At 37.3% G+C, this 57,671-nt stretch carries 34 protein-coding genes and 2 riboswitches (2 of these 36 only partly in view); of the genes, 12 read left to right on the forward strand and 22 right to left on the reverse strand.

Translation table 11 applies throughout. The features are described 5' to 3' along the window. The 12 genes from BUC12_RS06325 to BUC12_RS06380 form a co-directional block, all read right to left on the reverse strand. Positions 1-233, reverse strand: partial view of a hypothetical protein gene (locus BUC12_RS06325; RefSeq protein ID WP_139262013.1) — the 5' end (the start) only. 394 nt of this gene lie to the left of the window's left edge; only the first 233 of its 627 coding nucleotides appear in the window; its start codon is at positions 231-233; its stop codon lies off the left edge, out of view. Positions 234-266: 33 nt separating this feature from the next. After that, entirely contained in the window at positions 267-947 is a 681-nt protein-coding gene (locus tag BUC12_RS06330) for a hypothetical protein (RefSeq protein WP_062177451.1), read from the reverse strand. 108 nt (positions 948-1,055) lie between these two features. Further along, entirely contained in the window at positions 1,056-1,721 is a 666-nt protein-coding gene (locus tag BUC12_RS06335) for a hypothetical protein (protein ID WP_062177454.1), read from the reverse strand. Position 1,722: 1 nt separating this feature from the next. Beyond that, positions 1,723-7,947 (reverse strand): FG-GAP-like repeat-containing protein, encoded by a 6,225-nt coding sequence (locus BUC12_RS06340; protein ID WP_082141882.1) that lies wholly within the window; start codon positions 7,945-7,947, stop codon positions 1,723-1,725. Positions 7,948-7,960: 13 nt separating this feature from the next. Then, on the reverse strand, positions 7,961-8,383 hold the full coding sequence (locus BUC12_RS20440) for a T9SS type A sorting domain-containing protein (protein ID WP_062177460.1): 423 nt from the start codon (positions 8,381-8,383) through the stop codon (positions 7,961-7,963). A 241-nt stretch (positions 8,384-8,624) separates the two neighbouring features. After that, entirely contained in the window at positions 8,625-9,551 is a 927-nt protein-coding gene (locus tag BUC12_RS06350; RefSeq protein WP_082141883.1) for a glycoside hydrolase family 16 protein, read from the reverse strand. A 63-nt stretch (positions 9,552-9,614) separates the two neighbouring features. Next, complete coding sequence (locus BUC12_RS06355; RefSeq protein ID WP_062177466.1) at positions 9,615-11,033, reverse strand: BACON domain-containing protein; 1,419 nt, start codon at positions 11,031-11,033, stop codon at positions 9,615-9,617. Positions 11,034-11,055: 22 nt separating this feature from the next. Beyond that, a complete protein-coding gene (locus tag BUC12_RS06360) occupies positions 11,056-12,963 on the reverse strand; it encodes a RagB/SusD family nutrient uptake outer membrane protein (protein WP_062177469.1) in 1,908 nt (635 codons plus the stop codon). 233 nt (positions 12,964-13,196) lie between these two features. After that, positions 13,197-16,598 (reverse strand): SusC/RagA family TonB-linked outer membrane protein, encoded by a 3,402-nt coding sequence (locus BUC12_RS06365; RefSeq protein WP_062177472.1) that lies wholly within the window; start codon positions 16,596-16,598, stop codon positions 13,197-13,199. A 31-nt stretch (positions 16,599-16,629) separates the two neighbouring features. Continuing rightward, entirely contained in the window at positions 16,630-20,040 is a 3,411-nt protein-coding gene (locus BUC12_RS06370; protein ID WP_062177474.1) for a glycoside hydrolase family 2 TIM barrel-domain containing protein, read from the reverse strand. A 28-nt stretch (positions 20,041-20,068) separates the two neighbouring features. Then, positions 20,069-21,298, reverse strand: coding sequence for a glycoside hydrolase family protein (locus tag BUC12_RS06375; protein WP_236689369.1), 1,230 nt, complete (start codon positions 21,296-21,298; stop codon positions 20,069-20,071). Between the two features lie 233 nt (positions 21,299-21,531). Next, positions 21,532-23,595 (reverse strand): polysaccharide lyase 8 family protein, encoded by a 2,064-nt coding sequence (locus BUC12_RS06380; protein WP_175552613.1) that lies wholly within the window; start codon positions 23,593-23,595, stop codon positions 21,532-21,534. 439 nt (positions 23,596-24,034) lie between these two features. Here BUC12_RS06380 and BUC12_RS06385 point away from each other — a divergent pair, with 439 nt between their 5' ends. Further along, positions 24,035-28,096 carry a hybrid sensor histidine kinase/response regulator transcription factor gene (locus tag BUC12_RS06385; protein WP_062177481.1) on the forward strand — a complete coding sequence of 1,354 codons (4,062 nt, stop codon included), beginning with the start codon at positions 24,035-24,037 and terminating at the stop codon, positions 28,094-28,096. A 22-nt stretch (positions 28,097-28,118) separates the two neighbouring features. On the opposite strand, the gene BUC12_RS06390 is transcribed toward BUC12_RS06385, so the two are convergent. Next, positions 28,119-29,000 (reverse strand): Ppx/GppA phosphatase family protein, encoded by an 882-nt coding sequence (locus tag BUC12_RS06390; RefSeq protein WP_062177484.1) that lies wholly within the window; start codon positions 28,998-29,000, stop codon positions 28,119-28,121. A gap of 342 nt (positions 29,001-29,342) precedes the next feature. Here BUC12_RS06390 and BUC12_RS06395 point away from each other — a divergent pair, with 342 nt between their 5' ends. Further along, positions 29,343-30,155 carry a tyrosine-protein phosphatase gene (locus BUC12_RS06395; protein ID WP_062177489.1) on the forward strand — a complete coding sequence of 271 codons (813 nt, stop codon included), beginning with the start codon at positions 29,343-29,345 and terminating at the stop codon, positions 30,153-30,155. Between the two features lie 167 nt (positions 30,156-30,322). Here the strand turns inward: BUC12_RS06395 and BUC12_RS06400 are convergent, their stop codons facing one another. Both BUC12_RS06400 and BUC12_RS06405 read right to left on the reverse strand, forming a co-directional pair. Next, the gene (locus tag BUC12_RS06400; protein WP_062177492.1) at positions 30,323-31,936 is read right to left on the reverse strand and encodes a glycoside hydrolase family 13 protein; all 1,614 of its coding nucleotides are present in this window, start codon (positions 31,934-31,936) and stop codon (positions 30,323-30,325) included. Next, positions 31,929-34,556: a glycosyltransferase gene (locus tag BUC12_RS06405; protein ID WP_062177495.1), complete on the reverse strand. Its 2,628-nt coding sequence runs from the start codon at positions 34,554-34,556 to the stop codon at positions 31,929-31,931. Before BUC12_RS06405 ends, BUC12_RS06400 begins: the two co-directional genes overlap by 8 nt. Before the next feature lie 528 nt (positions 34,557-35,084). Then, a riboswitch (cobalamin riboswitch) is annotated at positions 35,085-35,285 on the forward strand. A 49-nt stretch (positions 35,286-35,334) separates the two neighbouring features. On the opposite strand from BUC12_RS06405, the gene BUC12_RS06410 reads away from it, so the two are divergent. The 6 genes from BUC12_RS06410 to cobM are packed head-to-tail and all read left to right on the forward strand — an operon-like array spanning position 35,335 to position 44,065. Beyond that, complete coding sequence (locus tag BUC12_RS06410; protein ID WP_070808561.1) at positions 35,335-37,530, forward strand: TonB-dependent receptor; 2,196 nt, start codon at positions 35,335-35,337, stop codon at positions 37,528-37,530. 6 nt (positions 37,531-37,536) lie between these two features. Beyond that, positions 37,537-38,658 carry an ABC transporter substrate-binding protein gene (locus BUC12_RS06415; RefSeq protein ID WP_062177500.1) on the forward strand — a complete coding sequence of 374 codons (1,122 nt, stop codon included), beginning with the start codon at positions 37,537-37,539 and terminating at the stop codon, positions 38,656-38,658. Between the two features lie 17 nt (positions 38,659-38,675). Continuing rightward, positions 38,676-39,617 (forward strand): sirohydrochlorin cobaltochelatase, encoded by a 942-nt coding sequence (locus tag BUC12_RS06420; protein ID WP_062177503.1) that lies wholly within the window; start codon positions 38,676-38,678, stop codon positions 39,615-39,617. Positions 39,618-39,639: 22 nt separating this feature from the next. Beyond that, on the forward strand, positions 39,640-41,049 hold the full coding sequence (cobJ, locus tag BUC12_RS06425) for a precorrin-3B C(17)-methyltransferase (RefSeq protein ID WP_062177506.1): 1,410 nt from the start codon (positions 39,640-39,642) through the stop codon (positions 41,047-41,049). A gap of 3 nt (positions 41,050-41,052) precedes the next feature. Continuing rightward, on the forward strand, positions 41,053-42,252 hold the full coding sequence (gene cbiE, locus BUC12_RS06430) for a precorrin-6y C5,15-methyltransferase (decarboxylating) subunit CbiE (RefSeq protein WP_175552614.1): 1,200 nt from the start codon (positions 41,053-41,055) through the stop codon (positions 42,250-42,252). Next, complete coding sequence (gene cobM / locus BUC12_RS06435; RefSeq protein ID WP_062177507.1) at positions 42,245-44,065, forward strand: precorrin-4 C(11)-methyltransferase; 1,821 nt, start codon at positions 42,245-42,247, stop codon at positions 44,063-44,065. Before cbiE ends, cobM begins: the two co-directional genes overlap by 8 nt. Positions 44,066-44,068: 3 nt before the next feature. On the opposite strand, the gene cbiD is transcribed toward cobM, so the two are convergent. From cbiD to BUC12_RS06470, 7 genes are all read right to left on the reverse strand, one after another. After that, positions 44,069-45,892 (reverse strand): cobalt-precorrin-5B (C(1))-methyltransferase CbiD, encoded by a 1,824-nt coding sequence (cbiD, locus tag BUC12_RS06440; RefSeq protein WP_062177510.1) that lies wholly within the window; start codon positions 45,890-45,892, stop codon positions 44,069-44,071. Further along, positions 45,889-46,908, reverse strand: a complete 1,020-nt coding sequence (locus tag BUC12_RS06445; RefSeq protein WP_236689370.1) for an ABC transporter ATP-binding protein — start codon at positions 46,906-46,908, stop codon at positions 45,889-45,891. Before BUC12_RS06445 ends, cbiD begins: the two co-directional genes overlap by 4 nt. Continuing rightward, complete coding sequence (locus BUC12_RS06450) at positions 46,895-47,926, reverse strand: iron ABC transporter permease (protein ID WP_062177513.1); 1,032 nt, start codon at positions 47,924-47,926, stop codon at positions 46,895-46,897. Before BUC12_RS06450 ends, BUC12_RS06445 begins: the two co-directional genes overlap by 14 nt. Next, positions 47,927-49,063 (reverse strand): ABC transporter substrate-binding protein, encoded by a 1,137-nt coding sequence (locus BUC12_RS06455; RefSeq protein ID WP_062177516.1) that lies wholly within the window; start codon positions 49,061-49,063, stop codon positions 47,927-47,929. An 8-nt stretch (positions 49,064-49,071) separates the two neighbouring features. Next, positions 49,072-49,776, reverse strand: coding sequence for a precorrin-2 C(20)-methyltransferase (locus BUC12_RS06460; protein WP_062177521.1), 705 nt, complete (start codon positions 49,774-49,776; stop codon positions 49,072-49,074). Positions 49,777-49,869: 93 nt separating this feature from the next. Next, complete coding sequence (locus tag BUC12_RS06465) at positions 49,870-50,955, reverse strand: sirohydrochlorin cobaltochelatase (RefSeq protein ID WP_062177524.1); 1,086 nt, start codon at positions 50,953-50,955, stop codon at positions 49,870-49,872. A 27-nt stretch (positions 50,956-50,982) separates the two neighbouring features. Beyond that, the gene (locus BUC12_RS06470) at positions 50,983-53,025 is read right to left on the reverse strand and encodes a TonB-dependent receptor plug domain-containing protein (protein ID WP_062177526.1); all 2,043 of its coding nucleotides are present in this window, start codon (positions 53,023-53,025) and stop codon (positions 50,983-50,985) included. A 118-nt stretch (positions 53,026-53,143) separates the two neighbouring features. Continuing rightward, positions 53,144-53,343: riboswitch (cobalamin riboswitch) on the reverse strand. Positions 53,344-54,014: 671 nt separating this feature from the next. Between BUC12_RS06470 and BUC12_RS06480 the strand changes: the two genes are divergently transcribed. From BUC12_RS06480 to BUC12_RS06495, 4 genes are all read left to right on the forward strand, one after another. Beyond that, positions 54,015-54,494, forward strand: a complete 480-nt coding sequence (locus tag BUC12_RS06480; protein WP_062177532.1) for a DUF1905 domain-containing protein — start codon at positions 54,015-54,017, stop codon at positions 54,492-54,494. A gap of 124 nt (positions 54,495-54,618) precedes the next feature. Next, positions 54,619-55,005 carry a hypothetical protein gene (locus BUC12_RS06485; protein ID WP_062177535.1) on the forward strand — a complete coding sequence of 129 codons (387 nt, stop codon included), beginning with the start codon at positions 54,619-54,621 and terminating at the stop codon, positions 55,003-55,005. Positions 55,006-55,077: 72 nt separating this feature from the next. After that, positions 55,078-56,733, forward strand: coding sequence for a hypothetical protein (locus tag BUC12_RS06490; RefSeq protein WP_062177540.1), 1,656 nt, complete (start codon positions 55,078-55,080; stop codon positions 56,731-56,733). Positions 56,734-56,915: 182 nt separating this feature from the next. Beyond that, a protein-coding gene (locus BUC12_RS06495; RefSeq protein ID WP_062177542.1) for an outer membrane beta-barrel protein crosses the window boundary here: on the forward strand, positions 56,916-57,671 show its beginning. The gene runs 1,578 nt beyond the window's last position; only the first 756 of its 2,334 coding nucleotides appear in the window; the start codon lies at positions 56,916-56,918; its stop codon lies off the right edge, out of view.

The raw sequence follows: 57,671 nt of genomic DNA on the forward strand, positions 1-57,671 counted from the left end.
AGAAAGTCTTTCTTTTTCAGAGAATCGTTATAATCATATTTAAAAATGTAAACGATACTCATGTTATCTGCTGAAGATTTGCACGACGACTGATTAAGTAAGTTTACGGCTTTCTGGCTTAGGCTTCCGACTTGTTCATTCGTATAGAAATTCATGATATCTTTCTTCGTATTCATTTCCTTTGAGTTAGCATATTGGCAGATAATCAATAATATTACAATTGTTATTTTCATTTTCATTGTTTACTTTTTAGATTTGAAATAATTTCATTTGAATATTTCAGGGTGTCCTTCTACAAATTTCTCAAGGGTATCGAATTTCTCCATTTTTCTATCATACACATATATCCTATTGTCAAATGTTTTTCCAAAAATGGGAATGTTGGGAATATCAATAATAATAAAGAGATCAGTAATTTTTAATCGCTTTATATCATCGGCAAAAGTTTGATCAGACTTAAATGCTTGGCTATTTTCATAATGTTTCAAAATATAAAATTCTGAAGGACCACCATATCCTATTACTTTATTCTGTTTATCAAAAAAATAAAAAGTAAAATCAAATCTTATTTTATTTTTTTTGTTAGAGGAGTATGTGGGGTTTATTCGCCGTAAATTAGAATAAAAAAGATAATTAATAAAGTCTTTTTTAGGTAAAGGAATACTATTTAAATTATTGCTTTCCATATACTCCAATTGTTGCAAATCATTTAATCTTGTTAATTCACAATCATAGCGATATTTATATATCGGTATTACCTTATCTATTAATATAGTATCTTCTGTAGATTTTCTATGATTATAGTTAGATAAGGTTTCTTTATATGATTCTTGTATTTCATCAGAATCATATAAATGAGCAATATCTACCTCAATATTATCAGCGAAATTCTGAGAATATAAAATAGTAGGGATCAAGAATATTATAATAATCAACTTCTTTTTCATATTATCAGTTTATAAAATAGATAGCAAGTATTGTTTAGGTATTATTTGTTATAAATTATATAGCTGATTATAGGCAAGAATAGTAATAGTATAACAACCTGTCCTTTTTTATTTGAAATAATTTGAATTGGTTTTGATGTATTCTTCGATAGAAAACAGTTGTCCTGCATCCATACCTTGTGATTCCCAAACATAAACATGACCATCTTTAGTCTTACATATTACGGGCATATTGTATAAATCCGTAATTATAAACATATCAGTAATGTTCAATTCATTAATAATATCGACAAATGTGCGTCCTGAGTACTGTTTATTAAAGAAATAAAAGGATTCTGCATTTCCATAACCTATGGGGTTATTGGTATTATCGATCAGATAAAAATCAATCCATAAAAAAATATTGTTTTTCTTCTTGATATATCTGGGTTCTTGCAAAAGATTCTTATAAAAACTAGAGTCTAAAAAATCTTTTCTAGGAAGAGGTATAAAAGATAAATTATTATTTTCCAGGTATATCCATTGCTCGTCTAAACTCATATTCGAAAGTATAGATTTGTAACAATATCTATATACTGGTATAATCATGGATAGCTTATTAAGCTCATAATCTTTTCTTTTTTGTTTTAATATTCTAACGGTCTCGTCGAATGCTTTTTGTATGTCTTCCTTCAAATATAAATGAGCAATATCTGCCCTAATACTATCAGTATAATTCTGAGAATATAAAATAGTAGGGATCAAGAATATTATAAAAATTAGCTTCTTTTTCATATTACCGGCTTATAATTCCAAATGTAACAATAGGTTGAACCGTGCTATTGGTAGTTATTGTTTCACTCTTATATTGGGCATCTGCTGGATCAATCATAAAATAATTATTAACCATCTGCCCTTGTGAAGTATGCGTTGTAGCGCTTTGCAGTAGTCTGGCATGATTAGCGTATCCAATAACAACCATAGCTCCATTATCCAATGCATCAAGTACTCTCTTTATATTAAGCGTTATTTCAACTTTATAGCCATCTGCTTTGTCAAATAGTTTATTAAGTTTAATTATTGGTACATTATCAATATCAGGGTCATTGGCTCCCATATCCGAATCACCATTTAGTAATGCTCTATAATCAAGCTGATTCCTATTTCCTCCAAATGCCTGATCTATCATTTGAGAAACAGCTAGTAGACAGTTTTGCTTGTGAGTTTGCATTATTGGCAGAGCTATTTTTTTTGAATATGCTGAGCGGGATTTAACCTGATGCGCTAATTGATTAAACAACATCACATAAGCCCCTGTTATAGCACCATTGGCAAACTTACCTCCTCCGAGTTCGGATGCTGTTCCTCCAATAATAGCATTGGCAGATACTAATGCAAAAGTATTCAAATTACCTGCTTTTGACAAACCATATGACCCTCCGGCTGAGACTAATCCGGATATAAATCCATGTTTAAAGTTTCCCCCCTTTGCCCCTTCGAGCAGACCCTGAGTCAAAGAGTGAGCAAAAAGCTTTTTCATCAAATTTCCTCCAGCAAAATCTCCTGCAGCAAACGAGTAAGATGCACTTAATCCACCCCAAAGACCTCCTGTTACAGCGGATCGGGCCATTTGCCCAATATTAGCGCCATTCAGTAAAGCTCCTGCCAATCCGGACGCCATGCCTCCAAGGGCTCCTTTCATTATTACGGCTCCAATAGCTTGACCTCCCGGAACCAAGGCTGCAACGGTAATGCCAACGACTGATGCTACTAAAGACTTCCAATTTTTGCTAAACCAGCTATACCCAGAAGGGTCAATGAGTGATAACGGGTTATTCAGGCAATAAATATAGCGATTTAATCCTTGAGTAAAGTCAGGAGCCTGCACAAAAGGATCGGGACTCAAGAAGCGTCCTAGCATCGGGTCGTACATCCTTCCGTTCATATTTATCATTTCGAACATATCCAAATGTTCATGCCCTGTAAATCCTCTGTCGTGCAGAGCTTCCGCGTCCGGAATATTCAGGTAATATTTCCAGTCGTCCGCACTTCTTCTACGCCCCCATGCATCGTAGCTCAATTCCTGTACAAGCTTTCCGTTCTTATCACTATATGCCTGCACCGAACCTAAGTGGTCTTTATGCAAATAAAGTAGTGTTTCACCTTTAAGAGATGACTGCTCAAATATCGCAATGGCTCCTCCATTGGCAAATATGTGATGAGTTTTTTTAACTTCACCTGTCGATAAAATATTCTCTTCATATAAAGCCCCTGCATAATATCGGGTATCAGTCTTTCCATTTTTTGTATAAATGGCTTTTTTTCGCTGTTTGTCTGCCCCATACATTAGTATAAGGCTATTATCTCCTTGTACAACTTGGGATATTTTGTTGAATGATGTATAAGTTATTGCCCAATCAGGGGGAGTATAAGATCCTCCCGATACCGATTTTAATTTATTTGTGTTGTCAAAGTATTCAAATTTTGTTCCAACTCCAGTTTTGGATGTAATATTACCTGCAGCATCATATAATACTTTTTCTTTCAGTACATTATTATGATATGTTTCCGCCAATCTATTCAGATCATCATATTGGAAGCTTTCTGTAAGATTGCGCCTGTTATCTTTTCTCTGTGTAAGATTTCCTTCGGCATTAAACTCGTACGCCCAATCTTGGATCCCCGGAGTTTTTATTGAGGTTATATAACCTTTTTGAGGGTTATAGGTTATTGTCGTTGTCAGGTTATTACCCAATTTAAATTGTTGGATTTGCCCACGCGTATTTATCGTTTGAGCTGTCCAGTACACTTGCCCACTTTTACTATTTTTGACCTCTGATAAATATCCGGTGGTCATATAATTATGTTTTATAGAAAAACCTGACGGGTATATGATTTCATCAACCCTATTGAACTTATCATAAGAGGTTTGCGTGGTATAAGTCTTCTTATCAATAACTTCTGTGATATTTATTATACGTCCATAATCATCGTATTTATAACTTTGCGAATAATTAGGAGAGGTGACAGAGGTTAATAACCCTTTTTTGAGAGTATCATATTTATATTCAGTTACACCTTCGGTTTCTGTAATCTTTATGATCCGTCCTCCGGTATCATATTCGACAGTCTTGATATGCCCTTCCGAGTTTTTTTGCCAGATCAGTTCTCCGTAAGCATTGTATTTATATTCAATTGTACCTAGATCAGGGTCTATGAGTTTAGTGCGGTTTCCTATGACATCAAACATTGCTTTTATGGTCGTGCGAGGTCCTGCAACAGTCTCGCAATTTCCTGCAGCATCATATGTGTAGCTTATTTTATTCGATAAATTATCTATGCTCTCGACTATACGGCCTTGTTGATCTAAAATGGTAGTGTTTTCAATACCGGTAGGACTCATCGTTGTTGTTTTCAACCCATCATAAAAATATGCATGACCGGTTTTGTCCGGATAAGATTGATATTTTAACCGCCCCACAACATCATATTCCGGTATATTCCAGTATATCGTACTGCCTGGAAAATAAGGTTCAGAGGTCTTTCCTACTTGCCCTTTTTCATTGTATATAATATCTGTGTAAACTATTTCACCTAGATCTGTTCCAAATACTTTTTTACGAAGAGAACGCCCCAATCCATCAAAAAATTCTAAGACAGGAGGAGCACCGGAGATTTCCGTGTATGTGAAATATATAGAATTAGCGGGAGCATCGCTATGACCTTGGCTCCATAGAACTAATGTTTGAGTATTACCTAAAGGTGTCTTCGTAAATTGTAATTGCCCAAAACTATCATAAGAGTATTCGGTTTTTAATCCATTTGGGTCAATTTCATAATTGACAACTCCTAAGTCATAATTCACATCACGCTTAGTTGTAAATCCTAGAGCATTTATTGATTCTATCTCAAATCTTCCTTGCGAATCATATTTGGATTTTTTGGTTCTGGCTTTTACCTCCGTATTTTTAGGAGTGATGGTGCTTTCTTCTATATTTCCGAATTTGTCATGTTTATAAGTTTTAGTATATCCTAATTCAATGTTGTCAGGTTCTACATCTTCTTTGTTTAATAGTCCACTTTCCTGATCATAATCAAATTTGGAGAGGCGCTTAACCGTCCCTTTAGAGCTAACTCTGGTTACCGATGATTCGGATAAGCGCCCTAAATACCATTTAGTTATATTGTCTTTTTCATATTTATTGATATTTATGACAGAATCAGTACTATTGTATTTTATAACAGAGCGGGTAACGTTACCATAGTTGTCATAAACGGTATGTGTATTAATAGAAGAATATTCTTTACCTGTATTTACTTCATACTGTTTTTCTGTAGTTGCAACCGTATTATATGTAAATACTTTGTCTTGATAAGATCTTAGTTTATTAGTATATGTGCTTTTATTAATAAGCTTTCCATTAGCTCGTATCTCGGTAGATTTTAAGGCTGTGATAAATTCAGTAGGCTCAACTTCGAACTGAGACGTTGTTTCGGTATTATTTGTAATATCTTTTTCTATGAAATATTCAAAACCTAGTATGCCTCTACCTCGCTTATGCAATAGTAGATTCTTGTATTTATATTCTTTTTCAAATTTTCCTCCAATTCCATTATTCTGAGAAATTTTATCTACTACGTACCAACTTGTTGTTATAGATGATAAGGGGTATGTATTGGTTGAACCTTTCTCATAAACACTATTATCGGTTAAGGGTTTATATGATATTTCCGTTTTATTACCTAGTCCATCTGTTATACTGGATAAAAGGTTGTTTGAGCCTGTTGGAATAAGGTTTGCATTATAACCTTTATTTTGTGTTCTTGAACAATGGGTTAGCATATCGGCTTTTCCATCCCCATTGATATCCATGATATATATATCTTTTTTATCAACTGCTCCTTCATAATGACCTTCATATTCTTTGAAAGAATATCCATTTTTTTCATTTATATAATATTTTAATGGAATATCATTTGTTTGAGAGATTTTAGGTATGGCAAAAAAGTCATCAGTACCATCTCCATTAATGTCTCCTACATATATAACCTTATCTTTTGAATTAAATTTTTTATAAAAGGACCAAATATCAAAACTCATACCTGTCGAATAATAAATTTTCCAATTATCCCATCCTTCATTTGGATCTTTATTCCATCCTGTTATAAGTATGTCAGTTTTTCCGTCTCCATTAAAATCTCCAAAATAAGTATGATGATCTATCGAAGGAATAGAACCCTGTTTGCTTAAAGCTAGTTGGTTTCCATTGCTTTGTAGTAAATCATATCCAGATTCGTGAAAAATAAAAACATCAGATAAACCATCTCCATTAAAGTCTATTATTTCAGATCGGCGAAATTTGTGAGAATTTTGTGCCCATGCATTTTTGGATGTACTTAATGGATTTATTTTATCAAGCAGGTTTTGGCTTGTTATAATTAAATAATTGTAAGAATCCTGATCTTTTAAATGACAAAAAATATCAGCTGCCCCGTCTCCATTAAAATCACCAACTTTAATTTGATAATCCCCGAATGTAGGGCCAATTACTGTTTTTTCAAGATTAAAGGATACATCACCTGATGTAGAAATTTTAGATGTATATAAATCATAGTAGTATATCGGATCTGCACCATATTCTCTTTTATGTACTATGATGTCCGATATTCCATCTCCATTAAAATCGCCAACAGTTAAGTGAAAAATGTTCTCAGAAATTAAATCAAAATAAGTCTTAATGTATTTAAATGAAGATCCATTAGAAAGATATAGCCGAATTCCCTTTTTATCTTTAGGAACAAGCATAAAGTCCATTTTTCCATCCCCGTTAAAGTCACCTGGAAAGATTGTCGAATCTTCAAATTCTGAACCATAAGCCCAGCTTTGTCTTGATGCTTTGAAGTCTTTTTCTATATTCCAATCAAACTTAGTCGGGTTTAGCTTTTTTCCATCAGCAGCTATCTCCGTTATACTAGTGAGTAGGTTTGTGTTTAAATTGATTTGATAAGTAAAATCATATGATTTTACTCTATTTTCAATATGGTATATGTCTATTTTGTCTATTATCTTACTTTTCTGAACTTTATAACCATATATATATGATTGTAAGGGTGGTGTACTCTTATAACTAAATCTGACAGAGGCATAAGGCATTAATTGAGGAGTAACTTTATCGTTTCCTGTATAATCAATTCTCTCTGGGTAATATTCTCCATTATAATCGTCTTTGTAATAAGATACTTTATAATAATTATTTTTAGTATCTGTTACTCTTACCAAAAGCCAAAATAAGTTCGATTTAATGTCAGTACTGCTACTTCTTAACGTTGAATTATTGGAGCCATATGTATAGACTAAACCAGACTTTGTATATACCGTAAATTCATCAGGATTAGCTATGCTTCCGTTAGCTATAATTTTAGAGAAAATATTATTCTCTGTCCGATATTCGATATCTACAGTTTGGGCAATCGGGCTTATTCTTATTAAGCGATTACCATCCAGCATAAATCTGTCGTCTTGAGAAAAATTTACAGATGTGATTTTTCCATCTGTTTGTAGATTTTGCGGAGCTCGGTTTATTACTGATAATCCAGCCAGATCGAATCCAAAACCTAACCAACCATCTTTTGATGCACTATTGTATACGATGGATAGTTGCGGGGCCATTCCCCCTGTACCTGAAGGAATAGTAATGGGTATCTCATAAGACGCTTGTCCTGATGGACCAACTGTAATTTCATCTTTTATTTTACCAACAATACTATTTTCACTTCCTCCATTAATATTATTGGGATAGGGATTTGGCTGAAGATTTAAAGGGTCTATCCAAGCTTTTAAATAATTGTTTCCTGTAGCCTTAAAACTGAATCCGGGTGTGAATCTAATCGTTTGGATTGCTTGGTAATTATATGTCTGAGGTGCGAGTTGAGTCTTTAATTCTAAGTTAACAGGCATACTTTCCTGTGCAAAAAGAAAAATGTTGTATAGTATAAATAAAATGCAAGTATATTTTCTCATAATTCAGATTGCGTTAATTCGTTTTCAATATTTTCCACTCAGATATCTGTTCTTCTTTTTTTAGAACTAATATGTAAATGCCATTAGAGTATGATCTTAAGTCTAGATCGATTGTGGAGCTGGATATTTTGTCTTTAATTAAAAGTGTTCCCTTTAAATCATAGATAGCTATGTCAATACTACTTGTAAAGTTGTAATCTTCAATACCTATTTTTAAAAGACCTTTTGTTGGATTAGGATATATCTTGATATTAGAAAAGATATCATCCGTGAAAATTTCTACAATTTTATCGGATCCAGGTTTGATGGAACTCCGTAAACTTATAGTTTTACGTCCGTTACAATTCCCCGATTTGTCATAAGAGTAGCTTGTCTGAGATTGAATATGAGTATAAGCGGATATTAATAAACATAGAATAAAGATATGTAACTTCATAGTCTGGTTTGGTTAATGATGTGTTATTTTCTGTAAATATATATTATTTTTTCTATATTGGAAACAACTTTGATAAGTTAGAGCATCCATATCTCCAATCTAATAGGTATTGATTATAGCTGAAAAATGATTATAAATCAGAAATATATTAAGGTTTGTCTCATTTTAGTTGACATAATTATAAAAGAAGAGGGGTATTAAAAAATACCCCTCTAACATAGAACATTTAACTATATTGAGATTATTCAGCAGAGGTCTGATATATTCTGACATACTCAACTAAGAACTGTACCGGTAGATTTGCTTCATCGAACTTGCCACCCAAGCTGTTATCAGAAGGAGTTCCCAATGCTAAATTTAATAAGATTGAGAAAGGTTGATGGAACGGATTTGGTGAGATATCGGCCATCTCTACCACATGTGTAACCTTATTGTCAATCGCAAATGTAATTTGAGTAGGGCTCCAATTGAGAGAATATATATGGAAATCGTCTGAGTATTTTGTATCCGAAGGTACTTTTCTTGTACTGCTTTTTGATGCAGAAGACGACTCTCCCCATATTACATTATTGATCATCTCATATGGGCTTTTTACGGCATATTCCATAATATCGATCTCTCCACAGCTAGGCCATGATGCTCCTGAATTCTGACTATCGCCTTTAGCCCAGAATGCCGGCCATATACCGGTTGTTCCACCCGGCACTTTAGCCCGTATTTCGAAACGTCCATATTTCCACGATTTTTTCGTGTTAGTAATAATGCTAGCCGAAGTGTATAGGTCATTATGAGTTCCATCCTGATCTTCAAACGATCCCTCTTCTTTTTGTCCGGTGATCACAAGCATACCACCTTCCAGCTTACAATTCTCTTTTCTGCCGACGGTATAATACTGAACTTCGCTGTTTCTCACATAGCCTCTCTCATACGTCCAGAAATCGAGATTCAGTTCATCAGCGTCAAACTCATCAGCCCAAATGAGCTGGATATCATTGTTTTCGAGCTGCTGACCAATTGTATATGTCTTATCGATTCCGGATTTATCTTCCTCCTCTTGCTCGTTAGGATCTTTAGGCCATGGCGTTGGTAGTGTACTGTCATGTTCGTCGCTACTGCAAGAGCACATTAGGAGTAAAATTGCCGGTAAAATATATATTTTCTTTTTCATATGTTCTATCCTATAGTTGAATAAATAGGAAAGGAGGGGAGATACCTCCCCTTTATCCCATGATTAATTATTTTTCTTTTTCAATAAACGAACTACATTACCATAGTTTCGTGGCGATTCGGCTGTGGCACAATCTGAAGTTCCGTTGTTGACTCTCCACACAAGGATCGTATTGTTATCTGCGCTTGCAGGAGCACCTATGTCTCTTACTTTTTGTGTAATAGTCCAGTAAGAACCATAACTGTTTACTCCCCAGTTGGCAGCAGCACCTTGACCGTAGTTCATATTACCACCCAAGACTGCTTCCCAATCGTTCTTAAAGCCATCGAATCCTATTTTTGCGTATAGAACTTCAAACTGTCCGATCGATGGTACTTGCCATCCATCAGGAGCAATACCCTGATATTCGGGTTCAAGAACCAGATTGGTTGACCAGCCTCCGGCATTACGGGCATATGCCGATTGTATAACAGTTTGCCATCCGTAGAAATAGCCTCTTTCTGCCGGTATATAACTATACAGTCTCATATTAGTAGCATCACCATAGTAATTAGGGAAATAGTTACCTAAATCGGCATGGCCATTACCATCGAATCCGTCAATAGCGACCAGTTTCTGGCTGTCTTTTTGAGCACCAGCGTCACCTGAGAATTTAAGGTCATCTATCATCCAGATATTACCGTCGGCCATCAAACGAACTCTATAGGTTTGGTTGTCACGAGGATCTGTCAATGTCCAAGTAGATCCTGCTGCAGCATCATCGCAAGGGAAGAACTCGTTGAAATAAAGTGTTGTGGTATTGTTCGGTGCATCACACGACGCATTTCCTGTTTGGTCTATTGCTATTTCCTTTGTTTCATCAGCGACACTAACACTCACAAGTGCTTTCAGATTATCAATTGCAACGTTAACATTCTTGCTGATTGTTATCACTATTTTACCGTCACCAAACCCTGTCATCGGTGTTACTGTGATCCAATCGGTAGTTGGCTCTACCAGTTTATTCAGAGTTACAGTCCATGTAGCATTACTTGTGATGTCTACCTCGTAAACACCTCCGTATCCGGTTGAATTTATGCTTGTTGCAGATACAGTTACATGAGACGGAAGCCCTTTTTGAGTCACTACTATTGTTTTCTCACCACCTTTAGTCCCCGATTTCAGGGTCAGATTAGCAACCCGTGTATCTGTAGTCGTATTTTCCGAAATATTTACTTTAATATTGGTATTTCCATATAATGTATCAGCGGTAACGGTTGCCCAGTTACTGTTCGATTGTACTGTCCACCATACGGTATTGGTTGTTACACTAATTTCGGTTGTTTTGGCATTCAGATCCAAGTCTATTTTATCCTCCGATACTTCAAATACAGGATTTCCAATAAACTCATTCTGATCTAATTCCGGATCGTCGTAGCTATTGCAACTAAATAGCGATCCCAGAATTAATATTAAAATGATTGAATATTTACTTGTTTTCATAATTAAAATATTAGAGTGTTAGTTAATAAGTCCAACCCGGTGTTCTTTTCAGGTTTGAGTTCTTTTCAGCTTCTTCTTTTGGTACCGGCCATGTGTACCACGAATCTCTCCAAACATAAGTCGGACCTACTGCACTGGCTCCTGTAACTTGCAAAGCAGTTCTGGATGCATACTCAAACTTAGTTTCTTTTATGGTTTTCCAGCGCATCTCATCAAAGAAGTTAACCCCTTCTCCAACAAATTCGCGTCTTCTTTCGTCTCTTACATAATTGCGGGCATCAGACTGGCTTGCAAAATATTTATCCATTGTAGGCATTCCTACTCTGCTTCTTACCTGAGCTACTGCGCTTTTTGCATCCGACAGTTTATTTAGTTCTACCAATGCTTCGGCTTTCATCAGTAATACATCGGCAAAGCGAAGTATCGGTTCATCCACAGGGCTTGTGTTTCTGTAATCAAGTTCAAGGCCCTCTGTAACAAATTTGCGGAACATGTATATAAGAACAGAAGAGTTATTTGACGTAAGTGTACTTTTCATACCCGGTACTAAAGTACTCTCGGCATTGGCTCCATCAAAATATATCATTCCTAAGGCAGGCCATCTGTAAATGTATTCATCTACTCCTGTTGAGCCACTATTAACACCAACGAATGAGCTGTATGGAGTTACGATACTAGCAGCCAGCCTTGGATCTCTGTTGGCATATACCGTTTTTATCCGTTCTTCGTTTCCGGAAGGTAGATATTTGGCACTATTTGCTGAAGAGATTGCACCCAGTTTCAGGTTAACCTCTCTTGTTATATTGGCATGTAAATCCACACCTGCACTATTCTTTGTATTACGCAAGAAATAAACCATTCTGTCTGCATATCCGGTTTCATTATATCCGGGGATAAAATCATTCCAATTGAAGGGTTTTACAGTACTATCGTCGACCAAAACCTCAAAATAGTCTACTGCAGCAGGCGAAATCTGAATATCATTCCAACAGCCTCTCGAATCTTTGGAGCCGGCCTGGTAAGGCGCGCAATATTTTTGAACAGACGATCCATACTGAGGCTCTAAATTACTGGCATCAGCCCAGGCCTGTAAAGCAATATTCTGAACCACCATCAGCATTTCGCTGTTACCTTCATTACTTACTTTAAACATATCAGCATAGTTCCCGAACAGGCTGTAACCCATTGCTTCTACTTTCTCGAAATCTGCTACTGCAAGTGCGTAATGATTTTCATTTAAGCTCATACTTCGCATCAGATAGGCTTTTCCTCTGAGGGCATATGCTACTCCTTTGGATACCCGTCCGCTTTTTCCGATCGTATTATTAGGAAAGTTAGGTGTGTCGATGGCATCGGTTAAGCTTTGGATAATGGAATCCCACACTTCAGCTTCGGAACTTTGCCCTTTTGTTGCAGTACTGCTTGTGACCACCTCATCGTAAAGAGGAACTCCGATACCTCTGCCATATAGTTCTACCAGACGCATATAGAAAAATGCTCTGAGAGTTTTGGCTTCAGCCATCCATTGTTCTTTTTTTGCTTCGTCCATAGGCGTATTGGGTAGTCCGTTGATGGCATCATTTGCCCTGTTTATACCTGTGAAACACCATTTCCAAACGGATGAGAACTGTGTATTTCCTGCATTTCCATCGCTGAACAAACCATATGCCGATTTGTTTGTTTGTCCTGTCATCCCGAATGCTTCCCATGCATAATACCCGAGGTTGGTATTTGCTCCAACCAAGCTACCAGACCATACAGGCATACGTAAAGCCTGATACATTCCATTAACACCTTGCTCTGCCAGGTTTTCGGAAGACCACATCGAGCCGGAATCAATTTTCCCGGGTGAACTTCTGTCCAGAATATCTTCACAAGAGAAAAATGATGCGCAAGCAAAAATGATTACTGAATATATATATTTTTTCATAAGTGTCCTATTTGAGTAATTAAAAATATGTATTGCCACATTTATTATTTAATTTATTAATGTTGCTTATATAAATCTTACAATCAGATAAATACAATATTTATAATGTTGCCTGAAGGAGAAAAGTACCAACTCGAAACCTATGTGATGGTGATGGTATAATATTGATGGTTGCTTTCTTGATACTTTTCTAAACTTCAGCGATTTAAAAGAGCATATGAGTGATATTTTGCTTAAAATGTAACATTTACTCCACCGGAGAACATTCTTGACAGGGGATAAACGATTACGCTACCTCCTAATTCAGGATCGACTCCTCTGAAATCTTTACTTTTGATAGTCAGCAGATTTTCTCCGGATGCAAATATTCTGACATTGCTTAATCCTGCCTGATTAGTCCATTTATTGGGCAGAGTGTATCCTATTTGCAGTGTTCTAAGCTTCAGGAACGAAGTGTTCTGTAGAAAAAGAGTGTTTGCCGGAGATTTGCTGTTTGCAGCCAATAAACGCGGATACTTCGCATTGATATTTGCATTAGGATCTGTTGCCGGATCGTAATTATCGTAATCATAAACCGACTTATAAGCATCGTATGTGTAGTATACAGATGATGCATCGGCAGGAATAGCATCGTATAATTGTGTAATATTTCCGTTCACGCCTTTATCATACACATAAGCATATGATCCTAATCTGGCTTCCCAGTTCATACTGAAATCAAAACCTTTCCATTCTCCTGTTAAAGTTAATCCCAGATTCCACTTTGGTGTAGCAGATTTTCCTGTGAATTTTTGGTCGTTACTGTCCCCATATATACCGTCACCATTCAGGTCGGCCATAATCTGGTCACCATACCACAATTCACCTCCAGATCCTCCGGTAACATTACCATTAGCATCTACTTTAGGAGATCCGACTTTGTATCCAAAATCATATCCGGCGGCAATCATGCTTTTTACCCATTCCAGATCGGCCTTTGTCCTGATCATACCATCCCTAGGCCCTCCTTTAGGATCAACTTTTCCGTCAGCGGAGAAATATTTACCGGAACCCTTGTAAGGAGTATTTAAATAGAATTCGTCTATCCGGTGTCCTTCTACTCTTCTCTTATTACTTTCTACAGTAGAAACGTCTCCCAAGTTGGAATATCCGTATACCGGACGTCCCCATATATCGTATTGGCCTGCAATCGGACCGTACTCTAAAGCGCCTCTAAATTTGGTCACTTTATTGGTATTATATGATGCGTTTAGTACAACTCCGTATCTGAAGTCTTTTATTTTGTCATTCCATCCAAGAGTCACTTCTATTCCTTTGTTGACCATGTCGGCTGTATTGAGCCATTGTCTGTTAGGTATACCTCCCAAAGTCAAATACATCGAAGGCTTGTCCAGAATATCGGAAGAGTGCCGTTCATAGTAGTCCATCGATAGATTCAATCTGTTGCTGAGAACATAAGCATCAAAACCTAAGTTGAAGGTCGATACCTTTTCCCATGTCAGGTTAAGATTCGATGGTTGATTCTGAGCCAAGCCGTTATTGGCTTCGCCGTTGAGAACTCCGTTCGTTTGGCCATAAAGAGCCTGCCATGGATAATAGTCGGTACCACCAATCATGTTTCCAAGTTTACCCCAAGACGCTCTGATCTTCAGATCGTTGATCTTATCTTTCAATGGAGCATAGAACTCTTCTTCCGAAATACGCCATCCTCCCGAGAATGAAGGGAAATAACCCCATCTGTGTCCCGGAGCGTATTTGGATGAACCGTCAGCGCGAAAATTAGCTTCGAATAAATATTTGCCTTTATAGTCATAATTTACACGTCCAAAATAGGAAATCATAGCATAGTCGCCTTTCGCCGGGTTAGCATAGAATTGGTCAGAATCGCCCGGTGAAGTAGGTAAGTCTGTTATACTCCAGTCTATCATTCCCATACTTTGACCTCTATAGCCAGATTTTTCCCAGAACATTTGTTCATAACCCGCTAATGCGTTTATACCATGGTCTCCCAATTGCTTGTTGTAGTATAGGAGGAAGTTTAACTGATAGCTTGAGGTCTTTGCATGACTTCTTGTTATCGGTGCAGTTTCCAACGTATTCATAATGTTTACCGGTTGATCGGTTCCCAGACGGAAACTATACATCGGCAAATATTTGATATACCCCTCGTTATCTTCCGAAATTTCCTGATAGTTGAATTTTACTTCTCCACTGATACCGTTCCAGATATCACCCTTCATATACCAGGTTGTATTGATAGTTGTATTTTCATTCTTGCCTCCTGCTGCAGCAACGTTTCTCAGTACATTCTGCCTGTCATATTGGTTGGGGTCTTCACCTGCTCCGTAATATCCGTTGTGTTCGGGAATCATCCCCGGATATGCCTGCAGCAAGTAAGTCATAGATACATTTCCCGGATCCTTTTTCGTTTTAGCTAAATATGTTTGGGTACCGAATGTCAGAATTTTGGCTACTGTGGATTCAGCATTGATACGAACATTGAATCTTTCCTGTCCGGTATTTTTTAATGTTCCCGGATTGTTTTGATATCCTAATGATAATAAATAGTTACTGTTTTCAGAACCACCCGAAACAGATAGGTTATGTCTCTGGAAAAAGGTCGATTTGAACATTTCTTTCGACCAGTCCGTATTCGGATAAGCCATCCAGTTGGGTATACCATATCCGTTATCAACCCCATATGGATTTGAATTTGCAGCTCTCCATGTATCTATCAAATAGTCGCTATACCATACACTTGCATTTACATCATTGTTGAGTTGTGCAGTGTTATGCCATTCCATCCATGTAGGCGTATCAGACATAAGTTTTAGCTTTGTTACCGGTTTTTGAGTGGCAAACAGGTTACTATATGTTATTTTAGAAGCTTTTTTGCTTCCTTTTTTTGTAGTGACCAATATAACTCCGTTTGCTGCCCGGGCTCCATAGATTGATGCAGATGATCCGTCTTTCAATACAGAAATGTTCTCTACATCGTCAGGGTTAATATCGTTCATCGATGCCTGAACCCCGTCTATAAGTATCATCGGGCTACTGTTATTAAAAGACCCTGCGCCACGAATGGTGAAATTAACGTCTTCCGATCCCGGATTACCACTTCCCTGAGAAACACTCAAACCTGTGGATAAGCCCGACAAAGAAGTCGATAAACTACCATTTGCCCTGTTTGCCAGCTTTTCGGAACTAACCGCTGATACTGCGCCTGTAAGATTTATTTTCTTCTGTACTCCATAACCAACGACTACAACTTCTGATAAAATTTCAGATTCCTCATGAAGTATTACGTTCAGTATCGCTTCATTGCCGGCTTTCACTTCTTTAGTTGTGAAACCCAGATAGGTGAAGACAAGTGTCCCCCCTTCCGATGGAAGTGTAAGCTTATAGTTTCCGTCCATATCTGTAAATGTACCTACTGTACTACCTTTGAGAACTACGCTTACCCCAATCAGGGGATCTCCACTTTCGCTAGATACAATTCCACTGACTGTTGCACCAGATTGTTGTACTAGGTTTTCCTTTGCATCTACTCTTAATGGTAATGTTACCATCCAAAGAAGTATCAAGCATAATGGTTTCCACCATAAAAGCCTCTGGTTTTTCATTTTAAGTCCCATTTGTTTTTCATTTTATAAGTTATAAATAAAGTTAGTATTTTAGTGATGCTTTACTTTCTGCATCTTTATTGTTATTTACCGGTACAATGGTGAATGACCAAACATAATCTGTATTCGAATAGATTGTTGCAGCCGATATCGGCCTCGAACCCCAGCTATCGTATCCTCCAACACCTTGTTGTTTCATATCCACACAGATTTCTACAAAATTGCGAGGTGTAATGTCACTTATGTGCGTTTGTTTAGGACGCCTGTTTGCAGCTTCGGCCTCATTACGGTTTGCAATTTCCTCAGGAGTAAAGTTGTACCATTGGTAAGGCGCATCTGCTTCCTGTGCATCGAAATCTTCGACTGTATTTCTTAGAGCATTGAATCCTATAGTTTCAGTGGCTTTCACCAATAAGCCTTTGCCATTATTCATTGTTGCTGTAAACCACCGGGAATCTGTATGATGTCCGTTTTCTTGTGGACGCGCGTAACCGAAATAAAGGTCTTCTGCCTTTGCTGTATATATTCCGACCAAAGTGCCTTTGTTGCGGTCTATATAATTTTCCTGAGGTCCTCTGCCAAAGTATTTAATATTATCCATCTCCAAAGGGAGCCTGAAGCGAACTCCGATACGGGGAACCTCGAGGATCTTCTGTTTAGCTTTTTCTTCAAAATCGGAGGCAGCTTGTGGAGAATGGGTTGCAGTTTCGGCTTCCTGGGTTTTCTTTACATCATCGGCATCCTTTGCAAGTGCGGTGAATTTTGCAGAAATATGAAGTACACCCGACCGGTCTAACGAATATTGCATAATGTAGTAATTGCCTGCCGGTAACAGATAATCGACTTGCATGGTTACGGTATAGCCGGTGGTCATCATTTGCTCTACATTAACTACATTGAAATTTTTGCTGGCCTGTTTCCATGTTTGTAGACGCAGAGGTGCTCCATTTCCATAATCGTTATCATTAGGCCCTCTCCAGAAGTTAGGCTGTATACCAAAACCATCGTGGAAATATTCGGTACCATCCACTTTATAAGAAGTAACTATTCCTTGTTTTTTATTGAATACGAAGTCTACTTTTGATGAATGTATGCGTACATTATCTCCCTCTTCGGCGTATTCTAGGCTTGGATTGTTAAGATCCCTGTTATATGTTTTCTCCTCCTGTGCCAACGGTAGCTGGAACTGGTCGTGAGCTACCATATGTCCCGCAGGAACGAGTTGCGTTGGCTGTTTGGTAAATACTTCAAAGTTTACAAAGTATTCTCCGGATGCCGTATGTTTGAAAGATGAGTAAGGTATTTTGATTTCGGCAGAAGTTTGTGGTGCCGTATTCAAATCGAGTACAGTTTCATTCAATAGCTTCCCGTTATTATAGATCTTATACTTTATCAGATAGTCTGACAGATTAGTAAAGTAGAATCTATTGATAATCTTAAATACTCCTTGTTCCAGATCTATGGCTTCAAATCCAATGTCTTGATAGTTGTATTTTACTTCGGTGAGTCCCGGTTGAGGGGTTTGGTCGCTACGCAGCAATCCATCACACATAAAGTTTCCGTCTGAAGGCTGGTCTACTCCCCAATCTCCACCATACCCCCAATAAGGTCTGCCTGTTTCTTCGTCTTTCATCAAAACTCCATGATCTTTCCATTCCCAAATGTATCCGCCTTGTAATTGGGGATATTTGTAAATAGCCTCCCATTGACCATACAGATCTCCTGTAGAGTTACCCATTGCATGCGCATACTCCGAAAGTACAATCGGGCGATCGGCTCCTTTGCTCCCTATTTCTTCAAGCCATGCCGCACTTGGGTATTGAGGTACAAACATATCTGTATTCCACTCCCAAAGGGCACGTTCGTAGTTAACCGGACGATTCATTAAATCTTTGTCTAAGTCTTTCAGCGTCATATAACTTACATAGAAGTTATAGCCATTACCCGCTTCATTACCTAATGACCAGATAGTTAGTGATGGAAAATTTTTATTACGCTGAAACATATTATTGATTCTGTACAGGTGATTGTTAAGCCAGTCAGGATTATGTCCCAGAGTGCCCAACTTGGTACCGTCTTTATGTCCATAAGAACCCTTGCGTACATCGTCCAGATACCGGGTGTAATACATACCATGCGATTCGATATTGGCCTCGTCATATACATAAAAACCAAACTCGTCACACATTTCGTAGAATTTTCTGTCTTGTGGATAATGAGCCAGACGTACGGAGTTTATATTATTCAATTTCATCAGTTCAAAATCGCGCCGCATTTCTTCCGGTGTCACATAGTGACCTCCGATTTGGCTCACTTCGTGTATGTTTACCCCTTTTAGTTTGACGGGTTGACCATTGATGTAAAATAGCCTGAGCTTTTCGCCATTCTTTTCAAACTCACTTTCTTTAATTTCTATTCTGCGAAAACCCACATTGAAAGGAATCACTTCTTGACCGTTATCGCTGGTTATTGTCATAACTAACTTGAATAGGTTGGTTTTTTCGGATGTCCATGTAGCCACGTTATCCAGTATAGCATCAAATTTTACGGCTTGTTTTCCGTTTGCTTTTATCTCTATATTACTCGATCCGGCAGCAACAGAACGTTGTTTTGCATCCAGTAATTCGTACGAGACACTTGTCTTTTGGGTTGTTTTTTCATGATTTTCAATATCTAATGCCAGTTTGAAAATTCCGTTTTTATAACTGTCATCCAATGTAGATACTACCCAAAAATCTTTTAAAGCTACTTTGGGTTGTGACCACAAATAGACATCACGCTCTATACCACTGATACGAAGAAAGTCCTGACATTCGAGATAGGAACCTGTAGTCCATCTGAATATTTTGAGCGTGAGTACATTCTTTCCTGCCTTCACATATTTGTTGATATTGAATTCTGCGGGATTCTTCGAATCTTCACTATAACCTACTTCCTGTCCATTGATATAAACATATACACCAGATTTAGCTCCTCCAATGTGAAGGTAGATATCTCTTCCCAGCCAATCGGCAGGTATTTCTATATCGCGCCGATAGATGCCTGCCGGAATATCCTCTGGCAGAAGTGGCGGTGTCGGGTTACGAGGTTTAAACTCGTATCCGTGATTGGTATATATGGGTGTTCCAAAGCCCTGTATTTCCCAGTTGCCCGGCACTTTGATATCGTGCCATGAGTCTGTACTGGCATTGGGATCGGTAATATTATCGGGTAGTTGTTTGTAACTATCAACAAAATAGAACTTCCATGTACCGTTAAGTAGTTGATAATATTTACTGTTCTCATATATCCCTGTCAAAGCTTCGGACTTATTACTGTATGACACAAAAGCAGAGCGTGCATCTTCTTTGTTAACAGAAAATACGTTGATGTCTTTCCAGTAAGGCAACTTATCTTGTGCCGGAAGATTTACGCTTATTAAATACAATAAGCAGCCGATAAGTAGTTTCTTCATGGTAATTGTGGTTATATTCTGTCTGTACTTATTTCATGTTCTTATATCTGACTAATGCTTCTAAGAAATAATAGTCGGCATATACAAGAGGCTTGTCAATCTCTGTTTTATGAGGAATACTGCCCACACTGTGCTTTAAGAGGAAATTGGCATTCGTCCCAAGTTCAGCTCTGTATTGTGGAGAAGCCAAAGTGTGAAGCATTTTAACCGCATTGTCTAAGTATCTTTTGTTCTTTGTGAATTCTCCTAATTCGAATAGAGCAGAGCATGTAATTGCCGCAGCCGATACATCTTTTAGATTCTCTCCCTTAAATTCTACTGCATAAGATTTGCCTTCAGCTGTATATCCTTTTTCATTGACATTAAAGTCCCAAAGAGGAATAAGGTCTTCAGGAAGGTGATCCAGATACCAGTTTGCCATTTTAGTAGCTGCATCCAGATAAGCCTGATCTTTTGTTTCGCGATACATCATTGTGTATCCGTATATTGCCCAGGCTTGCCCTCTCGACCAGGTAGAGTTATCACTGTATCCCTGACAAGTTCCCTGATACTTTACGGCTCCTGTAATTGTATCGTAGTCTACAACATGGTAACTGCTGTAGTCGTCCCTGAAATGATTGATCAGTGTTGTATTAGCATGAGTGATGGCAATATCTTTGAATCTTTCATTACCCGACAATTCTGTTCCGTTAAATAACATTTCGAGATTCATCATATTATCTATGATAACAGGGTAAAACCATTCTACAGTATCGTTCCATGCTTTACGGTAATTCCACGATTTAATTGTTTTTGTATTTTTATTGAAACGTGATGATAAAGATTCCGAACTTTGAATCAATATGTCTTTGTATTCCGGTTTAGGAGCTAACCGGTTTGCGTTGCCATAACTGCAATACATCATAAAGCCTAAATCGTGATGCTCGGTGAATGTTTTGAGGGGCTCTAAGCTCTGTGTCCACTCTTCGGCACGATTACGCCATAAGGTGTCACCGGTCAGTTCATAGAGATACCACAGCGAGCCGGGAAAAAATCCGGGTGTCCAGTCCTTCATTTGGCTTGTCACTAAATTGCCATCATCATCCATCGTTCGCGGGTAATTATCTCCTGTAGGTTTCCCCACTTTCTCCAGCATCAAAGTTGTCTGACGAACAGAATAATTGATATTTTCGTTTATAAATGCCTCTTTCTCGCTCTCACAAGAAATGCACATGATACCAACGAGTGTGGAGATACAGATACACTTCAGTTTACTCATCTTCAGTATTAAATTTATAGTTTTTATATATTGATTTTTTTTGTCAGATTTTGGAATTGCTTAAGGTATTACGGTATTGGTTTTTATGTTTAAATCGAGTGATTGATTATTGCAAATATATATGATGCGATAGTATGGAATAGGACATTTTTATACTTTAAATGGGTGAATTTTGTTTAAATTACCCTTGTTAAACCTCCTTATTTAGTGCTTTTTAGTTAAAAATCTATTTGCTAGAGCGATTCGCCAATTATATACTGAACGGTTGCTCCTGCATAAGGATCGGGGGCGACGGGTAACTTACATTTTATTCTTTGTAAATACCCCGAGGATAGAGCCTTTACCTCTATATCAATGTTCGATTCGACGCGTGACGGATCTGCCAAATAAATCTTTGTTTGCGGCTCAGAGTTGTAGTCGAGAAGAATAACACATGGCTTATCTGCCGTTATCGAATATTTACCGTCAGAAAATGTTCCTGCGTTGTAGAAAACAATTCCGCAGATGTTTAATTTATGGTGTACTACGGCTTGCACAGAGTCTGTATTGGATAATATTGTAACATTATCCGGATTGTATTTTTTCGATTCGGCAATAGAGCCTTTATCCGGCACAATGATATAAGCATATTTTTCGTTTTGGGGTGAAACACCGTGATCGAGCCATATCTTAAATACCTCTTTTTGTACTGTATCGCCTGATAATGGCGTGTTTATAGATTTCCAAGTGCCTTTTTGTATCTGATTACTGATAGATATATTTCCTTCTTCGGGAAAAAGGTATGATACTCCATTGTGTATTACCCACGACAAATTGTTTTGCGATTGCAGGAATCCGTTTACTGTTGTTTCTTGTCCACCAATGAATGCAGTAACGTCACCTTTGAGTGTACATTGATTTACTGTAGTATTAACAGGGTAGGGAGACGTGGAAGAGATGCCTGCGCCGAGGCAAACCACTTCTTCGTCGAAAAAGAACCATGCTTTTTTAGCTGAGATGTTCAACCCAAAGTTATTATCGTTCAAAATATAAGTTGTGACTCCATACATGCCGTTAGATGCACCTCCGGCAAATTTACTTGTTCCCTGAGTTTGCCATGCCCTGGGCAATGGAATGTCATCAACAATAGGATTTGTGACTCCCGGTAACCTGGCCCAATCCCATACCGGAAAAATCCCGTTATATTCATCTCCTTGCATCGAGAGATTGGTGGCTCCGTCCGTCAGGAAGTATCCTTTCAGGTTTTCACCATTCCCGTTCTCGTTCCTGGATGTATGTATTGAAGCCATTCTTACATCGAATGTATATGCCGGTCGCTGATGGAGTGTGTAATCTGAACGCCAGAAGTGAGTGTGCTCTGACTGTAAACCATAGCCCGGACATTTTTCACCCTTCAAGCGATATATTGCATCCTCATAGTTTTGCCTGTTAGCCGGGTCGAGCATTATCATCTGTTGCATCAATCCGGGAGCAGCGGCATTCTTCAACGAACCTTTCCTGCTCAAACCTCTTCCCATTACATTATATAGAAAATATTGCCCTCTTGTTACGGGAATATAAGATTTACGTACAAAGCGGCTAAGTAGATCTAACTTCTCTGTGGGTAACACATAAGGTGTACCCTCCATATATAAAGCCAGTCTGGCGATACCACCGACAAGAACATCTCCATACCCTCCTATGTATAGTTGCGGTCCATGTTGCTGATACGAAAAATCATGTTGCAGCCCTTCATCTGTTGTCAGAATCAGAGGGTCGAAAGCTTGTTGCACACCAAAAGATAAAATAGTTTCATCGTTAAGTAAACACCCTCTATATATCCAATGAGTAGCTATATCCAGTTTATTGGCTGCTGTGCCAAGCGAACCGGGCTGGTCGGGTCTTCCTCCTGTTTTTTCCATACGTTCTATTAGTTGGTGTTCTAATTGAGAAGGGAGAGCCTTTACACCCGATCGCATGAGGATTAATATAACTCCTATACGCTGTGGAACTGCGATCTGTTGCATATACCAGTTGGTATTTGTAGGAGCGCTGCTGTACCAGTATCGGAGCATTTTTTCAATGGCATCATAGGCTTTTACATCACCATAATATTTACTGTTATTTATTGTATAAGCTAATACAACAGACTTCAATAGATCGAGATGGTCAAGAGGTTTCCAGTCCGTCTGATGCCTGTCTTTATAATCTATGGAGAGAAGCGAACCATCTTCTTGTAGCTGTGCCAAACAGTCTTTAGCTTCTTGCTCTATAGCTTCTAAATTTACAGCCTTGTGCGATGCTTGTATCCTTTCCATAATCAGTTCTATATTATTGGTTGATCGAGCCTCGATATGTAAAAAGAAGAGCGATAAGAATAAAAATGCAACTATCTGTCGCGGACAAAGAGTATGATAAAGAGATTTAGATATAGAGATAAAGCTTTTCATGTTTTACTGTTTAAACTTAAAAAAGGTTATAATTATTTTTTCTAAAAGTACTCACTCTCGAGAAATACATTGTCTCTTTTTGTTTCTGTTATAGGGTAATTTTATACTTTAATAGGTATATGAATATTAAATTTTTAATAATGTAGGGTGTGTTTAGAATTATTTTGTACTTTACATCAAAATTATGAGAATGAATTTTTTTTATGAAAAGCAAAATAGTTTAGATTTAATACTCAACGAAATAACTTTTCTTACATAAAAACAACAAGCCTTAACTTTGTACGAGTGTTAAAATGTATTTAATAATATGATACGGAAAGTGTTTTTTTTCGTTTTTCTTACCTTCTTTCTACTGACCAATGCTAATGGGATATATTTCAATCACCTTGGTAGTAAGGATGGATTGTCTCAAATAAATGTAATGTCGATTTATCAGGACGAAACCGGAGCTATGTGGTTTGGAACGGCTGAAGGTATTTGCAGATACAATGGAAAAGAAACAGAAACATTCAGTTCATTAAAGAATGATGCCGGTCTCACTCAAAACAATATTTATGCTATATGTGGAGATAACAAAGGCAGCATATATATAAAGGCGGACTTCGACCTTATCCGTTATGATATAAAAGAAGAAAAGTTCCATTTGGTAAAAGAGGGGGAGGTAAGAACTATTTCTTATCAAAACAATGTTCTCTGGTTTGCCACAAACACTGGAATATTCCGGTATGATAATCATAATATAACGAAATTCTGTTCCATAGGAACTAGCATAGGTAAGGTTTCAGCTTTGCTGGTTTCGGAGAATAATGATTTATGGTTAGGCTCGGATAAGGGGTTGACCCTGGTTTCTCAGGGGAGTGTGATAAGTGAAAAACCGATATTGAGAGATATTGGCATATATACTTTATACAAAGATACGAAAGGTAATATCTGGATTGGAAGTTCTAACGACGGCATATATTTGTTGAACAAGGACGGGCAGATTATATCGCACTTTGAACACAAAGCAGAGCGGAATTCTATATCTAATAATCAAATTCGTACTATACTGGAAGATAGCTCGGGAAAAATGTGGATAGGCACTTTTTATGGGCTGAACAGTTTTGACCCTCTTACTCAACATTGGGAAAGCTATGTCCATGTCGACAATATTCCTCACAGTATTAGTCATACTTCTATATTCTCGCTTTACGAAGATACACAAGGTACTGTATGGGTTGGTACATATTTTGGCGGAGTCAATTATTTTAATTCCTCCATTAATACATTCCGTCTTTATACATCTAATCCTCTTAGTAAAACTCATCTCAGCTATCCGTTCGTCGGAAAAATGACCGAGGACGGGAGTGGCAACCTCTGGATATGCACGGAAGGAGGAGGTCTTAATTGTTTGAATTTGAAAACCAGACAATTTTCTCACTTTTTTCATGAAGGCAACAAAACGGGTTCAGGTACTACAGGCTATAACCTGAAATCGATATGGTATAGAGAAGACAAACAGCAACTTTATATAGGAATACACAATGGAGGACTTCGTATTTTTGACCTTAAAACTAAGGCGTACAAAGAGAAAATACATAATGACCTCGATAAACACTCACTTCCTGATAACATTATCAGGGATATGCAACATTATAATAACAGCCTCATACTGCTTACGGCAACGGGTATTAGCAGACTCGATCTTAAGGATGACAAAGTGTATGATTTCAGTACAGACAGTATCATCGAAAAAGCCCTGAAGCAGAGTTTTATTTATTCATTTTATATCGATACCCAAGAGCGAATGTGGTTATCCGTATTAGAAGGTATACGGTGTATAGACTTACGCACAAAAGAGGTTAGAGATTACAGATACAATCCTGCTGATCCGTCTTCATTAGGAAAATTCCGTGTGACAACAATATTGGAAACGAGCGACCATCAGCTTTATTTTGGCACATCCGGATCGGGGTTGTTTAAGTATCAGCCCGAAACCAATGACTTTAAAAACTATATACAAAATCAAAACGGGCTGATGAGTAATTTCTGTTATCATCTGGCGGAGTCCCCGTCGGGAAACTTAATTATATTAAGCAATGCCGGCGTTACGATTTTTGATGCCAGAAAAACAGAGAAGGTATTATTTCAGTCATCATCTAATTTCCCTTTAACAAGTTTTTTTCATGGGTCCAGCACTTATGTTTCGCATAGTAATGAGATATTTATCGGAGGGGTAAACGGCCTGGTTTCTATATTTGAATCACAACTAATCGATCAAAAAACAAAGGCATACAATCTCTATTTTGATAAACTATTTATCAATAATAAACAAATAAGACCTAACGATGAGACCAAAATACTGAATCAGACATTATCGGAAAGCAATGAGATCAGCCTTAATCATAATCAGAATAATGTTATGATAAAGTTTGCATCTTCAAACTATCTGAATACAACTATTCAGGATTACGAGTATAAACTTGTCGGTTTTGATGAGAATTGGAACAAGACGAACTCTAATACAATAACTTATACTAATATATCGGCAGGAGATTATAAATTATTGTTGAAAGAAATAAGCAAGGATGGAAGTGTGGGCGATAGTCCATCTTGTGAAATAAGTATAATAGTAAAACCTCCATTTTATAAAAGTTCGCTTGCATATGTATTGTATGCTATATTTTTCGTCCTGCTTTTGGTAGCCATTATCCGTTTCTTCCTTTGGCGGTCTAAGTTGAGCATGGCACTCGAAAGTGAGCGCAGAGAAAGAGAACGGAATGAAATACTGAATCAGACTAAATTACGTTTTTTTACTAATGTATCTCATGAGTTGCGAACACCTTTGACTTTAATTCTGGGACAGTTGGATATTATTCTCCAGAACGAAACGATGAATACCGAACTGCATAATAAAATATCGAGTGTACATAGAAATGCCGGTCATATGCGCAACCTTATTAGTGAGTTGATCGATTTCAGAAAACAGGAACAAGGTTTTTCTAAATTGAGAATTCGTCAGGTTGAGCTCATCCGGTATTTGCATAACATTTATGATTTCTTTAAAGAGTATGCATTAAAACACAATATAATCTATTTATACGAACATCTGGATGAAGATATAATAGTGTATATCGATCCGGATCAAATGCAGAAAGCTGTTTATAACTTATTGTCTAACGCATTTAAGTATACCTCTCCGGGAGAAAAAATTATTATACGAATTGTACGACAGCCCGATAGTGTTACTATTCAGATTGAGGATAACGGTATCGGCATACCTGCTGAATCTATATCTAAAATATTTGATCGTTTTTATCAAGTCGAATACCGTGCGTCCGGCTTTAGTCTGGGATCCGGTATCGGGTTGGCTCTTGCCAAAGAAATAGTTAAGAGCCATCATGGTGATATACACGTAAGAAGTACAATTAACGAAGGCAGTATTTTCGAAATAATACTACAATTAGGTAAAGCTCATTTTGGTGCTGATATTTTAGACGATTTTCTATCTTCCACACAGGAGAATGTAAGTATTGACAAAAACGAAAGCCTTGATATGATGCTGACAGAAGATACGTCAAGTACGCATGTTGATGAAAGCAAAGAAGATAAATCAAAGAATTCCATTCTGATAGTAGAAGACAATGAAGAGTTAAGGGCTATGTTAGCCGAGTCTTTTTCTGAAAGATATACTGTATATGAGGCCGTAAATGGTAAAGAAGGATTGGACATGGTACGGGAGTTACAGCCCGATATTGTTTTGAGTGATGTGATGATGCCCGGAATGTCAGGAAAAGAAATGTGCTATAAAATAAAGAATAATATAAATATCTCACATATCCCTGTAATATTACTTACAGCTCAAGATTCAGTTGCTCAGACTATTGAGGGATATATGTATGGTGCAGATGCTTATATAACTAAACCATTTAATATGGATCTCCTGATTTCGCATTGCAATAGCCTTGTTGTAAATCGTAAATTATTGTACCAAAGCCTGGCCAAGCAAGAAAATCCGGTGGTTACGTTCAACGTATTATCAGAACACGACCAAACACTGATAGATAAGGCAACAACTATAGTAAAAAAGAATTTCGATACTCCAGAGTTTAATATGGACATACTGGCCTCGGAGTTGGGTATTGGTAGAAATAAACTATATACAAGAATTAAAGATATAACAGGTCTGACACCGAATGAATTTGCTCTGAATATAAAACTGAACGAAGCACAGCATTTGTTGGTTAATTCCCCGCATCTGAATGTTTCGGATATCTCGCTTCAATTAGGATTTTCGTCAGCTAAGTACTTTAGTAAATGTTTTAGAACTTTTTTTGGTGTATCTCCTATGCAGTGGCGCAGAGATGAGGATAAAAACAAAGTAGATTAGAATGCCGAAGTTTGTGTGTATATCAGAAGTTTCTAGAGTTATACAAATCTATAATGATTCCATCTGCCAAACCGATTACGGGAATCTCTATTTCTTCTCTTTTCAGTATTTTCATCAAATGTAAATAGATTCTTATCGCCGGCATTATAACTACTGCCCTGTTTAGCCCTATATCTGAGTCGAGAATAATTCCCTCATAATTCATTTCTTTGAGGTGAGTGTAATATCTTTTTAAGTCATGTTTTTTTATTTTTCCTCGCTTTCGGAAAATTGAATTTAGTTTGTTTATATTTCCTCCGGAACCTATTAAAGTTAATTCTTTGTATCCATTTCGCACTGTTGATATCCATTCTTCAAATCTGTTCCATTCAGTCAGTTCATCCTTTCTTTCTAAAGAACGTATCGTGCCGAGATTGAACGAATTATAAACCGGACTATATCCTTTTTTCAGTATTGTTATTTCCGTACAACCTCCACCTACGTCTGCAATTACAAATATTCTGTTATCACCAAACTTGACATTGTCAATGTTCAGGCCTATTAAACGGGCTTCTTCGGCTGTAGGAAGAATATTAATGTATTGTCCCGTATCATTTTGAATGTAATCGACTATCTGTTCGGCATTATTTGCTTCCCTTAAGGCTGAGGTTGCACATATCTTCCAGCTTTCAACCTCATTGATTTGCATCAGGGAAACAAATGTTTTTATTAATTGCGATAGTTTAATAATCCTTTCTTCAGAAACGTATCCTAAAGAGAATGTATCCTCGCCTAAGAGTAAAGGTACGCGTGTAAAAGAAGATGTTTTGTAGGAAATCTTACCATTACTGTCTATTACATCACTTATCAGTAACTTGACGGAATTAGAACCTATATCGATAGCCCCTAAACGTTTAATTTTCATGTAGCTCATTTTTACAAAAATACGTTATGGACTTTTCGAAATGGTTAACAAAAGGTTAAGTAAGAAATAAAATTCAGCAAATCATCTTTTTCAAGATCACAATTAGATTAAGGTCATTTGTGCTATTTATTATCTCTTTTTTAATAAGGGTAATAATAAACATTTATAGTATAACAGGTTAATAGCTAAAATAAAAAAGGAAATTATTTTTCTGAATAGATTCTTCATACTAAGGTAACAAGCCTTTAGGTCTTTTGTAGTAAAAAACATTTCTCTTCGCAGAGTAAAAAAGTGATATAGTTTTTCTGAATAATCGAAACTCATTTAAATAAACAAACTCTTATGAAAAAGGTGTTATTCTTCTTTTTAGTGATTCCTTTTACTCTGCAAGCTCAACTGGCCGACAGCACTATCCGCGTAGTAAAAATGGAAGGAGCCGTTAATTTTAGAGATGTAGGGAATTATAAGACCCTCGATAATAAAACCATTGTCAACGGAAAAATATTCAGGGCAGCCAGTATTGCCGGTTTAACGGACAAGGACATGCAAAAGATGGAGGAATTAAAGGTACGGACTGTTATTGATTTTCGCGGAACTAATGAGGCTGCAGCAGCGCCCGACAAGTTACTGCCCGATACCGATTATACATTGTGTCCGGCGGGGAGTGATAATTTGCCAACTCCGGAAAAAATAGCGGATATGATAAAAAGTAATGATTTCCTGATGGATATGTATAATGAGAAAAGTATTCAATATTATGGAAAACGATACAAACCCTTATTTCAGAAATTATTGACTGTTCCGGATAATGAATCACTTCTATTCCATTGTACAGGAGGCCGGGACCGTACCGGTATGGCTACAGCGTTGCTACTGTATGTTCTGAATGTTCCGATGCCGGTGATTGAAGAAGATTTTACGGCTTCAAATGTTTATTTGGAATCGGCAAATAAACAAATGTATAAGCCTTTGGCTGAGATGTCGGGCTCGACTGTTGCAGAAATAGAGAATAAGATGAAGCTACGTCCGCAACATATCCGTCAATTTTTCAGCACAATAAAATCTCATTACGGTAGTGTTGAAAATTTTCTGGAAAAAGAATGTGGGGTAGGACCCGAAGATATAACCCGGCTTAGAGAACGGTATTCCAACTAAACAGGTTGATGAATAGCTAAACAGAATAACAAATTATTTTTTGTTATTCTGTTTTTTTATAATAAAATGTATCTAGACGTTTGGAGTGTTTATTCAGTGTCGAAACGAGAGGAGGGGACGAGTGGACTAACCAGCATTATTAGTAATGACGTAGTTGTGTTATAGATTCAGTCGGCATTTATCTTAATGATAATTATTTCAAATGGATTTAAAGTGAGTCTTTCTGTCCCTATCTGGTTAGGTTTTCTATTATCGTTTGAAAACAAAATATCATAGTTTCTGCCTAAAGTCAGTTTTTGAGTTTTTCGTCTGATAAATGAGAAATTAAGAATTATCATTATTTTTTCGTTATTTATGTATCTCATGTACAATAACAAGTTGTTATTTCCGCTGTTAATGAATTTTATATCTCCCATATGCAAAGCTTTGTGTTGCTTCCTTATTTTTATAAGTTTCTCAAAGAGATTATACAATGAATCAGGGTTCTCTTTTTCCTTTTCTACATTTACATATTGGTAGTTGGAGTTTACGGGTAGCCATGGTGAGGTTTCACTAAAACCGGCATGCTCATCACTATTCCATTGCATAGGGGTTCGCATTTTGTCCCTACCCTTATAAAACGGATAGAACATTTTTCCATATCTGTCCCTAAGGTTTTTACGTTTTAACGGCGTATTTTCCATGCCTATCTCATCTCCATAATAAATAAACGGAGAACCTTTGAGCGTAAGTAGCATTGCCGCTAATACTTTAGCCTTATTAAATTTGTAACGAGAAAAGAAATACCGTTTTAAATTCCGGCCTATATCATGGTTGGAAATAAAAAAACAAGGCCAGGATTTATCCGGGAGGCTTTGATAATAATTCCGGATGATTTTGTAATATTGTTTAGCATTGAAAGGGGAAAAGACCAATGAAAAATCAAATGCTAAATGGAGCATATTTTCTCCGTTTCCTAAAAAGCTATTGACGAGAGATGAGTTTCCGGGAGGTGGAGCATATATCTCACCTATACTTGCCTTGTCTTTGTACTGCGAAAGTAATATACGCAGATCTTTTAATAATTTATATACCTCGGGCTGGTTCCTGTTGTAGGCTTTCTTACCGGATAATAAGTGCAGAATAGAGTTATTTCTCAGTGATTTATCTTTGAAGATTAAATTAATGACATCGAGCCTGATCCCGTCAATACCCAAGTCGAGCCAGAACTTAATCATCTCAAACATTGCTTTTTTTACTTCGGGATTTCTCCAATTTAAATCGGGTTGTTCCTGAAAAAAAGAATGATAGTAATATTCATCGGTCACTTTATCGAGTGTCCATGCGGTTTTCCAAAAATTTGTCCTCCAATTATTCGGCTTCTTTTCATTGAGATTATCATGCCATATATACCAGTTTCTTTTAGAATTATCTTTGGAAGAAGATGATAATTTAAACCATGGATGCCGGCTAGAAGTATGATTCAGCACTATATCCATAATTACTTTTATTTGATAAGAATGGGCTTTTTCGAGTAACTCCCGAAAATCCTGCATTGTTCCGTAAACCGGATTTATCGAATAAAAGTCAGATATATCATATCCACCGTCGATTAAGGGCGATTTATAAATAGGAGAAAGCCAGATAGCATCTATACCCAATTCTTTGAGGTAATCCAGTTTTTGAATTATGCCTTGTAAATCGCCTGTACCATCGGCATTGGTATCGTAAAAACTTTGAGGATATATATGATAGATTATGCCATGCTTCCACCAAACAAACGACTCTTCCTGTTCAATCATTATTTAGCCCCGTATAATCAATCAGCTCGTTGATGATTGTTTCCACATCAAAATCAAGAGAACGCTTGATTGCAGCAGTCTTGATTGGTTCTTTATTTTCTAAACCTAAATAGTAATTAATTTTTGCAGCCATTTCAGTAGGATATTCTACAAGGAACCCGCACTCCATATCAATTATGATATCCTTAGGCCCTTTACTGTTATATGCAACAACAGGTAAGCCACAGCTTATAGCTTCGAGCACAACATTGCAGAATGTATCGAAGCGCGAAGGTAACAGCAATATATCAGCCGAAGAGTATATATCAGCTAGCTTTTCCTGGTCTACCCAATCTATAAATATAGCATCAGGAATTTCAACTTTTAACTCTTTTGAAGCAGGACCTTTTCCTACGATTACGAGTCTCGCATCCGGATGTACCTTTTTTACCTGTTTGTAAATAGCGGGTATTTCTAACACTCCTTTTTCTTGACTTAGCCTGCCTACATATAATAATACAGGCACATTTTCTTCTATACCGAAGTTTATAATCTTATTACTAGACCGAGGCTTAAAACAGGGGTTTACCCAATGCGAAGTTTTACAAACTTTCTCGGGATCCAACATCATCTGAGTACCGGTAAGCCATTTCATCTGGTCGGAGTTCAGCACCAGTACTCTGTCGAAAGATTTATAGAAGAACCTTAACATGCGTCTCATCCTGTCGGAATTACGGCTATTAAAGTTTAAAACCTTACGAGCAAACATCAGCCAATCGGTATGTAAATAAAAGCTGGCTTCTACTGTATAGGCATGTTTTAAGTATAAAGCGAATATACCCATAATGCCTTCTGTCGAACAAATAATACGGTCATACTCTCCTTCCAGAAACAAATTGTGAAGTTCTACAAAATTAGGAATGTTTATTGTCTGATCCTGATAAGAAGGAATATTGAATTGCGTAAGAGGTTTTAATACAGTTAGGTGGTCGTCACTCTCTATTTTATCACTGCATACTATTATATCGATAGGTAGGTCTCTCAGTTTGATTTGTTCATGCATCTGCTTTAAAAATATCGATACCCCATTTTTGTCACCAAAAGTATCGGTCATCCAAAGTATTCTTTTAGGATGTTGATGTTTTTTAAGCGCTTTGGAAAAGTGTTTCAGAAAAGGCCGGGTATTATATAGTGCTTTGGCACTGGTAAAATGGGCTGCAAGTATAAACAATGATGTGAAGAAAGGAAACGATAAACCATCGAGAAAACTTGAGATATCTATCTTTTTTTCATTATCGGATTTACCTATATAAGACCTTATGCTGGTTGGTAATTCCAATTCCGAAATAATACTGTCGAAAGATTTGCTCCAATTATCTTTATCAATCTCATCCATCTTTGTTTCGAGACGTTTGGCTAATATCCCATTTATCTGATTATTGATTGATAAAAGCGAATCATAATATCCTGTGACAAATTCGTCGCTATCTTTATTGTATAAAGACGGCATATTAGCAGCAATATCAAATACGGGTTTATAGGCTGACGAAACAAGAAGACGTTTGTAAAAAGCTGGTTTCTTGCCCATCATGCACTCATAGAAGAGCTTGATAAAGGACATTGTCACCTTATGATTCTGCACCTCACTGAATACATTAGAAACCAATATAGATGCCACTTTCTCTGTTGTATCCCCTTTGTGCAAGAGCAATCTGATCAGCCCCGGATCTTTAAAGTTTATGGCTATCTGACACACATAATTCAGGAAAGCAAGAGTCAGTTTCTCTGTATTTTGGTGTGAGCCATACACGGCAAGATTTCCTTCTTTTATAGCCTCCAAAATTAATTGGGAACGGGATGTAGTTTCCAGTTTCTTCTGCAAATCGGGAACGTAAGCATGTACACCGGTCATTCCGGAAAAGATTCCCATATGGCTATCCGAACCGCCTGTGAGTATTTTCTTATACGGGTGTCTACAGTACTGTGTGAGCCCTATATTATATTGCTGTGAATAATTGTATAAAGATTCTTCATTCACCTGACTGATCCATTCTTTTACAAGTATGTTCTGCCATGTGTCTCTCTGCCCGTTAAGGAATTCGAACCGTTCGAAAAGCAGAAGCATTTTATTGAAAAAATCCTGGGGAGGCATTTCTTTTACCGAATAGTGATACAATGGGTGCGCCCATATTGTAGGAATATCATGTTCCCATGTAAATTCCTGAAATGCATATATGTTTTTTCTCAGCTTGTTGAGCCGTTTCTCTTGTTCCGGGGTGAAGCCATAGGTCAGGACATGGATTCCGGTATTAAAGTCGGGAACCCAACAACTGAATTCGGCGGCGGTGAGAATATCATATCCCTTGTCCTGCATTATATAGCAAGAACGGGCATTATTATGATTGGTTATAGTGTAGGCGTCGCATCCATTCCTTTCCAGTTCATGTAAAAGAACCTCGCTGGATATCCACGTCTCCGGAACACGAAGCAATCGTCCTATTAATTCATCCGGTACATCACTATTATAATCGTGGCAATGTAGGTCTATCTTTAATGTGTCTTTTAATGGATATTTATTTTTTTCGTATTCAAGGAACTTATCCAATTCATCCTTTAAATTCTTCTGAAAGTTTTTTTCCATAACTCATTTAAGTATTAATCTATATAAGAAAAATCGGGAATATTGCTATTCATCTAACATTCCCGGTTTTTCATTAAAGAAAGTGCTGATATGAAGCAATATTGTAAAATCTTTCTTCACACAAAAGAAGATTGTTTTTATTACCAATATCTCACGAAATGAATACGAAATGGTTAATATTTTATGAAAAACTACGCTTGTATGTAAGGAATAGGTTACGACGATACAATTATTCTGTTTTTAGTTTTTTTAGCTATGATTAGATGAATAAAGACACGAGGAATATTTCACTGTCTCTTGATTCGAGAGAAATTGGTCGAAATATTTAATCAGGTAAAACTATATAATATTTACTCATAGGAGAGTATTTACAATCTCGACACAATAGTCTGCTTTTTTGAGAGTCTTTTGCTGGTAAGCAAGAGGCTTCTTTCGTTTCAAATCTGTGGTCTGAATCAAACGAAAATACGTCTTTTATTTTTGTTCATTTATTTAAGAATTATTTCTTATTATTAATATAAAATTATATACCTTTGCCGGTGCTTAGGTGCTGTAAACAGACATTCGTCTTTTACATAAAAAGGGAATCCGGTTAGAATCCGGAACAGTGCCCGCTACTGTGAATTCCATATAATTTTTGAGCATCACCATTGCCACTGTTCTTTATAGAATGGGAAGGCTGCTCAAAACGGAACAAGTCAGGAAACCTGCCAAGCTACAAGTAATAAATATTCCCGGGGTCAGGAATAGAGTTATTAATTATTATACTTCATTCTTAATGAGAAGGAAATTTATGCTGACAGCATTGCTGTGCTGCGCTGTAAACATTGTGTTTGCTCAGATGAGCTTGCAGGGAAAAGTTGTAGACGAAGACGAAAAACCTATTGCCGGTGCCAGTGTTTGGATTGAATACACAACCATCGGAACATCGACCAATCAAAAAGGAGAATTTTCGCTGGAGAAGATTCCGGATGGAAGTAATTTGCTAAGAGTTAGTGCACTCGACTACACAGGAGGACGTAAGCAGATTGATAGCTCGGTAGGAAACGTCGTAATAAAAATGAAGCATTCGCCTCTTAAATTAAATGAAGTTGTCGTTACAGGCACAGGTACATTGAATAAGCTCAAAAATTCGCCGGTAGCAATTGATGTTATTTCTCAAAAGGAATTGCAAAATACAAGTATCCCTACTTTCGAAAATGCAATGATCGCATTGAATCCGTCACTCTCGTTTACCCCCAATGCCATGGGTTCTTATATGCAGCTCAATGGATTAAGCAACAGATATATATTAGTGCTTGTCGATGGCAAAAAACTAGGCGGAGATGTTGGTGGAAATGTTGATCTGAACAGAATCGATATGGGCAATATCAAAAGAATAGAAATCCTGAAAGGGGCGGCATCGTCATTGTATGGTTCAGACGCAATAGCCGGGGTTATCAATATTATAACCAATAGACCTAAAGATCTTCTTAATTTCTCAACAGAAACACGCCTGTCTGAATACGGGCAGTTTAATCAAAACATAAATCTATATCTGAATGCCGGAGGATTTTCTTCTGCCACCTCTTTCCAGCGTAATCAGGCTGATGGTTGGCAGTTAAATAAAAAAGAACTGCTGAATGGAGAAGAGGTTGATACAGATAAACAAGCTATGTTACGGTTTTATTCCGATATTTTCAGTCAACGGTTTGGGTATACCCCTACAAAAGAGTTGAGCTTGTATGTCGAAGGGAGTGCATTCGATAAAAAGTTTAAACGTCCGGTAAGTGCTTACGGATTTGATATGAAATACGTTGATTATTCATTCGGAGCCGGAGCCAAATATTTGTTGAAAAACAATGGCGTGATCTCTTTGGATTGGAATACAGACCGTTTTGAATACTCGAAAGTCTATCTGAAAGAGACTACGGATAAAAACGGAACAGTCTTTATCCCAGGGCAGGAAGAATTTGTCAGAAGACAGAAATATCATAATATTAATTTGAAAAGCTCTTTCTATGCAGGGAAATACAATAAAGTAACAGTTGGCACAGAATACAAAATGGATAATCTGTATGCTCCTTCTGATAGTATCGGCGGGTCTAAAGATGTGTATACATTGGCATTTTATGCCCAGGATGAAATAAACTTGTTCGGAAAATTAAGCATAGTACCGGGTATTCGGTATATCTACAATGAAACTTTTAAGAACAGGGTTACACCGAAGATAAGTGCGATGTATTCTCTAGATTATTTTAATTTTAGGGCATCGTATGCTGCCGGTTTCAAAACTCCCGAATTAAAGCAACTATTTATGAAGACGGAGGTTACAAGCCGGGGTAATACGACATTAAGCATAGGTAATAAAGACCTGAAACCGGAAAGTTCCAACTATTATTCTCTTAATACCGAATATGTGAGGGATTTTCTCACTATCTCATTAACAGGTTATATCAATAACCTGAGGAATATGATAAATACGTATGAAGTAGAATTAACTCCCGAGGAAATAGCAGAAGGGTATAATAAAAAGTCTTCGTATCATAATATAGGAAAATCACGAATACAAGGCATAGATCTTGCATTTAACTCATACCTAGGGGCTAACTTCACGTTAGGAGGAGGATACAGTTATGTCAATGCAAAAGATTTGGATACCGGAAAGCGACTTCAGCGAATTAGTCGTCATACAGGGAACGTAAATCTTAACTGGTTCAAAGATTGGGGTATCCTCAAGTCTAACTTCAATATAAACGGACGTTTACAAAGCCGCAGATATTACGATGATGGAGACGATGCCCGTGCCTATCAGCTATGGAATATTGCAACCCGCCATACGTTTAAAAGTATAAACGGACTTGTGTTTGAACCGGGATTCGGGATTGAGAATATTTTTGATTTTGTTGACGACAAACCATTTAACCGTAACTATGCAACCTTGTCTCCCGGACGTACATATTATGCCAGCCTGAAAATCAAATTCAGTAAATAACCGGATATGAGATTATCATATTGGATATTGTCCGCAGTTATCATCTGTACTGTAATATCTTGTACTTCCAACACTCATAAAAATAACGATAGTGTAGGTAAGTATGACTTAAAGTATGCCCGGGGATTCAGTGTAGAGATACACGAAGAGTATAAACTAATAAAGGTACGCGACCCATGGGATACGATCCGGACTCTTTACCAATATGTATTGATCGACAGGGATAAGCCGGTTCCATCCGGTTTGCCTGAGGGAACATTAGTAAAAGTTCCTTTACAAACAGTAGTGGCATTTTCTACTATTCAATGCAGCATGTTGCAGGAAATAGGTGAACAAGGTCGTATAACAGGTGTGTGTCAGGCGCAATATATTGATATTCCCTACATCCGGAAACAATTAACCAGCGGGAAGATTATTGATCTGGGAAGTATGCATAAACCGGATATAGAAAAATTAATAGACCTAACACCCGCTGCGCTTGTTGTTTCTGCAATGGAAACAGGCTTAGGGTATCTGGATAAATTAAATATTCCGGTCATTGCAACTACCGATTATATGGAAGATACGGCACTTGGACGTGCTGAATGGATACGCTTTCATGCATTGTTCTATCAGAAAGAAGATTATGCCGATTCTCTTTTCAGCGAGACAGAACGCCGCTATAATGCAATAAAAGACATGGTAAAAGATATCCCTCAGAAACCCTCGGTATTTAATGACCTGAAGTATGGTAAAACATGGAGAATAGCAGGGGGCAAAAGTTATCTGGCTAATATGATTCGCGATGCAGGCGGCGACTATATTTGGAGTGATGACTCGACGACAGGTTATATAAGGTTGTCTGCTGAAGTTATACTTGATAAAGCCGAATCTGCTGATATCTGGCTACTTAAATACAACAGATCCGAAGACTTTACATATAACAGGCTGAAAGGAGAGGATAGAATATATTCCGAGTTCGATTCATTCAGGAAAAAGAATATTTGGGGGTGTAATACCGACCGGATACATTATTTTGAAGACCTGCCTATTCATCCTGACCGGATATTGAAAGATATGGCTGCAATATTCCATCCATATTTATTCCCGGATACGCAGTTAAACTACTTTAAGCAACTAACCGAGTAACTGAAAAATAAGCTTTTATGAAAAAAACACTATTAAGCACCTTATTATTACTATTTGCAATCACTACAACTTTAGGTCATGGTGTAACTAATTATATGCACTCTGATTTTCTAGAAGGAATGCAGGAGGGTGATAAAGCTGCTATACTGATGATACATTTCGGGACAACTCACCACGACACCCGCGAGGTAACTATCGAAGCTTTAAACAATAGAGTGAAGCAGGAATTTCCTGATCTCGAATTCAGGGAAGCATACACTTCACGCATTGTTATTAAACGGCTTGCTGATAATGAAGGGATAAGGAAAAATAATCCATTAGAGGCATTAAAGCAGTTACATGCAGATGGATATACCCATGTACTGATTCAGTCATCCACTATTATAGATGGGGTTGAAATGGAATCTATCTGTAAAAATGTAGAAGAAGTACAATCCCTTTTTAAAGACATCCGTATAGGAAATCCTTTGTTGTATACTCCTCAGGATTACGAAGATGTAATTGAGGTATTAACACCCGGTTATGATAACGACACAGCATATATATGGGTAGGGCATGGCACGTACGATGTGACCACCGCCCAATATGCAATGATCGACTATATGCTGAAAGCAAAAGGCCATACTAACTGTTTCGTCGGTACTATCGAGGGTTATCCCGAATACGAAGATATGCTGTCTCAGCTGAAATCTTCGGGTTTGAAGAAAGTAGTGCTTATGCCCTTCATGTTTGTAGCCGGAGACCATGCTAAAAACGATATAGCCGAAGATTGGAAAGAAAGGCTCGAAAAAGAGGGGTATCACGTAGAAGTAAGTCTGCAGGGATTAGGTGAAAACCCTAATATACAGAATATCTATATCTCTCATTTGAAGTTTATCACCGGGCATCGTAAAATCGGTATTATGGAGAAAAAGTCTGTGTATGAAAAGACAGGAGAGAAAATAAAAGGCAATCATTAAAAAACTGAAATAACAATAATACATGTCAGAAGGGAAAATAATAGTGGCGGGCATCGGTCCCGGTTCCGAAGAAGATATTACTCCGGCTGTTTTGCAGACTGTGAAAATATCCGATGTCATAATAGGATATAAATACTACTTTCAGTTTGTAGAAGGTGTTATCGGTAAAGATGTATTATGCATTGATACGGGTATGAAGAAAGAACGGGAACGGGCTGAGGAAGCTTTCCGCTATGCTGAAGAAGGTAAAACCGTTTGCGTGATAAGTTCGGGAGATGCCGGTATATACGGAATGGCTCCCCTTGTATACGAAATGAAAAAGGAGAAGCAAAGTAATATTGAAGTTGAAGTACTACCGGGAATCAGTGCTTTTCAAAAAGCGGCAGCTCTATTGGGGGCTCCCATTGGGCACGATTTCTGTATTATTTCCCTTTCCGATTTGATGACACCTTGGGACAGGATAGAAAAGCGGATTTCAGCAGCGGCTTCCGCCGACTTTGTAACCGCTATTTATAATCCTAAAAGCAACGGGCGGTATTGGCAACTGTATCGTTTGACCGAACTATTTCTGAAAGAGCGTTCTCCCGAAACACCTGTAGGATATGTGCGTCAGGCAGGGCGCGAGGAACAGGAAATAAAAGTAACGACTTTGGGAGAGTTTGATCCCGAAGAAATAGATATGTTCACCATCATTATTATTGGTAATTCACAATCCTATATTTTCGGCAAAGAGTATATAGTAACGCCCCGTGGATATTACAGGGAGACGAAAAACGAAGATATCGGTATCGGTCAGGATATTATGATACGTAGTTTCCGAACTATCGATAGTGAATTGAGAAACAGAAATATTCCATTAGATAAAAAATGGGCATTGCTGCATGCCATCCATACAACTGCCGATTTCGATATGGAGAATATCTTCTATGCAGATGAAAAAGCCGTAGAAAATCTCCATTACAGATTCGTTAAAGGAGAACTTAAAACCATTATCACCGATGTGACTATGGTAGCTTCGGGTATTCGCAAGGGCGCATTGGAACGGTTAGACATAGAAGTGAAATGTTACTTGCATGACGAACGTGTAGCCGAGTTGGCAAAGTCAAAAGGTATCACCCGCACTCAAGCCGGAATACGTTTAGCTGTGGATGAATATCCCGATGCCTTGTATGTATTCGGAAATGCTCCTACGGCCTTGATGGAACTGTGCGAACTTATCCGTAAAGGAAAAGCGAAACCAAACGGAATTATCGCTGCTCCTGTCGGCTTTGTCAATGTGAAGGAGTCCAAGCACATGACAAAACCATTCTCCGGTATTCCTAAATTGATTATAGAAGGTAGGAAAGGCGGAAGTAATCTGGCTGCAACATTAGTTAATGCCATTCTTACTTTCGACGATGCAGAACAATTAAAACCGGGCAGGGATGTATGAAGTATGGGTATAAAGTTTTATGTAATAGGAATAGACGATAATAAAGAGCAATATTTCGGGAAAGAAATTTCGGAGGTAATAGCATCCCATACTGTATTTTCGGGAGGAGCGCGGCATCGGGAGATAGTAAATCACCTATTGCCCGAAAATAATCAATGGATAGAAATTACTGTCCCTTTGGATAAGGTTTTTTTCCAATACAATAGTTATAACGAGATTGTTGTTTTCGCCTCGGGCGACCCTCTGTTTTTTGGTTTTGCCAACACTATACAACGTATTGTCCCCGGCGCTGAAATCATTTTGTTTCCATCTTTCAATTCTTTACAATTATTGGCTCACCGTTTGCTGATGCCTTATCAGGATATGCACATTGTCTCTTTGACAGGACGCCCGTGGGATAAATTTGATGAAGCTATCATTTCAGGTTACGAAAAAATAGGGGTGTTGACTGATAATAAAGAACATACGCCTGCCAATATAGCAAAAAGAATGCTGCAATATGGCTATGATAATTATCAGATGGATATCGGCGAATTATTAGGAAACAAAGAATACGAGAAAGTCTCTACTTTGAATTTGGAAGAAGTAATTGATAAGGGCTTTGCTTTTCCGAACAACCTTATATTACGAAAGACGCGTAACCGGTTCCGACCTTTCGGTATACACGAAAATGAGTTTAATCTATTGAATGGCAGGACAAAAATGATAACCAAAATGCCGGTACGTTTATTATCTCTTAGCCTTTTGGATTTGAGAGAAAAAAACGTCTTTTGGGATGTTGGCTTCTGCACAGGTTCGGTCTCGGTAGAAGCAAAAATTCAATTTCCCCATTTAAAAATATATGCCTTTGAAAAAAGAAAAGAAGGTAAGATGCTAATGGAAAGTAATTCCCGAAAATTTGGTACTCCCGGTATACTAGCTATCGAAGGGGATTTCTCGGAAACCGATATTACAGATTTTCCGCAACCCGATGCTGTTTTTATTGGAGGGCATGGAGGTAAAATGAGTGAAATAGTGACTAAACTATCGGGTGTGTTGAATGATAAAGGTGTTATTGTATTTAATTCGGTCTCGGACGAAAGCCGGCATATGTTTCTAAATGCAATAAATGAGAACAATTTGTTTCTGGCTCAGAATATATCTATCAAAGTCGATGATTTTAATACCATCGAGGTAATGAAAGCAACCAAAAAACATGAATAAACGAGCAATAATATTAACATCGGAACTGGCGTATCCAATAGCTCTAACAATAGTGAAAGAGTTGTCTGATTCTTCTATATTCAGTAAATCAGGAATCGAAGGTACTACTCTTATAACATCGATAGGGGAATGTGTCAGCGAAATATTTAACCGGTATGAATCCATTATTTTTATTGGGGCAATGGGTATATGTGTGCGTAGTATAGCTCCGCATATCAAAGATAAATATTCCGATCCGGCAGTTGTGAATATCGATAGTACAGGAAGATATGTGGTGTCGGTACTGTCGGGGCATGTCGGAGGGGCTAATGAGCTGGCAGAAAGTCTGGCCCGTATTATCGCAGGAGAAGCTGTGATTACGACTCAAAGTGATAATACGAATCTCTGGGCTCTCGATACTATAGGTAAGAAATTCGGATGGGAAACAACTTCGAACAGGACGAATTTCAACGAACCTCTGACATCCTTTGTAAATAAAAAAGCCACAGCTTTATTGCTGGATATTAAAGATGAAGGGATTCTATATATGGAGCGCACAGCCCCGGAACATGTGAAAATCTTTTATAAGTACGAAGATATTGACTTATCCGGATTTGATCTACTAATAGCAGTTACTCCATATATATATCCGGATATAGAAATACCGGTTATCTATTATCATCCTAAGGTTTTGCATCTGGGAGTCGGTTGTCGTAAAAATTGTAATCCGGAGGGGATCAGTAAGTATATCGGACGGATATTGTTTGAGAAAAACATAAGTATGTTATCGGTAAAAGATATTTCGACTATAGATTTAAAAAAAGAAGAACCTTTACTTTCTAAATTACAATCTTATTTTGATGGGACACCGGTTCATATTTATACAGCAGATGACCTGAAAGACATTGAAGTAGCCAATCCGTCTCAAAAGGTGAAAGAAGTAACCTCGATACCGGGCGTTGCAGAATCGACAGCTGTAAAAAGTGCGGATTACGGAACTCTGGTTTTAGAAAAGCAAAAAGGTAAACTCAGCGAAGGTAATGACTTTACATTTGCTGTAGCAATAGCAAGAAATGCCGTAAGGCAAGGACATATCGAAATTGTAGGGGCAGGACCCGGTGATCCGGATCTTATTTCGGTAAAAGGGCGCCAATTCCTCGAAGCAGCAGATTTGATATTGTATGCAGGTAGCCTTGTTCCTATAGAATTAACATATTGTGCTAAAGAAGGCGCAACGGTACGAAGTTCGGCATCTATGGATTTGGAGGAACAGTTTGCGATCATGAAGGAGTTTTATGATAAAGGAAAGCTTGTAGTACGCTTGCATACAGGTGATCCTTGTATTTACGGGGCAATACAGGAACAGATGGCCTTTTTCGACAAATACAATATGTCTTATCATATTACACCGGGTATATCATCTTTTCTGGCCGCAGCTGCTGCATTAGAGTCCCAGTTTACAATCCCGGAAAAAGTACAGACTATAATACTGACGAGAGGGGAGGGTAGAACTCCTATGCCGGAAAAAGAAAAATTACATCTTTTGGCCCGTTCGCAAAGCACAATGTGTATTTTCCTTAGTGCTACAGTTGTAGAACAAGTACAAGCTGAACTATTAGAACATTATCCACCTGAAACTCCTGTAGCAGCATGTTATAAACTGACATGGAAGGACGAAAAGATATATAGGGGAGAGTTGAAGAATCTGGCTCGGATAGTGAAAGAGAATGGTCTGATACTAACTACAATGATTGTTGTGGGTGAAGCGATCGGTAACCGGGAAGGATTATCGAAACTCTATTCACATCAATTTAAGCATATGTTCCGTTCTTAGGCTCTATTGTCTTATATTACCCGATTCGTCGATCAATAATATTGCGAGAGTGCCATCAGGAAGTAAAGGATTACATACCTGATGGCACTTTCTTATTATTTCGGCAAAAAAAGTAGCCTCGTTTTCCTTTATTATATCCCATAGTTGCCTAGCCATAGTCATGTCTTGTATCGAGGCTATTGTTTGGTCAGAACAATAACAATCTTTAGCAATAGAAGATAGAAAGTCTTTATTCATAACGACTTTTTTACTGTGTGTATCAAGAAACCCTTCTGCAAGTTTCACAGCCTTACCAATCATGATTCCCATAGTTAGTTGCGGGAAGCCCAGGTCGGAAGCAATCTTTATTGTTTCACCTATAAAGTTTCCGTAATGAATAAAAGCCTGACTTGGTAAATCGGGATATAGCTGTTTTATAAATTTTTCGCTTTTAGCTCCTGAGTTAATGATAACGTGTTTGCATCCTAAAGCCTTTGTAACCTGCATTTCACGATGGATGGAAGCTATAAAGGCTTCCGACGAAAAAGGCTTTACTATGCCGGATGTCCCGATAATAGATATCCCTCCGGTTATACCTAGTTTAGGATTGAATGTTTTTAGGGCTATTAGTTCCCCGTCCGGAACGGATATCGTTATATCAATTCCCGTTTTTAGGCTTTCATCCGGTAGCTTATACTGATAGTGCCGCATTACTTTAAATACCTCCTTTTTCATCATCATACGTGGTGTCTTATTGATCGCAGGATCTCCGATTTTGAGACCTAGTCCCGGTAGGGTTACCATTCCTACTCCTTTTCCATGAAGAAAACGTACTCCTTTGTGCTTAAGGTTTAATTGTACGGTAGATATTATCTCGTGCCCGTTAGTTATATCAGGATCATCCCCGGCATCTTTTATCACAGAACAGCTTACTTCGGAACTATTTAAAATTGTAGAGTGGATAGGTAGCTTTATCCATTCGCCATTGGGAAGAGTTATACTTGTTTCGGTTTGTATTTCCTGTGTTAATAGTGCTGTTAATGCAGCTTTAGTTGCTGCTGTAGCACACGTACCGGTTGTATACCCTGTTTTAAGCTCGAAAAAGTCAGGAGTAAGCTTTTCTATTTGTTTTCTCAGCCCGTTTTCGCCATAAACACTGATGAAATTTGGAGACAGAACAGGACGTCTGATCACAAGCATCGGAATGCCAAGTTTCCGGGCAGCTTTTACCTTCTCATTAAAACCACCCGATTCTCCACTCTCTTTTGTTACAATTGCTTGAGGCTTTAGTTTCTCGAATACGGATATTTCTTCTTCTCCCTGTTGGTAATACAGGACTTTGTCCATTGGGAATCCTTCAGACAAGACAATAGACCGTGACTCATCACGGTCCAAAATTCTGAACCAGCAGGTATTATTTTTCCAGTAAGGTTTTAACTTAGAAATAGTATTTACTCCGGTCAAGGCCAGTAGTTTGTCTATATGGTTTTTCTTAAGATAATTAATGGCCTCATTATAGGAGTCAAACCAAAGTAAGTCCCTTTCCTGCTCTGGATAGTTACGCTCGTATCTGATTACCGGTATATTCATACGATTGGCCACAGTAGCAATATTCTGATGCAAGCTTTCAGCAAAAGGGTGGGCGGCATCAATGATCAACCGGATTTCTTTTTCGAGACAACAATCCATCATACTTTTCTCATCTAACCCTCCTGTAATGTGAATACCATGTACGGTATTTATTTTCTGAGATTCGCTCTTAGTCGAGTAGTAAAAGGGTTTAGCTGCACCTTCGCAAACTGTGGCAACTATTCGTCCTTCTGTAGTACCTCCGAATATCAGTATCATATGATAATATAATTTAATAGTTCTTCAATACTGGAAATAAGTATGGGCTTCTGTTCCGGTTGATATAATACAATTTGGTTATCTTGAATATCGATTGACAAACCAGAGTCAATATCTCCTGAAGCCAAAATACCATTTCTTAAAAGAGCTTTTTGTATCATAGCATATTTTTGTCCGCAACCGGATACCTTTATCTTCCTGTTAAAATCGTTTTCAACACGGAATAATCCTGTATTTTGGTCAAATACTATTCCTTTCCGGGCAAAGAAATTACTTAAATTTCCATTTAAGGATAAATCTTCGGGTGTGCCAATCTGGATTCCGTGTTCAGTGTCCATCAGCCATATCTTATCTGCTATTTGCAGCGCTAGTTCCAGATCGTGGGTCGATAGAAAGATTGTCTTGTTCGTTTTTCGAGATAATTGATGCAACAATTGCATTATTTCGACCTTACTCGGAAAGTCGAGAAAGGCGGTCGGTTCATCCAGAAGAATGATCGGAGTGTCTTGAGCCAGAGCTTTGGCAATCATAACTTTTTGCCTTTCCCCGTCACTTAATGTATCGACCATTCGTGGAGAAAGGTCTTTTATTTTGACCTGATCAATGGCTTCTTCAATATGTCTTTTGTCATCCGGTGTCAGTTTTCCCCAGAATCCGGTATACGGACTTCGCCCTAAGCCTATTAATTCGTAAGAGGTCATGTTTTTTATATCAAACTTCTCTGTCAGTACAACACTGACTAAAGTTGCCAATTCTTTTTCCGAATAATTCTTTATTCTCTTATTATAAATAAAAATATCGCCTACTAGTTGAGGTTGGAAACCAGTTAAAGTTCTCAGTAAGGTCGATTTGCCAATGCCATTGGAACCAAGCAGGCATGTAAGTTCTCCGCTGTATATTGTGGATATAATGCTTTCGGCAACGATTCTGGTATTCTTTTTAGAACGGTATCCGATCGATAGGTCTTTGATCTCTATTGTTTTTTCTTTTTTATACATAGATTTAGCCGATTTCATTCTTTCGTTTGCCAAATAATACAGAGATAACAATAGGTGCACCTATCAAAGCTGTAACCGAATTTATAGGGAGAGCACCTTCGAATCCCGGCATTCGTGCCACCAGATTGCAGAACAAGGCTAAAGAGGCCCCGGTTAAGGTAACAGCCGGCATAAGTATCCGATGATCGGACGACACAAATATTGTACGGCATAAATGAGGTACAGCCAGACCCAGAAAAACGATAGGGCCACAGTAGGCTGTGATAATTGCGGTAATAACACACGAACAAATTATAACATACAGCCGTGCCCGTCCGACATTCAAACCCAGATTGCGGGCATAGCCTTCACCCAGTAACATCAGATTGAGTGTTTTTATTAAGAAGAACGATAGAGGAATCAATATAGCCATAATACAAACAAAAGTATAAACCTGATTGCCCGATACCTTTGCAAAACTGCCCAGTCCCCATATTACATACGCCCTGACATCTTCATCGTTACTAAAGAATTTTAATACACCGATAATGGCTGTTGCAATATAACCTATCATAACGCCAATAATGAGTAGTATGACATTTCCTTTCACATATCGGGATATTGTTATAATAATTGACATCACTGCCATAGATCCGGCTATTGCGGCTACAGATATGGCTATTTCTCCGAATAGTCCCATTTTGATAAGGGCAGTTCCGGCAATATTTCCCGACAATAAAATTATAAAGGCAACACCTAAGCTCGCTCCCGAACTGATACCTAATTCGGAAGGCCCTGCTAATGGATTCCGGAATAGAGTTTGCATTTGTAATCCACTGATAGATAATCCCGAACCGGCAATGAGCGCCGTTAAAGTTTGTGGGAAACGGGATTTCCAGATTATATTTTCCCATATATCCGGCTCTTTCTTCGTGCCTAGAAGAATATTCCAGACAGAACCGACAGGAATAGAAATACTCCCCAATACCAGATTAAGTATAAAAAAGAGCACTATAGAAATAAAAATAAGAATAAAAGCAATAGCAGGACGTCTCATTTATTTAAGTAATTCGTAATAAACAGTTTTATGATCCGGAAGTAATTCCGGATGGAATATTTTAATCAGGTCAGCTAATACAATCTCGGGTTCTACAGGTGTATTCTCGTAAAATGGTTTTTCTCGTAAATTGCAATAGATCAACCGTTTTTCTTTGAATGCATCAAAGTCTGCATAGCGGGCATCACTCTGTTTCAGAGCATCGTAAGTGAAGCTTCCGTTATAACTGTTTACCATACGCCAGTAATCGGCCTTTGCTCCCTGAGAATAGACTGTTTCAAAATCTACGTAAAACCCTCCCGATTCATTGTCATTCTGCATAAAGTAATCAGCTCCGGCATCCCTGAACAGCTGGGCTAGGTAGCTTTTGCCTCCTACTACATACCAGTTACCCGAATGTAGTTCACCACTCAAGACCTTAGGGTGCTGGGAAACAGCCGTAGCTAGTTTTTTAAGTTCATTATACCGATTTTCTATTTCTTTAAATTGATTGTTTGCCTGTTCCTCAATACCCAGAAGCATAGCTGTAAATTTGATCCATTCTGCCTGTCCCAGAGGTGAGCTCTCTTTATAACCGAGAAAACTTACCAAAGGAATATCCAAATTACGAATGGCATCATATCCTCCTTTTTTGAATGGAGATACTAATATAATATCGGGATTGAGAGCTATTACAATCTCACTGTCAAACTCGCCTTCTATGCCTATTTTACTAGTTTTACCTTCCTTTAGTTGCTTATTTATCTGTTCGTTGAACAGAAACCGTGTACTGGTTATTCCTACAACTTTATTCAGGGCATTTAGTTTTATGAAGTTGGAGAGTTGCAAAGTAGTCATGCATATTGCACTTCGTACAGGAACCTCTATAATCTGATAATCCGCAGGGATACCTTCTTTATCAGCTCCCCTGTTTAAAAAGGCATATTTATAGCTTATATTACTTTCTCCGGATGGGTCGGTTACATTGACCAACTTGTAGTTCCCGTAATCATCTATAGTAAATCCTTTGGCATACTTAATCTCTATAGAACTTGTGTTTTTGGGATGTTCTTTATTTGCAGTTTCCGATTTTTTGTTTTGATTGCAACTAAGAAATAAGATTGCCGGAATAATAATGATATATAGTATATTCTTCATGTAATTATTTATTTACATATAATAAATAGAGAAAAGTAGGGGAATTTACGTTCAATAATATTTTGTTTATGAGAACTGTAAAATTCTTTATCCTTAATACCGACATTTTCGAAATAATGAAATGTTACATACTGCATAGAGGATATTACTTTTTTGATAGCCTCCTCTGATTGAGATGGTTTCATTATCACAATAGAACTGCCGTACAGTATTCTTTCTTCCAGATCTTTTTGTGTAATAACTCCGGGAATAATATATAACTCTTCTTCCTGCTTTACTGTATGTATATTGGCTAGTGCACCACAGGCTATGAATGCGGGTACCCCGGCAATTCTTTTTGTAGGTATATTGTTGACCGAAAGATTATCACATATATAGTGAGTTGAGGAATAAAAGCCGGCATCACCTTCTGCTGCAACTGCAATTCTGCTCCCGTTTTTATATCGTTTTTCTATCTTGGTAGATATCTTTTTATAAGATATGATCGCTTCGGAGCGATTTTTATCCATAGGTACACTAAATAGAGATATTCTGGATTCTTCGAGGCCTAGTTCCAAAAGAATATCCTTGCTCCGCGAAGAGACTTTTCCAGAAGGGGTGAGTGTAGACGGACAGAATATAATATCAGCCTGTTGTAAAAAATTCAGCCCCTTTAAAGTAATTAATTCCGGATCTCCCGGACCAAGGGATACGAACATAACAGAGTTTTCCATCTGTAAATTTGAATAATATATATTTTAAAAGTATTAGAAAGAGTAACCGTTCAGTTTTCTCTTTCTAATACGTGAGTTAAATGGTTCTCTGGCTTATTCCCCCAGATGTTCATTCCATGATTCGGCTTTTAACACAGCCTCTTTCATGTGGTTAATCCAGATTTTACGTATAGCCTCATGATCAGCTAATCCTATAACATTAAAGCTATCAGCGTCAGTATTTGTTCCATCATTGCTGATCGTAAATCCTAGTTTACCTAATTTCAGTTTCCAACTGTATTCAGCTTCCCAGTCGTCTTCATCGGGATTAATGCTTTCAGTTGTTTGTCCATCTTCCAGACCGCCTAAAAGGTCGTTTTGTGCATGGTCTCCTGCTATCGACATCAATGGAGCAAGGCTAACGGTAATCTCTTTATAATTGTCTTTAGTAATACCTTTTCGTGTAGCAAAAGCTTTGATCTCATCGCGTACGTGAGAGAACATCTTATCACCCCAGTCTACGGTTCCAACAAATATGTTTTTCTCGCCGCTTAGTTCTTGTAATGTAGATTCCAACTGGTCATATCTTTCGTTTGCGTGGGTGTATTCTGTATCGGGATTACCGTGTCCCATCAAAGCAACCACTTCCCCATTATCCAGACGGGGCTTGTAATAAGCATAGAGAATCTTGGCTATGGATTGTACATCTTCTTCGGTTTCCAGCAAGCAGGCACTTTTAGCCACTTTAATATCCGGAAACGGAACCATGAAGTTTTTCTTTACATCGGTATTCATGAGGCTTAAATATTCCTCTCCCGGAATAATGTGTAATGATTGTACATATACATTCTTATATCCGGCATTGCCGATAGCTGTAAGCCATAAGTCGGGTTGAGCATAAGCTATTCCTATCTGGGCATATACGCGTGATACAATAGTGCGTGATGTAAAGGACATATAAATGTCGGTGTTAGGATAAGCCGCCTGATAGTCGGCTATAATCTTGTCATAAGTAGCTTGTGGTTGTTCGTAAGTACTTCCGAAAGAGCACAAAAGTAAGGCAGTGTCATTTTTTTTCTCTATAACAACCGCACTTCTGGTATTAGTGTCATCTTTGTTGTCGTCATCCGAACATGCAGAAAAAAATCCGGCGGAAAGAATCACCGAAACGGTTAACAGGTTTTTAAAGAACTTTTTCATACTAAAAATGATTTTTTTAAGTAAACATTATTGGTTTTGATTCTGAAATTTTAAGATAAACGATGTGTAGATATTCCTTCCGGGCGATGTGGTACCCCTGTTATGACCGAAAGGTGTACGGTCTATATAATTGAAGAGATTATCTATTCCTACATTCATATCTAACTTCCATTTTTTTGTGTTAAGAAAGGAATGTGATGTGTTAAGTCTCCATAGTTGGTATCCTTCGGCATTTCCATCCGTTGTATAGTAGCGCTCTGATTGATACCTGCCGTTGAGATTGATTCCCAGTTTGTATTCTTTCCATGATTTGAACCACGAAAGCCTGATATTCGCATTGTGGCGCGAAGTCCCGTTTATATATACGTATTTCATATAATCGGCCGAGGTTTCGTCGTCCGTACGCTGCCCTTTAGCATCCAGATAACTATATCCTCCACTGATCTTTATGTTCTTGGGTAATTCAGCATCGAAAGTGAAGTCTATCCCGTATGTTCGTCCTTTTGCAAGGTTTACGTACTTCATAGTTTCTTCGACCAACTGTAGCTTATCTTCGTAAGAAGTTTCAACAGTCTGAAGAGAGATCATATTCCTGATATTATTGTGATAACCCGTTATACTGGCTTTGAACCGTGGCCGGTGATATTCGACATTTAATGCGTAGTAGTCCGATTTTTGTGCTTTTAAATCGATATTTCCGTAATAGGCTTTGTAACTGCTCATTATTGTTGCATAATAATGATAGTAAAGTTCTTTTATGGTAGGTGCCTTGAATCCATTGGAGTAGGTTCCTCTCAATCTGAAGTTATCCAGTTTATACATCGCCGAGATCTTCGGTGTAAATGTTTGTCCAAATTCTTTATGCTGTCCGAATCGTATTCCGGCTGTAACGTTCAGCTTCTCGGTTATATTCCATTCGTCCTGAGCATATGCAGATATAGAATAAGCTGTGGCTCTGTCCCCTTCTAAACGATAGGGCGACACCAGCTTATCGTGGATGTATTCTACCCCTGTATTTAATATATTTTGTTCATTTAAATAGAATACTCCTTTAAGGTTGCTCAATATTCTCTGTTGAGAAGTTTGTAAAATCCGGTCTCCTTCATAATATACAATCCGGTTGCCGTTTTCATCAAAGTAGTCGGTGTATTCACGGCTCGTATAGTCATAGAAATAATCGTATCTGTCATATGATACATCAAAAGAAAGGTAGTTCTTGCCGTGTAATGTATATTTTGCTCCGATACCGTATGATTGGTTCCTGTAATAAAAATCGTTCAACCGCCATTGAGGTTCGCCTGTGGGTCTGTAAATCCATTTTTCGTAATAAGAAGCATTTGCATTCAGCAAAAGTTCTTTAGTTGCCCGGTAGGATAAATCTTCCGAGATAGAATAATTTGTAGAACGGTTAACCGTTTTTGTAACACTGTTGGTGTATAGTTTTCCTCTGTACCATTCTTCAGTTGTGTTTCTCCAGCCATCAGTATGGTTTAAAGTAAAAGAAGTGTTGGAGGATAGCCGTCCATGATTCAGGCTTATGGTGTTACTTTGATTAATATCGGCATATTCGCCTATCCGTGAAATATTGGATATACTGAGTTTATCTTTGTCCTTTTTCGATATGAAATTTATAACCCCGCCTATTGCATCCGAACCGTAAAGAGACGAGACTGCTCCTTTAACGATCTCTATACGCTCTATATTATTCATGTTAATCCGGCTCAAATCGTTTTGTCCTCCGACATCGCCATTTATTCTTTTACCATCTACGAGTATTAGGATATAGTCATTCTTTAATCCATTGAGTTGAATATTACTCCCCATATCACTACGGCTGAAAGTAAAAGAAGAAGACAGTCCTCCCAGAATATCCTCGATATCCCGTCCCGCATATTCTTTCAGGGCTGTTCCTGATATAACTTCAGTCTGAATAGGAGCATCTTTAGTATAGTGCTCGGTTCCGGTACCGGTTACTACTACCTCATTTAAAGAAACTGACTTTATTTCCTGCTGGGCTTTTGTATGTATACTGCACAAAAAAGTTACTGCCAAAAGCATGTAATACCTCATATCTTATTTTATTATTTTTGAAAATCAATAAAATAAAACAACGAGTTTCCCGAAAATCAATAAAATAGTAATGAATACATATGTATTTCACAACCACTCCTAACCCTGGAAGCTTGGTGTTTATTCGTCGAATCTGGCAGGTCTTCTGGCTATCCTCTGGTTAAAAGCCTTCCCATTCTAAAAGAACAGTGGCATAGAATATTTAACCAACATAACGAGGAATTACAGCTGCAGGTACAGCCCCGGATTCTCACCGGGTTCCCTTTTCATTACAATATCATGAGTATGATTTGTAACACCAAAATCTGGGTCAAAGGTATTAATATTTCTTATATTCGGGGTTAAAAGATGTAAATAAATTTCATCACTAATTTTTATATTGTAAAGTTCTCTCTATTGATGACTGTTTCTTGAAAAATTATGGTTTAGCTAATGTTTTTTATGTAAAATGCTAACCATTATATATAAGATATTGGATAAGATAGGAGCATCTTATCTGAGATAGCATTAATAAAAAAAGTAGACTATTACAACAATAAGACTTCCTAAAACAGTAAGTCCTATCAAACAATTAAAGATAGAGTATGCTTGGTGGGATATTATACGATATGGCTTATTTCTACCTGTCAATTTATAAAAAAGATAGCGTATACGAGCCCCGATGAGTCCCGCAATCTTCCCTATAATATTTAAAATCAGTTCGTCCATAGAACAAAGATCTTGTTTAAATTATCGGTAAAATATACTCTTATATTCTATAAGAAAGGAGAATAATTTAAAAGTATAACATAATTAGCAAATATTCAAAAACTAAATACTAATTTCTGCCGATTGGATACTGTTTATAGATACCTACATATTCAAGTATCATTCGTTGAGGGTAGATGTTGACTTCGCTTTGTCCTTTTGTTCTAAAAGAACTTTTTTGTACGTTTGATTAATAACACAGTTTTAAGTTTGATTTGTGAAGCTAATTGTATTAAAGGGAGATGGAAAATCTATTGGTTGATAAAGATTATGTACTATATAAAACAGAGGGTAAAGGGGGATGGACATTTGCCGAATTACCCGAAATCCCGATGCCTAAAAGTGCTTTTGGAATGTTGAAAGTAAAAGGGAAAATAGACGATTATGAGTTTTCTAATGTACATTTGATGCCAACGGGAAACGGGCATGTGGGCTTGGCTGTTAAATCGGAAATAAGGAAGAAAATAAAGAAACAGGCGGGTGATACAGTACATATTATCCTTTATGAAGATAAGGTACCCACTGAAATCCCCGAAGAACTAATTTTATGCATGAAATACGAAGATGGTATCTTCGAAAGATTTAAAACTTTTAGTGATGCGGAGAAAAAGGCTTTTATAAATTGGATATATTCGGCAAAAACAGAACAAACCAAGGCTGACCGGATTGCCAAAACTATAATAATGATACAAAAAGGTGAAAAATTTTATAAAGCGTGGTAATAGCGCCTTCTTTATATAAGAAACAGGATTTACATCAGAATCTATTTAAGAGCAATAGGGATTATGTTAATCATGTAAGAAATTTTTATCATTCTAGTTTCATTAATGTTTAATTTATTATACAATGGTACCTATTGATGAGAATGAAAAATTATTACTTCAGCATATATTACAATGTGGCGGAGCTTTTTTAGAAGCACATAAAGAGTTTTACCCCTTTGGTATGGCAATGGGATATGATTTTGAAATCTATACGATTGCCGCATCTGATGGGAATGAATTCCCAAATTCACAGGATTTAATATCTCTACTTGAAAAAATTCTTTCCTCTGGGATTAATGAAGGAAACTATCTGCTATGTGCGATATGTTATGACATATATTTGAAAGAGACTATTAATGGTATGGAACGCAAAAGGGATGCAATTAAAATCTGTTTTATAGCGAATGACCACAAAAATGAGGTCGTATTACCATATATCTTTACTTCTGAGGGGATAATCTTTGAATAAGGGCTTATCTGTCTCATTTCAATATAATTTTCTTTTTTACCTATCTTTATATCTTAAAAAAATGAACGTTTAATGAAATTATATTTAAAAATATTATCACTGGTAAGCATTTTTATGATAACCATATTTACTTCTTGTCATAAAAGTGATAACCAGATATTGAAAGAGGTCAATGAAATTGTTAAGATGAAGCCAGATAGCACGCTCATACTTTTATCAATGATAGAAAATCCATCTCAATTGGAAGGTAAAGACAAAGCTGATTATTGGAGAATACGTAGTCGGGCTCATTATCAGATGCATAATGCAATGACAACAGATTCACTAATACTTTACTCTGTTGATTATTACCAGTACAATCAAGATACCTCCAATTTAATCGAATCATATTTACTTTTAGGAGAATATTATCGATGGATAAACCAACCTGACAGCACTAACTCTGTATTAAACAAAGGACTTGAAATAGTCAAATCCAGAGAAGACTCAATATACATATCTCAGTTTTTATACAAAATTGGAATAAATGAATTATCCAGAGGAAAAAGTCAGGAAGCAATAAACTATTTTAAAAGAAGAATATCTTTTGACAAAAAGTCTCATAACTCATACTATTTAGCAGGAATTTACTCCAACGATGACTCAACACAATACTATTTAGATGAGTCTGTAAGATTGGCTTTACAAATAGGAGATACATTATCAGCGGCTCATTATTTACGTAACTACGCAAGTATCTTTCTAAAAAATAAAGATTATTCAAATGCAATAAAACTTATTGAAAAAACAGGTGAATTATCAGATTTTTATAAAGATTTCGGGGCAAACCATCAGCTTATGACTCAAATATTTATTGTTACAGAAAGATTAGATTCTGCTCAATATTATTTAGATAAAGCAAAGAATGAATACAGGAAAAGTTCTTTTGGAAGCTACAGTGATTTAAATCTTATAGGAAATCAAAATGCTTTGTATGTATTACAAGCGATAATAGATACCAAACACAATAAAGAGGTTGATCTTGCACCAATGTATCGTTTCAATGATTCTATTATATCAGAAACGAACAGAAAGAATGAGATATTACTGGAACAAATAACTGAACGGAATAATCTTGAACAACAAAATTTAAGATTACTAATTAATAGACAACAAACTCATATTCTTCTAATTATTATTTTCTCTTTTGTTATATTTTTATCAATTATTGCTTACCTATATACTCAGAAGAAAAAAAGAAAGCTTCAAGAAATAACGGAAAGAGCTGAATCATTACAAATACTTTTTCGGGAAGCTTTAAATGTCAAAGATGAAAAACAAAACAATAGCCAGCTTTTCCGCAAAACCCTATTGCAACAATTAGGAATTATAAAGTTGGTTGCTACAACTCCGGCAAAACAAAATAAAGGATTATTACATCAGATAATTGATATTTCTAATGAGTCAGTCTCAACCGAATCCTTGTTAAAATGGAACGATTTATATTCAATTATCGACTCTATATATGATAATTTTCATACCAAACTGAAAGAAAAATATGGCAATATATTGATTGAAAAAGAGATACAGTTATGTTGTTTACTCCGTGCTGATTTCTCTACAGTCGAGATTAGTGCCATCATGCAACAAAGTATGCAAACAATCTATCAACGTAAATCTACAATACGGGGTAAACTGAAAATGGAGGATAAAGAAGATATTTTGCCCTTCTTAGAGGAGCAATTTTAAACCTAAAATGAAGATATAAGTAGATTTTAATCCAATATAAATTATTTAACCTTTCAAAAGATGTATCAGCCTGTTTATCTTATACTTGACATCTATACAATATAAAGGAGATATAGGCTGTTATAAATAAATAATTAGCATCAAAACATATAGATTTGCTTTCATAATTAATTCCCAATAATATGAAAACAAGTTATTTAAAAAAGGTTTTGTTCAATCTATTCTTGTTGTGTTGTACCTCCAGTATGATAGGTCAAACTATAACAGGTAAAGTTATTGACACAGAATCCTCCGAACCACTCGCTTTTGCTAACGTTATTCTCTTAAATTCTGTTGATTCTACTTTTATTGCAGGAAGTATAACCGATGATAATGGCTCTTTCTCGTTAAAGGCTTCAAATGCAACAGAAAATTATTTAATTCGAGTACAATATGTAGGATATGAAGCTTTGACTTTAAGGGTCGGCTCTGCAAATTTGGGAATACTATCACTTTCTCCAAGCCAGACAACCCTAAAGGAAGTGCAAATTACAGCTTCAGCTAAAACATTCCGGATGGAGAATGGAGGTATTTCTGCTGATATTCAGAATAGCAGGCTCAAAGATATGGGCAGTCTTTCCGATGTATTGGGGCAATTACCTTTCATTCTGAAAGATCAAGATAATTATACTGTATTTGGCAAAGGGACTCCTGTCTTTTACATTAACAACCGTTTAGTTCGTAATAATATTGAAATACAGAAAATAAGTTCAAAAGATATCAAGAACGTAACTATAATTACCAGTCCTGGCACAGAGTATGATTCTTCTGTAAATGCCGTTATAAAAATAGAAACTATACGCCCTGTGGGTGAGGGTATTAGTGGAGATATTTTTACTTACAACAGATACAATAGCAAACTTTCGACATTGAATAACGTTTCACTAAATTACCGAAAA

This window comes from Indolivaga macrotermitis (assembly GCF_900128985.1).
Taxonomy (GTDB): domain Bacteria; phylum Bacteroidota; class Bacteroidia; order Bacteroidales; family Dysgonomonadaceae; genus Dysgonomonas_A; species Dysgonomonas_A macrotermitis.

What these genes read in the sequence shown, in the direction of transcription:
- cobM (WP_062177507.1), top strand. Translation starts at nt 42,245, where the DNA reads ATGAATAAACGAGCAATAATATTAACATCGGAACTGGCGTATCCAATA.
- BUC12_RS06450 (WP_062177513.1), bottom strand. Translation starts at nt 47,926, where the DNA reads ATGAGACGTCCTGCTATTGCTTTTATTCTTATTTTTATTTCTATAGTG.
- BUC12_RS20440 (WP_062177460.1), bottom strand. Translation starts at nt 8,383, where the DNA reads ATGAAGTTACATATCTTTATTCTATGTTTATTAATATCCGCTTATACT.
- BUC12_RS06445 (WP_236689370.1), bottom strand. Translation starts at nt 46,908, where the DNA reads ATGAAATCGGCTAAATCTATGTATAAAAAAGAAAAAACAATAGAGATC.
- BUC12_RS06395 (WP_062177489.1), top strand. Translation starts at nt 29,343, where the DNA reads ATGAAAAAGGTGTTATTCTTCTTTTTAGTGATTCCTTTTACTCTGCAA.
- BUC12_RS06420 (WP_062177503.1), top strand. Translation starts at nt 38,676, where the DNA reads ATGAAAAAAACACTATTAAGCACCTTATTATTACTATTTGCAATCACT.
- BUC12_RS06370 (WP_062177474.1), bottom strand. Translation starts at nt 20,040, where the DNA reads ATGAAGAAACTACTTATCGGCTGCTTATTGTATTTAATAAGCGTAAAT.
- BUC12_RS06460 (WP_062177521.1), bottom strand. Translation starts at nt 49,776, where the DNA reads ATGGAAAACTCTGTTATGTTCGTATCCCTTGGTCCGGGAGATCCGGAA.
- cbiD (WP_062177510.1), bottom strand. Translation starts at nt 45,892, where the DNA reads ATGATACTGATATTCGGAGGTACTACAGAAGGACGAATAGTTGCCACA.
- BUC12_RS06480 (WP_062177532.1), top strand. Translation starts at nt 54,015, where the DNA reads ATGGAAAATCTATTGGTTGATAAAGATTATGTACTATATAAAACAGAG.
- BUC12_RS06330 (WP_062177451.1), bottom strand. Translation starts at nt 947, where the DNA reads ATGAAAAAGAAGTTGATTATTATAATATTCTTGATCCCTACTATTTTA.
- BUC12_RS06405 (WP_062177495.1), bottom strand. Translation starts at nt 34,556, where the DNA reads ATGGAAAAAAACTTTCAGAAGAATTTAAAGGATGAATTGGATAAGTTC.
- BUC12_RS06360 (WP_062177469.1), bottom strand. Translation starts at nt 12,963, where the DNA reads ATGAAAAAATATATATATTCAGTAATCATTTTTGCTTGCGCATCATTT.
- BUC12_RS06340 (WP_082141882.1), bottom strand. Translation starts at nt 7,947, where the DNA reads ATGAGAAAATATACTTGCATTTTATTTATACTATACAACATTTTTCTT.
- BUC12_RS06465 (WP_062177524.1), bottom strand. Translation starts at nt 50,955, where the DNA reads ATGAAAAAGTTCTTTAAAAACCTGTTAACCGTTTCGGTGATTCTTTCC.
- BUC12_RS06490 (WP_062177540.1), top strand. Translation starts at nt 55,078, where the DNA reads ATGAAATTATATTTAAAAATATTATCACTGGTAAGCATTTTTATGATA.
- BUC12_RS06365 (WP_062177472.1), bottom strand. Translation starts at nt 16,598, where the DNA reads ATGGGACTTAAAATGAAAAACCAGAGGCTTTTATGGTGGAAACCATTA.
- cobJ (WP_062177506.1), top strand. Translation starts at nt 39,640, where the DNA reads ATGTCAGAAGGGAAAATAATAGTGGCGGGCATCGGTCCCGGTTCCGAA.
- BUC12_RS06385 (WP_062177481.1), top strand. Translation starts at nt 24,035, where the DNA reads ATGATACGGAAAGTGTTTTTTTTCGTTTTTCTTACCTTCTTTCTACTG.
- BUC12_RS06470 (WP_062177526.1), bottom strand. Translation starts at nt 53,025, where the DNA reads ATGAGGTATTACATGCTTTTGGCAGTAACTTTTTTGTGCAGTATACAT.
- BUC12_RS06455 (WP_062177516.1), bottom strand. Translation starts at nt 49,063, where the DNA reads ATGAAGAATATACTATATATCATTATTATTCCGGCAATCTTATTTCTT.
- BUC12_RS06400 (WP_062177492.1), bottom strand. Translation starts at nt 31,936, where the DNA reads ATGATTGAACAGGAAGAGTCGTTTGTTTGGTGGAAGCATGGCATAATC.
- BUC12_RS06415 (WP_062177500.1), top strand. Translation starts at nt 37,537, where the DNA reads ATGAGATTATCATATTGGATATTGTCCGCAGTTATCATCTGTACTGTA.
- BUC12_RS06485 (WP_062177535.1), top strand. Translation starts at nt 54,619, where the DNA reads ATGGTACCTATTGATGAGAATGAAAAATTATTACTTCAGCATATATTA.
- BUC12_RS06410 (WP_070808561.1), top strand. Translation starts at nt 35,335, where the DNA reads ATGAGAAGGAAATTTATGCTGACAGCATTGCTGTGCTGCGCTGTAAAC.
- BUC12_RS06380 (WP_175552613.1), bottom strand. Translation starts at nt 23,595, where the DNA reads ATGGAAAGGATACAAGCATCGCACAAGGCTGTAAATTTAGAAGCTATA.
- BUC12_RS06390 (WP_062177484.1), bottom strand. Translation starts at nt 29,000, where the DNA reads ATGAAAATTAAACGTTTAGGGGCTATCGATATAGGTTCTAATTCCGTC.
- BUC12_RS06355 (WP_062177466.1), bottom strand. Translation starts at nt 11,033, where the DNA reads ATGAAAACAAGTAAATATTCAATCATTTTAATATTAATTCTGGGATCG.
- BUC12_RS06335 (WP_062177454.1), bottom strand. Translation starts at nt 1,721, where the DNA reads ATGAAAAAGAAGCTAATTTTTATAATATTCTTGATCCCTACTATTTTA.
- cbiE (WP_175552614.1), top strand. Translation starts at nt 41,053, where the DNA reads ATGGGTATAAAGTTTTATGTAATAGGAATAGACGATAATAAAGAGCAA.
- BUC12_RS06350 (WP_082141883.1), bottom strand. Translation starts at nt 9,551, where the DNA reads ATGAAAAAGAAAATATATATTTTACCGGCAATTTTACTCCTAATGTGC.
- BUC12_RS06375 (WP_236689369.1), bottom strand. Translation starts at nt 21,298, where the DNA reads ATGAGTAAACTGAAGTGTATCTGTATCTCCACACTCGTTGGTATCATG.